Annotated in this window: 47 protein-coding genes, 1 tRNA gene and 1 pseudogene (2 of these 49 cut by a window edge); 19 read left to right on the plus strand and 30 right to left on the minus strand. The window is 71.8% G+C overall.

Annotation, left to right across the window (positions count from 1 at the left end):
* The 4 genes from ASC60_RS19420 to ASC60_RS19435 form a co-directional block, all read right to left on the minus strand.
* Positions 1-484 carry the 5' portion of a GH1 family beta-glucosidase gene (locus ASC60_RS19420; protein ID WP_055552602.1) on the minus strand. It extends 923 nt beyond the left edge of the window, so only the first 484 of its 1,407 coding nucleotides appear in the window; its start codon is at positions 482-484; its stop codon lies off the left edge, out of view.
* A 133-nt stretch (positions 485-617) separates the two neighbouring features.
* Positions 618-1,532: a carbohydrate ABC transporter permease gene (locus ASC60_RS19425; protein WP_055552603.1), complete on the minus strand. Its 915-nt coding sequence runs from the start codon at positions 1,530-1,532 to the stop codon at positions 618-620.
* 17 nt (positions 1,533-1,549) lie between these two features.
* Positions 1,550-2,575, minus strand: a complete 1,026-nt coding sequence (locus ASC60_RS19430; RefSeq protein WP_055552605.1) for a carbohydrate ABC transporter permease — start codon at positions 2,573-2,575, stop codon at positions 1,550-1,552.
* A 7-nt stretch (positions 2,576-2,582) separates the two neighbouring features.
* Complete coding sequence (locus ASC60_RS19435; protein WP_055552608.1) at positions 2,583-3,914, minus strand: ABC transporter substrate-binding protein; 1,332 nt, start codon at positions 3,912-3,914, stop codon at positions 2,583-2,585.
* A 273-nt stretch (positions 3,915-4,187) separates the two neighbouring features.
* Here ASC60_RS19435 and ASC60_RS19440 point away from each other — a divergent pair, with 273 nt between their 5' ends.
* A complete protein-coding gene (locus tag ASC60_RS19440; protein WP_055552610.1) occupies positions 4,188-5,234 on the plus strand; it encodes a LacI family DNA-binding transcriptional regulator in 1,047 nt (348 codons plus the stop codon).
* 70 nt (positions 5,235-5,304) lie between these two features.
* Here ASC60_RS19440 and ASC60_RS19445 read toward each other — a convergent pair whose 3' ends face one another.
* Together ASC60_RS19445 and ASC60_RS19450 are read right to left on the minus strand one after the other, a co-directional pair.
* Positions 5,305-6,720, minus strand: a complete 1,416-nt coding sequence (locus ASC60_RS19445; protein ID WP_079038490.1) for a glycoside hydrolase family 6 protein — start codon at positions 6,718-6,720, stop codon at positions 5,305-5,307.
* Complete coding sequence (locus ASC60_RS19450) at positions 6,720-7,922, minus strand: glycoside hydrolase family 5 protein (RefSeq protein WP_234357028.1); 1,203 nt, start codon at positions 7,920-7,922, stop codon at positions 6,720-6,722. Before ASC60_RS19450 ends, ASC60_RS19445 begins: the two co-directional genes overlap by 1 nt.
* Positions 7,923-8,279: 357 nt before the next feature.
* On the opposite strand from ASC60_RS19450, the gene ASC60_RS19455 reads away from it, so the two are divergent.
* Positions 8,280-11,174 (plus strand): glycoside hydrolase family 48 protein, encoded by a 2,895-nt coding sequence (locus ASC60_RS19455; protein WP_234357029.1) that lies wholly within the window; start codon positions 8,280-8,282, stop codon positions 11,172-11,174.
* A 152-nt stretch (positions 11,175-11,326) separates the two neighbouring features.
* On the opposite strand, the gene ASC60_RS19460 is transcribed toward ASC60_RS19455, so the two are convergent.
* The gene (locus ASC60_RS19460) at positions 11,327-12,964 is read right to left on the minus strand and encodes a N,N-dimethylformamidase beta subunit family domain-containing protein (RefSeq protein ID WP_370592941.1); all 1,638 of its coding nucleotides are present in this window, start codon (positions 12,962-12,964) and stop codon (positions 11,327-11,329) included.
* Between ASC60_RS19460 and ASC60_RS19465 the strand changes: the two genes are divergently transcribed.
* From ASC60_RS19465 to ASC60_RS19480, 4 genes are all read left to right on the plus strand, one after another.
* Positions 12,963-13,235 carry a hypothetical protein gene (locus ASC60_RS19465; RefSeq protein WP_055552616.1) on the plus strand — a complete coding sequence of 91 codons (273 nt, stop codon included), beginning with the start codon at positions 12,963-12,965 and terminating at the stop codon, positions 13,233-13,235. The two genes, ASC60_RS19460 and ASC60_RS19465, sit on opposite strands and share 2 nt — an antisense overlap.
* A 236-nt stretch (positions 13,236-13,471) precedes the next feature.
* Positions 13,472-14,218 carry a Clp protease N-terminal domain-containing protein gene (locus tag ASC60_RS19470; RefSeq protein ID WP_199830996.1) on the plus strand — a complete coding sequence of 249 codons (747 nt, stop codon included), beginning with the start codon at positions 13,472-13,474 and terminating at the stop codon, positions 14,216-14,218.
* 226 nt (positions 14,219-14,444) lie between these two features.
* Positions 14,445-14,678: a hypothetical protein gene (locus ASC60_RS19475; protein WP_234357031.1), complete on the plus strand. Its 234-nt coding sequence runs from the start codon at positions 14,445-14,447 to the stop codon at positions 14,676-14,678.
* A gap of 91 nt (positions 14,679-14,769) precedes the next feature.
* Positions 14,770-15,054 carry a hypothetical protein gene (locus tag ASC60_RS19480; protein WP_055553094.1) on the plus strand — a complete coding sequence of 95 codons (285 nt, stop codon included), beginning with the start codon at positions 14,770-14,772 and terminating at the stop codon, positions 15,052-15,054.
* Between the two features lie 37 nt (positions 15,055-15,091).
* Here ASC60_RS19480 and ASC60_RS19485 read toward each other — a convergent pair whose 3' ends face one another.
* The 8 genes from ASC60_RS19485 to ASC60_RS19520 form a co-directional block, all read right to left on the minus strand.
* On the minus strand, positions 15,092-16,264 hold the full coding sequence (locus ASC60_RS19485; RefSeq protein ID WP_234357032.1) for a methyltransferase domain-containing protein: 1,173 nt from the start codon (positions 16,262-16,264) through the stop codon (positions 15,092-15,094).
* A 118-nt stretch (positions 16,265-16,382) separates the two neighbouring features.
* Positions 16,383-16,562 carry a hypothetical protein gene (locus ASC60_RS19490; RefSeq protein WP_055552620.1) on the minus strand — a complete coding sequence of 60 codons (180 nt, stop codon included), beginning with the start codon at positions 16,560-16,562 and terminating at the stop codon, positions 16,383-16,385.
* Positions 16,559-17,155: a hypothetical protein gene (locus ASC60_RS19495; RefSeq protein WP_055552622.1), complete on the minus strand. Its 597-nt coding sequence runs from the start codon at positions 17,153-17,155 to the stop codon at positions 16,559-16,561. Before ASC60_RS19495 ends, ASC60_RS19490 begins: the two co-directional genes overlap by 4 nt.
* A gap of 97 nt (positions 17,156-17,252) precedes the next feature.
* Positions 17,253-18,461 carry a helix-turn-helix domain-containing protein gene (locus ASC60_RS19500; RefSeq protein WP_063787171.1) on the minus strand — a complete coding sequence of 403 codons (1,209 nt, stop codon included), beginning with the start codon at positions 18,459-18,461 and terminating at the stop codon, positions 17,253-17,255.
* Between the two features lie 526 nt (positions 18,462-18,987).
* Positions 18,988-19,060, minus strand: a tRNA-His gene (locus ASC60_RS19505).
* Between the two features lie 93 nt (positions 19,061-19,153).
* A complete protein-coding gene (gene orn / locus ASC60_RS19510; protein WP_055552626.1) occupies positions 19,154-19,762 on the minus strand; it encodes an oligoribonuclease in 609 nt (202 codons plus the stop codon).
* Positions 19,763-19,767: 5 nt separating this feature from the next.
* Positions 19,768-21,075, minus strand: a complete 1,308-nt coding sequence (locus ASC60_RS19515; RefSeq protein ID WP_055552628.1) for a helix-turn-helix domain-containing protein — start codon at positions 21,073-21,075, stop codon at positions 19,768-19,770.
* A 485-nt stretch (positions 21,076-21,560) separates the two neighbouring features.
* Positions 21,561-21,890 (minus strand): hypothetical protein, encoded by a 330-nt coding sequence (locus ASC60_RS19520; protein WP_234357033.1) that lies wholly within the window; start codon positions 21,888-21,890, stop codon positions 21,561-21,563.
* 564 nt (positions 21,891-22,454) lie between these two features.
* Here ASC60_RS19520 and ASC60_RS19525 point away from each other — a divergent pair.
* Positions 22,455-22,976 carry a universal stress protein gene (locus tag ASC60_RS19525; RefSeq protein ID WP_055552630.1) on the plus strand — a complete coding sequence of 174 codons (522 nt, stop codon included), beginning with the start codon at positions 22,455-22,457 and terminating at the stop codon, positions 22,974-22,976.
* A 413-nt stretch (positions 22,977-23,389) separates the two neighbouring features.
* On the opposite strand, the gene glmS is transcribed toward ASC60_RS19525, so the two are convergent.
* The gene (gene glmS / locus ASC60_RS19530; protein WP_055552632.1) at positions 23,390-25,234 is read right to left on the minus strand and encodes a glutamine--fructose-6-phosphate transaminase (isomerizing); all 1,845 of its coding nucleotides are present in this window, start codon (positions 25,232-25,234) and stop codon (positions 23,390-23,392) included.
* Positions 25,235-25,309: 75 nt separating this feature from the next.
* Positions 25,310-25,585 (minus strand): hypothetical protein, encoded by a 276-nt coding sequence (locus tag ASC60_RS19535; protein WP_055552634.1) that lies wholly within the window; start codon positions 25,583-25,585, stop codon positions 25,310-25,312.
* Positions 25,586-25,831: 246 nt separating this feature from the next.
* Between ASC60_RS19535 and ASC60_RS19540 the strand changes: the two genes are divergently transcribed.
* Positions 25,832-27,487, plus strand: coding sequence for a beta-N-acetylhexosaminidase (locus ASC60_RS19540; RefSeq protein ID WP_055552636.1), 1,656 nt, complete (start codon positions 25,832-25,834; stop codon positions 27,485-27,487).
* A gap of 18 nt (positions 27,488-27,505) precedes the next feature.
* On the opposite strand, the gene ASC60_RS19545 is transcribed toward ASC60_RS19540, so the two are convergent.
* From ASC60_RS19545 to ASC60_RS19565, 5 genes are all read right to left on the minus strand, one after another.
* Positions 27,506-28,510 (minus strand): RICIN domain-containing protein, encoded by a 1,005-nt coding sequence (locus ASC60_RS19545; RefSeq protein WP_159043293.1) that lies wholly within the window; start codon positions 28,508-28,510, stop codon positions 27,506-27,508.
* An 87-nt stretch (positions 28,511-28,597) separates the two neighbouring features.
* Entirely contained in the window at positions 28,598-29,764 is a 1,167-nt protein-coding gene (locus tag ASC60_RS19550; RefSeq protein ID WP_199830997.1) for an acyl-CoA dehydrogenase family protein, read from the minus strand.
* A gap of 3 nt (positions 29,765-29,767) precedes the next feature.
* Complete coding sequence (locus tag ASC60_RS19555) at positions 29,768-30,700, minus strand: hydroxymethylglutaryl-CoA lyase (RefSeq protein WP_055552639.1); 933 nt, start codon at positions 30,698-30,700, stop codon at positions 29,768-29,770.
* A complete protein-coding gene (locus ASC60_RS19560) occupies positions 30,700-32,781 on the minus strand; it encodes a biotin carboxylase N-terminal domain-containing protein (RefSeq protein ID WP_055552641.1) in 2,082 nt (693 codons plus the stop codon). The genes ASC60_RS19555 and ASC60_RS19560 overlap by 1 nt, the downstream gene beginning before the upstream one ends.
* A 31-nt stretch (positions 32,782-32,812) precedes the next feature.
* Positions 32,813-34,465, minus strand: a complete 1,653-nt coding sequence (locus tag ASC60_RS19565) for a carboxyl transferase domain-containing protein (protein WP_055553100.1) — start codon at positions 34,463-34,465, stop codon at positions 32,813-32,815.
* A gap of 94 nt (positions 34,466-34,559) precedes the next feature.
* Here ASC60_RS19565 and ASC60_RS19570 point away from each other — a divergent pair, with 94 nt between their 5' ends.
* The 3 genes from ASC60_RS19570 (at position 34,560) to ASC60_RS19580 (ending at position 37,408) form a co-directional block, all read left to right on the plus strand.
* Complete coding sequence (locus tag ASC60_RS19570) at positions 34,560-35,177, plus strand: TetR/AcrR family transcriptional regulator (protein ID WP_055552643.1); 618 nt, start codon at positions 34,560-34,562, stop codon at positions 35,175-35,177.
* A gap of 114 nt (positions 35,178-35,291) precedes the next feature.
* Complete coding sequence (locus ASC60_RS19575; RefSeq protein WP_055552645.1) at positions 35,292-36,449, plus strand: acyl-CoA dehydrogenase family protein; 1,158 nt, start codon at positions 35,292-35,294, stop codon at positions 36,447-36,449.
* A gap of 65 nt (positions 36,450-36,514) precedes the next feature.
* On the plus strand, positions 36,515-37,408 hold the full coding sequence (locus tag ASC60_RS19580) for an acyl-CoA thioesterase II (protein ID WP_055552647.1): 894 nt from the start codon (positions 36,515-36,517) through the stop codon (positions 37,406-37,408).
* 75 nt (positions 37,409-37,483) lie between these two features.
* Here ASC60_RS19580 and ASC60_RS19585 read toward each other — a convergent pair whose 3' ends face one another.
* The 3 genes from ASC60_RS19585 to ASC60_RS19595 all read right to left on the minus strand — a co-directional run bounded on the left by ASC60_RS19585 (position 37,484) and on the right by ASC60_RS19595 (position 40,537).
* Positions 37,484-38,293, minus strand: coding sequence for a phosphatase (locus ASC60_RS19585; RefSeq protein WP_079038492.1), 810 nt, complete (start codon positions 38,291-38,293; stop codon positions 37,484-37,486).
* A gap of 331 nt (positions 38,294-38,624) precedes the next feature.
* The gene (locus ASC60_RS19590) at positions 38,625-40,229 is read right to left on the minus strand and encodes a DEAD/DEAH box helicase (RefSeq protein WP_079038493.1); all 1,605 of its coding nucleotides are present in this window, start codon (positions 40,227-40,229) and stop codon (positions 38,625-38,627) included.
* A 104-nt stretch (positions 40,230-40,333) separates the two neighbouring features.
* Positions 40,334-40,537 carry a cold-shock protein gene (locus ASC60_RS19595; protein ID WP_015607926.1) on the minus strand — a complete coding sequence of 68 codons (204 nt, stop codon included), beginning with the start codon at positions 40,535-40,537 and terminating at the stop codon, positions 40,334-40,336.
* A 380-nt stretch (positions 40,538-40,917) separates the two neighbouring features.
* On the opposite strand from ASC60_RS19595, the gene speB reads away from it, so the two are divergent.
* Positions 40,918-41,913 carry an agmatinase gene (speB, locus tag ASC60_RS19600; protein ID WP_055552650.1) on the plus strand — a complete coding sequence of 332 codons (996 nt, stop codon included), beginning with the start codon at positions 40,918-40,920 and terminating at the stop codon, positions 41,911-41,913.
* A gap of 9 nt (positions 41,914-41,922) precedes the next feature.
* On the opposite strand, the pseudogene ASC60_RS19605 reads toward speB, so the two are convergent.
* Positions 41,923-42,186: pseudogene (locus tag ASC60_RS19605) on the minus strand (M15 family metallopeptidase); the annotation flags it as partial.
* A 235-nt stretch (positions 42,187-42,421) separates the two neighbouring features.
* Between ASC60_RS19605 and ASC60_RS19610 the strand changes: the two are divergent.
* The 3 genes from ASC60_RS19610 to ASC60_RS19620 all read left to right on the plus strand — a co-directional run bounded on the left by ASC60_RS19610 (position 42,422) and on the right by ASC60_RS19620 (position 49,664).
* Positions 42,422-45,148, plus strand: a complete 2,727-nt coding sequence (locus ASC60_RS19610) for a glycosyl hydrolase family 65 protein (RefSeq protein ID WP_055552654.1) — start codon at positions 42,422-42,424, stop codon at positions 45,146-45,148.
* A 146-nt stretch (positions 45,149-45,294) separates the two neighbouring features.
* Complete coding sequence (locus tag ASC60_RS19615; protein ID WP_055552656.1) at positions 45,295-45,576, plus strand: helix-turn-helix domain-containing protein; 282 nt, start codon at positions 45,295-45,297, stop codon at positions 45,574-45,576.
* 203 nt (positions 45,577-45,779) lie between these two features.
* Positions 45,780-49,664 carry an ABC transporter ATP-binding protein gene (locus ASC60_RS19620; protein ID WP_234357043.1) on the plus strand — a complete coding sequence of 1,295 codons (3,885 nt, stop codon included), beginning with the start codon at positions 45,780-45,782 and terminating at the stop codon, positions 49,662-49,664.
* 107 nt (positions 49,665-49,771) lie between these two features.
* On the opposite strand, the gene ASC60_RS19625 is transcribed toward ASC60_RS19620, so the two are convergent.
* Positions 49,772-50,215: a hypothetical protein gene (locus ASC60_RS19625; protein ID WP_039941875.1), complete on the minus strand. Its 444-nt coding sequence runs from the start codon at positions 50,213-50,215 to the stop codon at positions 49,772-49,774.
* Between the two features lie 181 nt (positions 50,216-50,396).
* On the opposite strand from ASC60_RS19625, the gene ASC60_RS19630 reads away from it, so the two are divergent.
* Positions 50,397-51,803, plus strand: a complete 1,407-nt coding sequence (locus tag ASC60_RS19630; protein ID WP_055552660.1) for a S28 family serine protease — start codon at positions 50,397-50,399, stop codon at positions 51,801-51,803.
* Positions 51,804-51,870: 67 nt separating this feature from the next.
* On the opposite strand, the gene ASC60_RS19635 is transcribed toward ASC60_RS19630, so the two are convergent.
* Positions 51,871-53,781 carry a glycoside hydrolase family 3 protein gene (locus tag ASC60_RS19635; protein WP_370592942.1) on the minus strand — a complete coding sequence of 637 codons (1,911 nt, stop codon included), beginning with the start codon at positions 53,779-53,781 and terminating at the stop codon, positions 51,871-51,873.
* Positions 53,782-53,979: 198 nt separating this feature from the next.
* On the opposite strand from ASC60_RS19635, the gene ASC60_RS19640 reads away from it, so the two are divergent.
* Together ASC60_RS19640 and ASC60_RS19645 are read left to right on the plus strand one after the other, a co-directional pair.
* Positions 53,980-54,249, plus strand: coding sequence for a hypothetical protein (locus ASC60_RS19640; protein ID WP_055552664.1), 270 nt, complete (start codon positions 53,980-53,982; stop codon positions 54,247-54,249).
* 138 nt (positions 54,250-54,387) lie between these two features.
* The gene (locus ASC60_RS19645; RefSeq protein ID WP_055552666.1) at positions 54,388-54,672 is read left to right on the plus strand and encodes a hypothetical protein; all 285 of its coding nucleotides are present in this window, start codon (positions 54,388-54,390) and stop codon (positions 54,670-54,672) included.
* A 118-nt stretch (positions 54,673-54,790) separates the two neighbouring features.
* Here the strand turns inward: ASC60_RS19645 and ASC60_RS19650 are convergent, their stop codons facing one another.
* Positions 54,791-55,588: a sugar phosphate isomerase/epimerase gene (locus ASC60_RS19650; RefSeq protein WP_055552667.1), complete on the minus strand. Its 798-nt coding sequence runs from the start codon at positions 55,586-55,588 to the stop codon at positions 54,791-54,793.
* Between the two features lie 238 nt (positions 55,589-55,826).
* Between ASC60_RS19650 and ASC60_RS19655 the strand changes: the two genes are divergently transcribed.
* Complete coding sequence (locus tag ASC60_RS19655) at positions 55,827-56,471, plus strand: hypothetical protein (RefSeq protein WP_370592943.1); 645 nt, start codon at positions 55,827-55,829, stop codon at positions 56,469-56,471.
* Positions 56,472-56,540: 69 nt separating this feature from the next.
* Here ASC60_RS19655 and ASC60_RS43755 read toward each other — a convergent pair whose 3' ends face one another.
* Positions 56,541-56,582, minus strand: the end of a protein-coding gene (locus ASC60_RS43755) for a hypothetical protein (RefSeq protein ID WP_267892809.1). The gene runs 87 nt beyond the window's last position; only the last 42 of its 129 coding nucleotides appear in the window; the start codon falls outside the window, past its right edge; its stop codon occupies positions 56,541-56,543.

Below are 56,582 nucleotides of genomic sequence, written 5' to 3' on the forward strand. Positions count from 1 at the left end.
TGGTCCAGTACTCGACGCGGTCGCCCAGCGCCTCCGCGACGATCCCGGCGTACTCGGCGAACCGCTCGGCCGTCTCGCGTTCCGGCCAGCCCCCGGTGTTCTCCAGCTCCTGGGGGAGGTCCCAGTGGTAGAGGGTCAGCACCGGCTGGATCCCGGCGGACAGCAGCTCGTCGACCAGGCCGCGGTAGAAGTCCAGCCCGCGCTGTACGGCGGGTCCGCGGCCGGTGGGCTGGACGCGGGACCAGGAGACGGAGAAGCGGTAGGCCCCGAGGTTGAGGTCGGACATGAGCCGGATGTCGTCGCGGAAGCGGTGGTAGTGGTCGGCCGCGACATCGCCGGTGTCGCCGCCGAGCACCTTGCCGGGGGTGTGGCTGAAGGTGTCCCAGATGGACGGGGTGCGGCCGTCCTCCTGCGCGGCACCCTCGACCTGATAGGCGGCGGTGGCCGCGCCCCACAGGAATCCGGGCGGGAAGGAAAGGGTCATGGAAGCGCTCCCATACGAGGTCGAGGTGCGGGGAGGGAGGGGAGAGGGAGACGAATCGGAGCGGGCGGACGGGGCGGTGCGGGCGGTCCGCCCGCTCCGCCCGGTGCGGGCGGTGCGGGCGGGCGGTCCGGGCTCAGCCCTTGACCGCGCCCTGCATGATGCCTCCCACGATCTGCTTGCCGAAGAGCACGAACGCGATCAGCAGCGGCAGGGTGCCGAGCAGCGCCCCCGCCATGATCAGTGATTGATCGGGGGTATACCCACGGCTCAGACCGGTCAACGCCACCTGCATGGTCGGGTTGCCGTTCTGCGTGAGCGCGATGAACGGCCAGAAGAAGTCGTTCCACGACTGGACGAAGGTGAGCATCCCCAGCACCGCCATCGCCGGACGCGCGGCCGGGAAGACGATGTGCCAGATGACCCGCAAGCTGCTCGCCCCGTCCATCCGCCCCGCCTCGATCAGCTCGGTCGGCAGCGCCTGGGAGAGGTACTGCCGCATGAAGAAGACCCCGAAGGCGCTGACGAGCGTCGGCACGATGACTGCCTGGAGCTGGTCGGTCCACTCCAGCTTGGCCACCATCATGTACAGCGGCACCACGCTCAGCTGGGGCGGCACCATCATCGTCCCGATGGTGAGCATCAGCAGGACGTTCTTGAAGCGGAAGCGCAGCTTGGCGAAGGCGAAGCCCGCGATGGTCGAGAACAGTACGGTCGACGCCGCGACCGTGCCCGCCACCACCGTCGTGTTGAGCAGCGCGGTGCCCATGTTGGCGCCGTTCCACGCCTTGTCCAGGTTGTTGAGGAGGTTGCCGCCGAACCACAGGGGAGGGGGTGTCTGGGCCAGCCGGGTGTTGGTGCGGGAGGCGGCGATGGCGGTCCACACCAGCGGGAAGAGCGAGCCGACGGTGAGCAGGATCAGCACGGCGTAGGTGATCCTGCCCCCGTGCAGCTGCCTGCCCGCTCGGCCGCGGCCCCTTCCGCCCCGCGCAGCGGTGCGCGCGGGAGCTGCCGGATCGCGTGTCTGCCGGGAAGGGACAGTGGTGCTCATGGTTCTCCTCGTCTCCCTCACTGGCTCTTCCGCAGCCGTCGCGCGAACAGCGCGTTGGCCGCGGCGATCAGCAGCAGGATCAGGAACATCGTCCAGGCGATGGCGGAGGCCCGGCCCAGGTGGAGGTTCACCCAGCCCTGCTCGTACATGTACAGGCCGAGCGTCTGGTACTGGTGATCGGCGCCGCCGGTGGCCGTCCCGGCGGTGTTGAACAGCAGTGGCTCACCGAAGAGCTGAGTGGCCCCGATCGTGGAGACGACGACCGTGAAGAGGATGGTGGGCCGCAGCGACGGGACGGTGACATGCAGGAACTGCTCCCAGCGCGACGCCCCGTCCAGCGCCGCCGACTCGTACAGATCGTTCGGCACGGCCTGCATGGCGGCCAGGTAGATCAGCGCGTTGTAGCCGGTCCACCGCCAGATGACGATCGTGGAGACCGCGATCTGCGAGGTCCAGGAGCCGTTCTGCCAGTCGATGCCGTCCAGGCCGACCAGCCCCAGAGACCAGTTGACCATGCCGTAGTCACGCCCGAAGAGCAGCGCGAACACCAGCGTGGCGGCGGCGACGGAGGTGGCGTACGGGGTGAGGATCGCCACCCGGAAGAACATCGAGGCGCGCAGCCGGTAGTTGAGCAGATGCGCGACCCCGAGGGCCATCAGCAGCTGGGGAACGGTGGAGATCACCCCGATGGTGAAGGTGTTCCGCAGCGCTTTCCAGAAGAACTCGTCCTCCCACAGCCGGGAGTAGTTGTGCCACCCCGCCCACTCCATGTGGGTGGGGTCGGTGAGCTCCACCTGGTGCAGCGAGGCCCACCCCGTGTAGAGCAGGGGGAAGAGGCCGAAGGCGGCGAAGAAGATGAAGAAGGGGGCGACGAAGGCGTACGGGCTCCATCGCAGATCCCAGCGGTAGCGGCGGCTGCGCCGGTCGCGGCGCCGCTGCTCGGCCGGATCGGGGGCCGTCGTGGTCGCGGCGCGCGGGGCCGCGCCCCCCTGCCCTGCGGGGGGCGCGGCCGTATCAGGGGTGAAACCGGAAGGTGCGGTCATGTCCGGGTCACTGGTCCAGCGCGTTGTCGTTCGTCTTGATCGCGGCCTTCCAGCCTTCGTCGGCGGACTTGCCCTGCTGCTCGACCTGGAGCAGGCCGACATCGGTGAAGTTCTGCTTGATGACGGCGTCCTTCGGGCCCAGGACCTGCGTCGGGCTTTCCTTCGCCGCCTTGGAGAAGATCTTGCCGATGGGCGCGTTGTCGAAGTACGGGAGCGTGGCGCCGCCCACCTGGGGCAGGTTGTACGCGGCCTGGGCGCTGGGGAAGCTCGCCTGCTTCTCGAAGAGGGTGGCCTGCTGCTCGGGCGCGGTCAGCCAGGTGGCGAGCTTGACCGCCTCGTCCTTGTGCTGCGCCGCCTGCGGCACCGAGAGGAAGGAGCCGCCCCAGTTGGCGGGCTTGGGCGCGGCGGCGACGTCCCACTTGCCCTTGTACTTGTCCCCGGCGTACTCCTTGATCTGGCCGAGCATCCAGGCCGGGCAGGAGACGGTGGCGAACTTGCCGTTGGCGAGCGCCTGCTGCCAGGGCTTGGTGAACTCCTGCAGCTTGGCGGAGAGTTTGGACGCGGACGCGTCGGTCGCCAGCTTCCACGCCTTCTTGACGGCCGGGCTGTCCTTGTAGATGGGCTTCCCGCTCTTGTCGTAATAGACCTCCGAACTTCCGGAGACCGCCGCGTTGAACAGTCCGCCGGCCGAGTCCAGGAACGCGGCCCCGCCCGGTGCCTTCTTCGCGTAGTCCTTGCCGGCGTCGAGGTACTTCTGCCAGTCGCCCGCCCAGAGCTGGGAGACCGCGTCACGGTCGGCCGGGAGCCCGGCCTGCTGGAAGAGGTCCTTGCGGTAGCAGATCGCCATCGGGCCCACGTCCGTGCCGAGGCCGATCGTCTTTCCGTCCTTGGCGGTGGCCTGCGCCCACTTCCAGTCGAGGAAGTTCTCCTTTTTGACGCCTTCCGCTTTCGAAAGATCAACGAACTTATCGGCCTGGGTGGTGGTGACCTCATTGATGTTGCCCACCTCGACCGCCTGGATGTCGGCGAGTCCACTGCCCGAACCGAGATGGGTGAGCAGCTGCGGGTAGTAGTTCGAGGCCGGGTCGATCACGTTCTCTTCGATCTTGATATTCGGGTGCTGCTTCATGTACTCGGCATAGAGCCCGGCCTGTTTGAAACCCATGACGCCGTACGTGCCGACGGTGACGACCGTCTTGCCCTTGCTGTCTCCGCCGCCGGACGAGTTGTCGCCGTCGTCGCCGTCGTCGGCGCATCCGCTGAGCAGTCCGGCCCCTAACGCGGCGATGGCCGCGAGAGCCACCGCTCTGCCACGGTACGTACCAGTGATCCTGCGCATTCCGTCCTCCTAGCGCCCTGACGTACCGCTCCCGGCCAAAAAGGGGGATTCCATGGGTCTTTGAGATGCATCGGCACGGGCGGGCAGTGTGCGGGTTGTGTATGACTCAGGTACCGTGGGAGCGCTCCCAGGTTGATGTGTTGAAGGGTCGCGGCTCCCCGTCGGAGTGTCAAGGGACAGCGCGGGACAACTTCCGGAAACCACACTGCTGTTGAATGTCACCGCAGCCGCCCATATGGGTGGATCTGCTGGTACGGAGGCTGGAGGCGCGAGATGGCAAGAACCCGGCGGCATGGCGCGGGGCGCGGCAGGCCCACGCTCGAGGAGGTGGCGGCCCGCGCCGGCGTCGGCCGCGGCACCGTCTCCCGGGTGATCAACGGTTCGCCGAGGGTCAGCGACCGCACCCGTACGGCCGTCGAGCAGGCCGTCGCCGAACTCGGCTACGTACCCAACCGGGTGGCCCGCGCGCTGGCCGCCAACCGGGCCGACGCCGTCGCGCTCGTCATACCCGAGCCCGAGACCCGGCTGTTCGCCGAGCCGTACTTCTCGGACATCATCCGCGGCGTCGGGGCCGAGCTGGCCGACACCGATCTGCAGCTGCTGCTGACCCTCATCCGCACCCCCAAGGAGCGCCAGCGCTTCGCCGACTACCTCTCGGCGCACCGGGTCGACGGCGTCCTGCTGGTGTCCGTCCACGCGGACGATCCGCTTCCGGATCTGCTGGAGCGCATCGAGATGCCCGCGGTCCTCAGCGGGCGCCGCTCGGCGCACGAGTCGGTGCCCTACGTCGACTCGGACAACACCGGCGGCGCGCAGTCCGCGGTGGAGCATCTCATCGGGCGCGGCCGCACCACCGTCGCCACCATCACCGGACCGCTGGACATGTACGTCGCCCAGTGCCGCCTGGACGGCTACCGCGCCGCGGTCCGGGCGGCGGGCCGGGAGCCGGAACCGGAGCTGGTGGCCGCCGCCGACTTCACCGAGGAGGGCGGCCGCCGGGCGATGCGCCGGCTGCTGGAGCTGCGGCCCGGCCTGGACGCCGTCTTCGCCGCCTCGGACGTCATGGCCGCGGGCGCCCGCCAGGTGCTGCGCGAGTCCGGGCGGCGCGTCCCGGACGACGTCGCGCTGGTCGGCTTCGAGGACTCCGCCGTCGCCCGCCACATGGACCCGCCGCTCACCAGCGTCCGGCAGGCGACGGAGGAGATGGGCCGGGCGATGGTGCGGGTGCTGCTGGAGGAGATCGAAGGCCCCATGGAGCGCCTCTCCAAGCGCCCGCAGGTGGTGCTGCCGACCCAGCTGGTGCGCCGCGGGTCGTCATGAACGCGGAAGGGCCGGTGGACCGCTGGGTGCGGCCCACCGGCCCCGCTGGGGGACGGCCGTCGGAGGGGGTTTACAGCGCCGGGTAGGCGTTCTTCAGCAGCTGCTGGAACTGGGCCGAGAACCAGTGGCCCGACAGCGGCGCGTTCGGCAGCGCGCCGGACATGTTGTTGCCGTTGCGCGCGTTGCCCGTGTACGTCGGGTCGCACATCCGGTCGAAGCCCTTGCCCTCGTCGTTCGGGACCTGGGAGCTGGCGCCGTCCGACTCGCCCGGAGGCTTCATCCACACGTACGCGTCGATCCCGGCGGCGGGTGATGCCTTGGGCCGCTCACCGAGCCCGGCTCCGGACTGGTTGCACCAGTTGCCGACGTGGATGCGGCGGTCGTACCGTCCACCCTCGACGTAGGTGTCGACAGTGGTCTTGGCGCCCGGGCCGGAGGGGCGGGCGGCGCCGCCCCAGCCGTTGCGGGAGGTGTCGATGAGCGCGCCGATGTTCGACGGGAAGCCGACGTTCACCATTTCCTGGCGGAAGGCCTGGGCGAAGGACAGCTCGTCCACGTAGCGGTTCCAGTCCACCCACTTGGACTGGCGGACCGTCGTGCCGTTGACGCTGTCGTTGACCGTGAAGTTGTCTTCCTTCAGGGCGCTGTAGTTGGCGGTGTTGACGATGATGCCGGCCACCTTGTCGACCGTGCTGCCCTCGGCGGTCGCGGCCTGCTTGATGATTTGGGCGCTCGGGTTGAAGTTGTCGTCCCAGCCGAGCCAGCCGTGGTGACCGGCGTCCACGTAGTTGTAGACGTTGCCGATGGCGCCCAGCTTGTTGAGCGCGTAGCCGACGCCCTTCACATAGTTGCCGTTGGCTTTCATGGTGTCGCACTCGGGCGTGGCGGTCGCCCGCCCGCCGGTGTTGGTGACCAGGTTCGGCAGCGAGTCGATCTCTACGGTGGTGACGATCCGCAGGTTGGAGTTGGCGTACTTCGACTCGCCCAGGATCGACGCGATCGGGTCGATGAACTGCGTCTTGTACTTGTCGATCTCCGTCGGGCCGATTTCGCCGTTGGACGCGAGCGCCGAGCAGTCGCGCCCGGGCAGGTCGTAGACGACGAGCTGGACCACGGTCGGCGAGCCGCCCGACTGCGACAGGGCGCGGTCGAGGTGGGCGCGCAGTCCCATCTTGCCGCCCGCTCCGTTGATCGCGGCGATCCGGTCCAGCCAGATGCCGGTGGGCTGGTTGGAGACCTTGGAGCCGCCGGGCTCGGCGGCGGCGTTGGCGGACCACTCCGGGTTGACGTACACCTTGGCGCCCGCGTACGGGTTGTCGACCTTGGCGGCCGCCGCGGACGGCTGCGCGGTGGCGGTGCCCGCGAGCGATCCGACGGTCAGGGCGGTGGCGGCCAGCAGCGCGCCGCCCGCGAACGCGGCCGCGCGGGTGTGGGTGTGGGTGCGGGGCTTGCGGGAGGGTGGGGGAGGTGAGCTGATGCGGCTCATCACAGTCCTTTCAGGTGATCGCGGAGTCCGACGCCGAAAGCGGTCGGGGTGCCGTTGAAGTCGCTGATGAGGGAGGGGCCAAAGGAGCAGTCCCAGGTGTTCCAGGTCCAGCCGAGGTACGAGGCGCGCTTGGTGTCCAGCCAGGCCATGACGCGGTCGATGTAGCCGTGTGAGCAGGTGTTCTCGCCGATCTCACCCGCCACGAGGGGCACTTGGGCGATCACCGGGGCCAGCTGCTCGTCGAAGCAGCTCTCGCTGGAGCAGGTGTTGAAGTTGTACGTGTGCCAGGCGGCGGCGAGGTTGCCCGCCGGGTCGCTCGGCTTGTACGTCAGCCACTGGCGCATGTCGTTGGAGTAGGCGAGGCCGCCGAGCAGGATCACGTTGCGGGCGCCGGTGTTCCGTATCGCGGTCACCATGCTCTGCGTGCCGGCGACCGGGTAGTCGATGCCGGGGCAGCTGCCACCGTCCCGCCAGCACTTCCACGCCGCCGTGAGGTCCGAGGTGGCGCGGTCCGGGAAGGGCTCGTTGAACAGGTCGAAGACCACGGCCTGGTCGCCCTTGAAGGTCTGGGCGACCGAGGACCAGAACGCCGGGGTGTACTGGGCGTCCGGCATCGGCTTCTGGCAGGTGGCGTACTCGGTGTCCGGGCAGTGGGCGTCGCCGCCGGTGTATTTACCGTGACTCCAGTGGAGTTCGAGGATCGGCGTGATGCCATGGGCCTCCAGCCGGGTCACGAACTCCTTGACCGCGTTGATGTACGTGGCGCCGCGGTACGCGGAGCCGATGTTCGACAGACCGAGCCAGCACTCCTCGTTGAGGGGGACGCGGACCGCGTTCGCCTTCCAGCCCGCGATGGCCTTGACGGACGCGTCGTCCACCGGCCCGTCGAAGATGCCCCGGCCCTGGACGCACATGAACTCACCCCCCGAGCGGTTGACGCCCAGGAGCCGCCGGGTGGCCCCGTTCTCGTCCACGAACGTGTTGCCCGCGACGCGCAGCTTCGGCGGTGTGCCGTCCTGGTCCGGCGGGGGGCCGGCCGGGTCGGTGGGGTCCGTCGGGCCGGAGCCGCCGTCGCACGCCTCGCCGTTGAGTCTGAACGCGGAGGGCGCCGGGTCCCACTGGCCGGTGGCGGTGTACGCCACGGTGCAGGCCGCGGTGGACGCGCCGGGCATCGTGGGCGCCGCGGCGGCGGTGCCCGCCATGCCCGCGAGAGTGAGAGACACGGCGGCCGCCAAGGCGTAAAGGCGCGGTGGTGCTCGCATGGAGCGACTCCTCGGGTGCACGCGCCGTCCCGTGCGGCGCTGACTGCTGGAACCGCTCCCACTGGTTGAGCTGACGGTAGCGCCAGAGGCGTACATGTCAACAGAGGCGTTCACAGATTTATCGGTCGGGGACGCTCGACCGGCCCATCTTGTTCAAAGACTTGACACTTCCTCAGAGGGAACCGACGCTTGGGAGCGCTCCCACTGGTTCGCACATCCCCCCTCATTTCCGAACCCGCGTGGAGGACCCCCATGCGCGTACAGCGAGGCTCACCCTTGTCAGGAGCGCGTCGGCGGATGAGACGGCTGGTGACCGCGCTGGCAGCAGCCCTCGCGCTGCCCGTGGCCATGACCGCCGCCGGTGGGGCCGCCCCCGCCCATGCCGACGCCGCCGTGCAGTGCAACGTCGACTACAAGACCAACGACTGGGGCTCCGGCTTCACCGCCGATCTCACCATCTCCAACCCCGGCACCGAGGCCATCGACGGCTGGACCCTGACCTACGACTACGCGGGCAGCCAGAAGCTCGGCAACGGCTGGAACGGCACCTGGTCGCAGTCCGGCAAGACCGTCACCGTCAAGAACGCGGCCCACAACGCGACCATCGCGGCCGGCGGCAACGTCACCACCGGCGCCCAGTTCAGCTACAGCGGCACCAACGCCGCGCCCACCTCCTTCGCCGTCAACGGCGTCACCTGCCGCGGCGCCCACCAGCCGCCGATCACCGTCCTCACCAGCCCCTCCCCGGGCGCCGTCTACACGACGGGCGGCACCGTGCCGATGGCGGCCACCGCCGCGGCCGCCGACGGCGCGACCGTCACCAAGGTCGAGTTCTACAGCGACACCAAGCTGCTGGGCACCGACACCACCTCCCCGTACAGCTTCGACTACACGGACGTCCCGGCGGGCGACCTCTCGCTGTACGCCAAGGCCTACGACAGCCAGGGCGCGTCCGCCGAGTCCAGCCCCGTCGGCATCCATGTCGCGGCCGGTCCGGCGCTGGTCGCCAGCCCCACCCAGCTCGGCGTGGAGCAGGGCAAGACCGGCACCTTCGGCCTCCGGCTGTCCACCAAGCCGTCCGCCGACGTCACGGTCACGGTGGCCCGCACCTCCGGCAACACGGGCCTGACCGTCTCCTCCGGCAACAGCCTCACCTTCACCCCCGCCAACTGGAACACCGCCCAGCAGGTGACGGTTGCCGCCTCGGACTCCGGCACCGGCTCCGCGACCTTCACCGCGACCGCCTCCGGCCACACCAAGGCCGAGGTGACCGTCACCCAGCTGGCCGCGGCGAAGACGTACGACGCCCGCTTCCTGGAGCTGTACAACAAGATCACCGCCCCCTCGGCGGGCTACTTCTCGCCCGAGGGCATCCCGTACCACTCGGTGGAGACCCTGATCGTCGAGGCGCCCGACCAGGGCCATGAGACGACGTCCGAGGCGTACAGCTATCTGATCTGGCTCCAGGCGATGTACGGCAAGGTCACCGGCGACTGGGCCAAGTTCAACTCCGCGTGGGACACCATGGAGAAGTACATGATCCCCACCCACGCCGACCAGCCGACCAACAGCTTCTACAACGCCTCCAAGCCCGCCACCTACGCGCCCGAGTGGGACCAGCCCTCGCAGTACCCGTCGAAGCTCGACGGCAACGTACCCGTGGGCCAGGACCCCATCGCGGGCGAGCTGAAGAGCGCGTACGGCACCGACGACATCTACGGCATGCACTGGATCCAGGACGTCGACAACACCTACGGCTACGGCAACGCGCCCGGCAAGTGCGAGGCGGGCCCGTCCGACACCGGCCCGTCCTACGTCAACACCTTCCAGCGCGGCTCCCAGGAGTCCGTCTGGGAGACCGTGACCCAGCCGACCTGTGACGCCTTCAAGTACGGCGGCAAGAACGGCTACCTGGACCTGTTCACCGGCGACTCCTCGTACTCCAAGCAGTGGAAGTTCACCAACGCCCCCGACGCCGACGCCCGTGTCGTCCAGGCCGCCTACTGGGCCTCGGAGTGGGCCAAGGCGCAGGGCAAGGGCGGCCAGATCTCCGCGAACATCGCCAAGGCCGCCAAGATGGGCGACTATCTGCGCTACGCGATGTACGACAAGTACTTCAAGAAGGTCGGCAACTGCGCCGGCGAGACCACCTGCCCGGCGGGCAGCGGCAAGAACAGCTCCAGCTATCTGCTCTCCTGGTACTACGCCTGGGGCGGCGCCACCGACACCTCCGCGGGCTGGGCCTGGCGCATCGGCTCCTCCCACGCCCACGGCGGCTACCAGAACCCCATGGCGGCCTGGGCCCTGAGCAACTACGCCGACCTCAAGCCCAAGTCCACGACCGGCGCGAGCGACTGGTCCACCAGCCTCAAGCGGCAGCTGGAGTTCTACCGCTGGCTCCAGTCCAGCGAGGGCGCCATCGCGGGCGGCGCCACCAACAGCTGGCAGGGCCGCTACGCCACCCCGCCGGCGGGCAAGTCCACCTTCTACGGCATGTACTACGACGAGGCGCCCGTCTATCACGACCCGCCGTCCAACCAGTGGTTCGGCTTCCAGGCGTGGTCCATGGAACGCGTCGCCGAGTACTACAACCGGACGGGCGACGCGAGCGCCAAGACCGTGCTCGACAAGTGGGTGAAGTGGGCGCTGTCCAAGACCACCATCAACCCGGACGGCACCTACCAGTTCCCGTCCACCCTCCAGTGGTCCGGCCAGCCCGACACCTGGAACGCCTCCAGCCCCGGCGCCAACACGGGCCTGCACGTCACCGTCGCCGACTACACCAACGACGTGGGCGTGGCCGCCGCGTACGCCAAGACGCTGTCCTACTACGCCGCCAAGTCCGGTGACACCTCGGCGAAGAACACCGCCAAGGCGCTGCTGGACGGCATGTGGGACCACTACCAGGACGCGCTGGGCATCGCGGTCCCCGAGTCCCGCGCCGACTACAACCGCTTCGACGACCCGGTCTACGTGCCCAGCGGCTGGACCGGCACCATGCCCAACGGAGACAAGATCGACTCCAGCTCCACCTTCCTGTCGATCCGCTCCTTCTACAAGAACGACCCGGCCTGGTCCAAGGTCGAGGCGTACCTGAAGGGCGGCGCGGTGCCGAGCTTCACGTACCACCGCTTCTGGGCCCAGGCGGACATCGCCCTGGCGATGGGCTCGTACGCGGAACTCTTCGAATAGCCACCGCCGTGAGCGGCGGGTCTCCCGGAACCGGGAGCCCGCCGCTCACGCGCGTCCTCAGCCCAGGGAGGACAACGGCACCGCCCTCACCCGTGGACCTGATCTTCGGCCCTTGCCCGGCCGTACCGAAGATCCGCGCCTCCCGGCGGTCGTCAGGCCGGGGCCGACGCGCGGTACACGCTGCGCACGTTGTCCCTCGGCCGCGGCCGGGTCTTCCCACAGGGCCCCGCCGCGAAGGCGCGCAGCAGGTTCTCGGTGGTGCGGGTGACGAAGGCGCGGGTGCGGGCGTCCATGCCGTGGTCGCGACCGTTCTCCCGGGTCCCCGCCATCAGCGCCTCGACCCAGCGCATCGTCCCGCTCGCGAAGACGCCCGCCCCGCTGTCCACGGTGTAGTACGCGGAGTCGGAGTGGCTGTGCCTGCCCCGGCAGACCAGCGGCGAGTGCGCGATGATCTCCAGCGGCTCCGGGGTGGGGTCGCCCGGGGTGACCCGGTCGTACTCCACGCCCACCAGGTGGTCGAAGGCGGTACCGCGCTCCACCCCCGTCCCCTCGAACAGCCAGTGGCCGTCCTCCAGGACGACATAGGGCGCGTCCGTCGGATAGCCCTCGTACATCACGCCGAGCAGCGACGACTCCGGAGCGGGTGCCGGGGGCAGCCGGAAGTCGGTGGTCGCCATGTCGCGGTGGGCGACCAGATAGGGGTCGTCGCGATAGGCGGTCTTGTAGCAGACCACCGTGCGCCCGGCCGCCCCGTCCGGCCCCGGCGCGAGCCTGATGCGGCGGAAGCAGGCGTTCGCGCCGAGGAAGGCCAGATTGGTTCCGGCGTCGCGCGCCCGCGTGAGGTGCGCCCGCTGCTCCGGCGTCCAGTACTCGTCATGGCCGAGGGAGAGCACGGCCGTCGCCCCGTCGAGCACGTCCGGGTCCAGGGCGACGTCCACCCCGGTGGTGTACGCCAGCGGAATGCCCAGCCGCTCGGCGAGCACCACGGCCGCCCGCTCGTACACCAGGAACTTCTCGGCCCCGTTGCCCGCGTACGGCCGGTCGAAGCTCACCGCCAGCGAACGCGTCCCGTACGCGCCGTCCTGCCCCTGGTAGAGGCTGAACCCTCCCCATGTGTTGTACGCCTGCCACGTCGCCGCCGCGTGCATCAGCAGCGTCCGGCCGCGCGCCCGGCGGGAGCGGACGACCATCGGCACGTACCGCTGATGGCCGTGGTCCGCGTCCAGCCGCAGCAGGTACGCGCCCTCGGGCCAGCCGGTGGTGTCGACGGTGAGGGACCGTCTCCAGCCCGCCACGACCGTACGGGTGCCGGTGATGAAGTCCGAGGCGCCCTGCCGCACTCCGGCGACCCGCCCCGAGCGCCACACCAGCCGCGCCTGCGCCCCGCCGTACCAGCCGACCCGGTAGGCCGAGACCCGGAAGCCGGGCGCCGTCGTCGATACGTACAGCCCGAACTCCTCGCCCGGCACCACGCTCACCCGGTCCGCGTACCCCTGTACCGCGGCGGCCGGTCCGAGGGACCGGACGCGCCAGTCGGGGTTGCCGGGCCGGGCCCGTTCGGCCGCCTCGCGCGCGCGGCGCGAGGCACGGGCCCTGGGCGCGGGCCGTTCCTTCCGGTCCGCGTCACAGCCCGCCACGGTGGCCCCGGCCGCTCCGGCGGCGGCTCCGAGGAAGTGCCTTCGGTCCACGGCCCCATCGTCCGGGGCCGCCCGCCGGCGGGCGAGCCGGAGTCGCCCGTCCGGGGTCTCGCGGGGTGCGCGGACGCCTCCCTGGCCGCAGCGTGGAGCCATGACCGAGAGCGAGAGCCCGCGCGTCACCCGGCCGACGATGGTGGTGCTCGGCGTCCAGGAGGGCGAACCCCCCTACCGTCTGGTGGAGGTGGCGGGGGAACTGGTCGGCAAGGCGCACTCGGTCCTGGACATCATCGGACTCGCCCGTCAGCTCGGCTTCGACGACATCGACCTGGACGACCCGGATGTGGTCCGCTGGGTCGGCGGCGACAAGTTCACCTGGACCCCGTGGTGGCCCCGCCACCGCCCGAAGGGCGAGCATCCCCGCTGAGCGCCGCCGCCGGTTCGCCTCTCGGCGCGCGGCCCGGCGGGGCGGCGGGCGAGCAGCGCCCCGGCCACCGCGAGCGCGGCGAGCGCCGCGAGGACGGCCGGGGCAGGCCCCCAGGGCGGAGGCGAAGGCCCCGCCGCCGGGCGACCGCGGCAGCGGTGTCCACCAGCGAGGAGTGGACACTGTCGATCGTCAACCACAGGTTGACACGCCCGGGAGTGTCAACCCATAGTTGACGCATGACGAACTCGAACCCCGAGCGCATGACGAATCCCGTACGCCTCGACGACCTGATCGAGGCCATCAAGAAGGTCCACACGGACGCCCTCGAACAGCTCACCGACGCCGTCCTGGCCGCCGATCACCTCGGCGAGGTGGCCGACCACCTGATCGGTCACTTCGTCGACCAGGCCCGCCGCTCCGGCGCGTCCTGGACGGACATCGGCACGTGCATGGGGGTCACCCGGCAGGCGGCCCAGAAGCGCTTCGTCCCCAAGGGCTCCGCCGCGCCGGACCTCGACCCCGGCCAGGGCTTCACCCGCTACACCCCGCGCGCCCGGAACGTGGTGGTCTCCGCCCAGAACGAGGCCCGCGCCGCCACCAACGCCGAGATCCTCCCGGCCCACCTCGTCCTCGGCCTCCTGGCCGAGCCCGAGGGCCTGGCCGCCAAGGCGATCCTCGCCCAGGACGTCCAGCTGGACGCCGTCCGCCGGGCCGCCACCGCCACCCTCCCGCCCGCCGCCGACTCCATGCCCGCGCTCGTCCCCTTCGACGCGGGCGCCAAGAAGGTCCTCGAACTCACCTTCCGCGAGGCCCTGCGCCTGGGCCACAACTACGTCGGCACCGAGCACATCCTGCTGGCCCTCCTCGAACACGAGGACGGCTCCGGCGTCCTCGCGGACCTCGGCCTCGACAAGGCCGGTGTCGAGGCGGCCCTCGCCCGGATGCTGGAGCAGATCCAGGCGGCCTTCCCCGAGGAGGTGTGACCCCAGCCCCTCCCGGGCCGCCCGCCCCACCAGAGCCCCGGCGCTCCAGGCTCCGGGGCCTCGGTGCGAGGGGCCCACGGGCAACGGGCCACGGGCCCCTGTGCGTCCCGGGCGCCTGCCGGCCGATCGGCCGACCAGGCGTGATGAGAGCCGAACGGGTCGTACGGGCGGCGTAGGCCGAGAGGTACGCACATACGCCCGAAGCGTCGGACTTATGATCCAACCCGTGGACATCCCCGACAGACTCATCGCCCTCCAGCAGGCCGCGGACGCCGAGCACGCCAAGCTGACCGGACTCGCGGACATCGAACGCGAGACCCAGTGGAAGCACTGGTACGAGGCCGCGGTCACCGTGCAGGCCGCCGTCACCGAGCACGCCCGGGAAGCGGGGCTCAGCCGCGCCGCACTGGAGTCCGCGGTGAAGAGGGCCGTACGGCACCCGGCCCCGGCCGACGGCTGATCCCGGCAGGCGCGTCCGGGCTGTGTCACTCGCGCGAGCCTGGGCACCCAAGGGGGGACCGGAGGGGGGAACCTCCCCAAGGAGCACCGCCGTGATCAAGAAGCTGCACGACATGGGCCTGCGCAGCGAGCACGCCTACACCGCCGCCATCACCTCCATCGGACTGTCCGTGCTGACGTGGAGTGCTTCGCTCCGCGCCGAGCCCGGCCGGGGCCTGGACCGGGCCGACCGGTGGGGCATCTTCGTCGGGGAGTGGGCGCCCACCCTCTTCGGCCTCGGCCTCGCGCTGTCCCACTACGAGCAGGAAGAGGGCTCGCTGATGGGCAAGGCGCACGCCGACGGGGAACGGCAGCGGCAGATGGCAGGCACCGCCTAGGTACGGGCACGACGAAGGGCTGACCTGCCCCGTCAGGTCAGCCCTTCGCGGTACCGCTGATGCGGTCGGCCGCCTGCTCGGCGGCGTGCGGGCGTGACGTGGCCGACCAGCGTGGGCCCGTCTCCGGGTCCCGGCACCACGCGTACTGCCGGTCAGGCGTCACCGTCAGGCCGAAGTCGTACAGCTCGGGGCGCCCCTCGGCCAGCCACCAGTCCCAAGCCCGCTCCACCTCGTCCGCCAGGCGCCGGGGCCCGCCTTGGTGGGCGACCGTGGTGCCGTCGCCGATCGCGGCGAGCATCGCCCATGACGCCGAGCCGTCGTGGAGCCAGGCGTTCAGCCCGTCCTCGTCCTCGGCGGTCGTGATCTGTACGTCCGGCACGGTGACGCGCAGGGCGAACCGCAGGTGCCAGTCGTCGCGAAGGGGGGCCGGGTCCCGTGTGAACGGCCGTTCGTCCTCGCCCGGAGCGGCCCCCCGTACCCGCTCGAAGGGCCGACCGAGGTCCGTTCCCCGGGCGGGCATGAACGTGGCCAGGCCCTGCACCCACCCGCTGGCCGACCGGCCATCGTCGGCGACGGTGAGCGCGACGTGCCCGAGCCGCCCCCAGGGGATGACGATCCGGCCGCCAGGCCGGGTCTGCTCGACCCAGGCCCACGGGATGCGGTCGACCGCATAGGTGGCGATCACCCGGTCGTACGGCGCGCCCGCCGACCAGCCGTCGGCACCGTCGGCCACCCGCACGTCCACGTCCGCACCGGCCCGCTTGAGCCGCTCGGCCGCGGCCGCCGCCAGCTCGCTGTCCGCCTCGACGCTGACCACGGAGCCCGCCCGCCGGGCGAGTAACGCCGCGTTCCAGCCGGTGCCGGTGCCCAGTTCCAGCACCCGGTGGCCGGGCTCCAGGAGCAGGCGGTCGAGCATGTCGACCACGATCCCCTGCGCGGACAGACTGGAGGACGGCGCGCCGCCGCTGATCTCGGTGACCGCGGCCGTGTCCGGAGAGCCGTACACCTCGGCCGCCCACGCCTCGAAGGCGGTACCGCGGTCGATGGGCACGTACGCCCGGCCATTCCAGCGCCAGAGCCGGTCCGGCGCGAAGGCGTGCCGCGGCACTTCGGCGACCGCGGTACGGATCCATGGGGACCGTCCGGGCCACGCGCCGCGCTGGTCCATGGCGGCGTCCAGCGCGGCGCGCAGCTCCTCTTGACCGGTCACTTCCGGTGCGTCCCGTTCCCGGGCTGCGGCGGCGGCACCTGCCCATCGGAATTGCCCGGCGGGGGCTTGCCCTGGCTCGTGTCCGGCGGCGGCTTCTCGTGCTTCCCCACGGGGTGCCTCATCCCGCACCGTCCGCCCGGGCCTGGCGCGTGGCCTCCTCGTAGGCGTGCAGCAGTCGCTCTCCGATCTCGCATCCGGCGCCGGGCGTGCGGCAGGCCGGGCAGCCTGCGGCGTGCTCGATGGCCGCGCGCCACGCCTCGTCGGCGAACAGGTCGGTGGCCGACTGGCTGCTCGTCATCGGGTCCTGCCTCGGTCAAGGGCGCGGCGCTGGGCGGCGGCCCGGGCCACGGCGTCGTGCGGGTAGTCCCGGGCGTGGGTGGGGCAGACGTAGACGGTCGCGCTGGCGACGCTGCCGCTGTGCTCCACGCTCACCTGTACCGGCTCGTCGGTGGGCAGCTGGCAGCGGTAGCAGAGCTGGCGGCCATCCGGGTGGGGACCGAGGACGTCCTTGACGGCCTGGGCCAGGGCCTCGTGCAGCTGCCGGACGTCGGTGAGGCAGCGGTCGATACGGAAGGGCACCCGCCAGTACGTGCTGTGGCCGGTCGTCCAGGAGGCGGGCGGTACGCCGAGGAGCGTTCCCTCGTCGGCGAGTTCGGTGAGGACGCGTACCTGCCGGATGTGCCAGCTGCGGGCGGTGCCGATGCCGATCAGCCAGTACGTCTTGCCGTAGGTGTCGTCCTGGATCACGGCGCCGGTGTTCGGGCCGAGGAGTCCAAGGGCGCGGTCCGCTACCGCTGTGGGTGCGGATACGGCGTCCCACCATTCGCCCACCGGTAACACCTCGATGTCCTCGGTGTTCGGCGGTGTCCACGGCAGGGCGTTGGTCCTCATGGTCGGCTCCATGTACGGGCGGTGTGCTGACCGTCACATCGTGTCGACCGGGGAAGGCCCGCGCGTTCACAGTTTGTGAACAAGCGCGGGCCCAGTGTCACCCCACCCCGCACCAGCGCGCGTACTCGCGCAGCTCCTCCGACAGGCGCGACTGCGCTCGAAGCATCGTCGCCACCGTCTCATGCACATACGGGTCGTACCGCTCCTGTTGAGGTGCCACCTCCCGAGCATTCTGCAGCGACTTCATCGCATCGTCGTGATCCGCCGTCCATACCGCCGCCCGAGCGCGGTTCGCCCAGTACCGGGCCACATGCGCCACCGTGGGATAGGACTCGGGTACCTCGACCGCGCGGGCCCGCTCCATCGCCAAGTCGTGCTCATTGCGGTCAGCGGCCGACGACACCCCGACCAGCCCCACGTAGAACGGGCCGAAGCCCAGACCGAAGCTGTCGGTCTCGCCCAGCTCGTCTGCTATCCCCTTGGCTTCCTCCAGGCGGGCGTTCGACTCGTCGCCGTCCCCGCGCCCGGACGCCAAGATGGCCGCCTTCAAATGCAGCGTGCCCAGCACCGCGCGGGTAGGCCGCTCCCGTCCCTCGGGGAAGTCACGGACCGCCAACTCGGCCAGGCGCATGCCCGCGTCCGCGAGTCCGCCGTCCAGCGCCAGCTGTCCGCGCAGCACCCGTTCCACCGCGACCCAGCGGGGATCTGCGCCGCGCAGCGCGGCGTGCTCCATGCGGGTCAGAGCCAGCCGCGAGAGGTCCATGTACCCGAGCCGGTAGGCGACCACCTCGGCGGTGTGGGCTGCCTCGGCCTGTAACCATCGGAGGCGCGCGAGGTCCGCCGGGACCGCGAAGATCTCGGCGGCATGCGCCAGTTCTCGGATGAGTGGCGGCAGCGTGGTGGCCAGCGGCAGGAACTCAGCGTCCAGCCGTCGCTGACGCGCCGCCATGACGTCCCTCTCCAGCGCGGGCAGAGCCCGGGGCGGCGGGTCGCCCAGCTCGGACGGCGCATCCCACAGGCTGAGCGTGCTGCCCAACGGTGCGATCACCGCGTCGAGCTGGTCCTGCTGAAGCTGCTTGATGTACGGCTGCCCGCGCAACACAGCGACGCTGACGCTCAGGGCGCGCGCTACCGATCCGAGCAGTTGCTCGCTGGGTGACCGTTCGCCCTTCTCGATCTGGCACAGCATCGAGGGGGACGCGTGCGCCCGTTGGCCGAGTTCTCGCAGCGTGAATCCTCGGATGAGACGCTGCTCTTTCAGCCGCGCTCCAACGGTTCCCGGGCGTGCCTCAGTGCCATCTGACATGATGACTCCGTTCCGACGTCGACACTCGGAACGGTACCCGCGGTCGGCTCCGCCGGTACGTGAACGGCCCCCATTTCGGTGGGGGCCGTCGCGCTTCCTTGACACGGCGAAGAGCCCCTCGCCCGGCCCGCAGGCCAGACGAGGGGCATCACGTATCAGAGGCGCCGCCGGTCCGGGGCCAGTGCGGTGGGCGTCGGCTCCGGCTGAGGCGCGCCATCCTTCCGGCATACCAGCGCATCCGGGTCCCAGCTCGGTGCCTGGAGGTTGTACCCATCCGGGCACGTCTGCCCGTCGTGGCCGTCGGCACCGTTCTTCCCGTACGCGCCCGTCCGAGCTGTGCGCGCCCGTCGGCCCAGGCGATCCTGATGGTCCAGGCGGGCCGGCCGGACCACGCGGAGCGGTGGATCCGGATCTCGCGGTGGTAGTCATCGCGGGTCCGATCGTCGATGCCCACCAGCCGATCGACGTATTTCGGACGCACCAAGGCCCTGACCCGCTTTCGCAGGTCAGGGCCTTGATCGTTCAGGGTGAGTAACGGGACTTGAACCCGCGACATCCTGGACCACAACCAGGTGCTCTACCAGCTGAGCTATACCCACCATGACCGGTGCTTTCCGCACCGGCCGAGAAAAAGTATACAGGCTCGGCGGGGGTGCTCGCTCCCGGCTTTCACGCGTGCCGGGAGCGAGTCGCTACGGCTGCCGGGCGGGCAGGACGTGGCGGGCCGCGATGGACTTCGCCGTGTCCGAGTCCGGTCCGGGCCGGGGGACGAAGACGGCCTCCCGGTAGTAGCGCAGTTCGGCGATCGACTCGTGGATGTCGGCGAGCGCGCGGTGATTGCCGTTCTTCTTCGGGCTGTTGAAGTAGGCCCGCGGATACCAGCGGCGGGCCAGCTCCTTGATCGAGGAGACGTCGACGATCCGGTAGTGGAGGTACGCCTCAAGCGTCGGCATGTCCCGCAGGAGGAAACCGCGGTCGGTGGAGACCGAGTTTCCGCACAGCGGGGCCTTGCCGGCGTCCGGGACGTGCTCGCGGATGTACGCCAGGACCTGCGCCTCGGCATCCGCCAGCGTGGTCCCGCCGTCCAGCTCCGCGAGCAGCCCGGAAGCCGTGTGCATCTCCCGCACCACCTCGGGCATGGTGGTCAGCGCCTCGGCGGGCGGCCGGACAACGATGTCCACGCCGTCGCCCAGGATGTTCAGCTCGGAGTCCGTGACCAGTGCGGCCACCTCGATGAGCGCGTCGTCGATCAGCGAGAGCCCGGTCATCTCGCAGTCGATCCACACCATGCGATCGTTCATGCGTCTCACCCTACGGGGCGTTCCCGCTGGCCGGGCAGGGTCGGACGGCCCGGGGCGCGGCCCGTGGCCTGCTCGGGCAGGCGAGGGGCGTACGCATCGGATTCCGGCTTGCCCGCTTCCGTACCGCCCGGTGGATGCGGCGAGTGCGGAGGGTGATGGTGGTGGCTCGTATGGGTGACGGGACCTCCGGGTCGGCGCAGCGGCATGGTGTGGTCCCCGGCGCGCTGTTCGAGCACCTCGGTGCGGTCGCCGCCGCCGAGCCGTTCGGCCCGCTCCAGCCGGTCCGGGGCGCCGCCCTGGGGCCTGCGGGCCCGGTACGCGGCCCGGTAGGCGGCCGGGGAGGACCCCAGCTGCCGCCGGAAGTGCCCGCGCAGCGCGACCGGGGACCGGAAGCCGCAGCGCCCGGCGACCTCGTCGACCGAGTAGTCGGAGGTCTCCAGGAGTCGCTGGGCCTGCAGCACCCGCTGGGTGATCAGCCACTGGAGTGGAGCGCTCCCAGTGAGCGACCGGAACCGGCGGTCGAAGGTGCGCCGGCTCATATAGGCGCGGGCGGCCAGGGCCTCGACGTCGAACTGCTCGTGCAGGTGCTCGAGCGCCCACGCCACGACCTCGGCGAGCGGATCCGCGCCGATCTCCTCTGGTAACGACCTGTCCAGGTAGCGCTCCTGCCCTCCGCTGCGGCGCGGTGGCACGACGAGCCGGCGGGCCAGGGCCCCCGCGGCGTCCGCGCCGTGGTCGGTGCGCACGATGTGCAGGCACAGGTCGATCCCGGCGGCGGTGCCCGCCGAGGTCAGTACGTCGCCGTCGTCCACGAACAGCTCACGCGGATCCACGTGGACGGATGGGTAGCGCTTGGCGAGCGTCGGCGCGTACATCCAGTGCGTGGTCGCCGGGCGGCCGTCGAGCAGCCCCGCGGCGGCCAGTACGAAGGCCCCGGTGCACAGGCCCACGATGCGCGCGCCCTCCTCGTGCGCGCGCCGTAGCGCGTCGAGCGCGGCGGCCGGTGGCGGCTGGGTGATCGACCGCCAGGCCGGTACGACGACGGTTCCGGCCCGGGACAGTGCCTCCAGGCCGTATGGTGCGGTCAGTTCCAGTCCGCCAGTCGTTCGCAGTGGCACATCTTCGCCCGCGCACACCAGCAATCGGTACCGAGGGACACCGGCGTCCTGCCGGTCGATACCGAAGACGGAGAGCGGGATGGAGCTTTCGAAGATCGGTCCGCCGCTGAACAGCAGCACCGCGACGATTTCTCGTCGCCGGCGTCCGGAGAGCTTGCGCGAGGTCTCCGGTACGGTCGTGGAGTCCTGGCTCATGGCTCTAAGCCCCCCTCGGTGGTCGCGTCCTCTCGGTCCTGCACGTTTCCCCTCGGTCCTGAACGGTTCCCCCGCCGGTCATGGCCAAGATCGAATCTACTGTGTCGCGTGTGGTCGCCGTGACCAGTTCACCACCCGCCACTATGTCGACATGACAACTTGGCGCGAAGCATTCGATCACGAAGCGTTGCACTCGTAGCCCTCGCTGTGAAGTGGGCCTCCTGCTAGCGCCCACTTCCCGTAGGGGGTACGGGTGGCTCGTACCCCTTTCCACGCTGGCCGGAAGGGGGTTGAGCATGGCGTTTGCCAAGGGAAGAACTGTGTCGCGAAGTTGGCTGAAAACCAGCGGGCGCAGATGTGCGGACGGGTCCTTCGACCGGCGTACGACCGGCTCATGCCACGTCGCGGTTGTCCGTACGGAGTGCGACGTGGCGCGCTTACGGAACCGTCCGGCTCCGCCGGGGCGCGCCGCCCCGGCCCCGGCGTCAGCTCCGCCGGCCGCCCCGGTGCGTCCCGATCCCGGTGCGCCCGTGCCGCCCCCGGTGGGGGCTCGCCGCACCGGCGCCCAGCCGGGCGGCCGCGCGTTCGTAGTAGCGCAGAAAGGAGTGGCTGGCGGCGGTCACGGCGCCGAGGCCCAGGGCGGCGCCCGCCGCGCCGCTCAGGGGTGATCCGCAGAGCAGGAGGACGGCGGGGACCACGGCGCAGCCGAAGGCGGACCAGCGGACGACCTCGTTCACCGGGTCGCGGCCGGGACCCCGGCCGGGGGAGTGCCCGGGGGCGCTGCCGGGGGCGTCGTGCTCACGGATGCCTGGCACGGTGGCGGCTCCTCTCGCGTGGTGGACGAACGGGTGGCCGGGCGGGTGGATGGACGGTTGACGGGTGAGCGGAGGGCGGGTCGGCGGACGGTGGAAGAGTGGTGGAGCGGGGCTCGAACGCAGGTCGATCCCGGTGTCCGGGAGGGCCGCGGGGAGGTCGTGACGGCGGCCGGTACGGGCCGTCCGGGCCCGTACCGTACGGAGTTGATCGCTCCGCGGCTACTACAACGTCCGGCCTGCCGACAGGTCACTGCCGGGCGTCCGCGCGGCGTATGCGAAGGGTCGGGGCGGCCCGAGTCGGGACCACTTGGGGCATTGCGTTACGGGCCGCCCTCCGGCATGCTCCGGGGAACGCTTCGGCCGCTCCGCTGCCGGGGCAACCTCTGGGCAGGCGAGGAATGGCGCCGTACCCTGGAGGGTAAGGGCTTGGAAAGATGAATCCCGGACGGATTTTCTTCGTTCGATACTCGTCTCGAGCTCTAGCGGAGCTCTAGTCCCCCGCCAACTTCAACCTGAGCCCCCGCCGTATCCCTCCGCACGAGGACACCCTTCGCCGAGACACCGATGGCCGGTCACGAAATCCCCGAACCCGCGGACCGCAAACGGGTCGCCGATCACCTGGCGCACCCCCAAGCGGCGGAAGAAACACGTCATTCCTGCGACCCCGCCTTCCAGCACGGCGTCGTGGTCGGATTCGACGGTTCCACATCGAGCGAGCGCGCCCTCGCCTACGCCATCGGCATGGCCCGGCGCTCCGGCTCGGGTCTGATCATCGTCCATGTGGCCAATCGGCTGCCGACGACCGTCTGGGCGGGCTGTGAGCCCCCCGTCTTCGTCGACGTTCCCGATCACCGCACCGAGGTGCTGGGCCTTGAGCTGGCCTGCGCCGATCACCTCACCGAGGTGCCGTGGATCCTCGTCGAGCGGGGCGGCGACATCTGCCATGAGCTGGAGGAGGTCGGCCGGGAGTACGCGGCCGACGCGATCGTGGTCGGCTCCACGCACGGGCTGGTGGGACGGATCTTCGGCTCGGTCGCGGGACGGCTCGCGCGGCGTGCGCAGCGGCCCGTGATCGTCATCCCCTGAGCATCCCCTCGGCATCCCCGGTCCATCCCTCGAACCATCCGCTGAGCATCCCCCCGAGCCCGGGCCCGGTTTTGGGCCCCGAGCTTTTCTCCAGCGGTCCCGCGCCGAAACCTCCGGGCGGGCACCGCCGCGGCCGGACGTTCAAAATTGGACAGCCTCAACTCCCTTTCCCCGCAGCCGAGATGGTCCCAAGACCGTCTTGACACCCGTGGAAACTACCCATGCGTAGGGGTGAATTGGGCACGTGGGCGGGGCATAAACCGTTCGGCGTGGCGCCGGGCGGGAAGTGACGGTTCCCGCGCGGTGGCCAGCGCCGGCGTAAGGGCGACGCCGGCCCAGGGGCGGCCCCCGCGTGCGTGGTGGCACACGCGGGGGACCGCCGAACCCGGGGGCGGCCGGGGGTCAGCCGGAGGTCACTCCACGGTCACCGACTTCGCCAGGTTGCGCGGCTTGTCGATGTCCCGGCCGAGCGCCAGCGCCGTGTGGTACGCCAGCAGTTGCAGCGGGATGCCCATCAGGATCGGGTCCAGCTCGACCTCGTTGCGCGGTACCACGATCGTGTGGTCCGCCTTCTCCTGCTCCTGGTGCGCGACGGCGAGGATTCGGCCGCTGCGGGCCTTGATCTCCTCCAGCGTCGCGCGGTTCTTCTCCAGCAGGTCGTCGTCCGGGAGGACCGCGACGGTGGGCACCTCGGGCTCGATGAGCGCGAGCGGTCCGTGCTTCAGCTCCGAGGCCGGGTACGCCTCGGCGTGGACGTAGGAGACCTCCTTCAGCTTCAGGGACGCCTCGCGCGCCACCGGGTAGCCGCGCACCCGTCCGACGAACATCATGCTCTTTGCATTCGCGTATTCCGCGGCGAGCTTCTTGATCTCTTCCTCGCCGCGCAGCACCTCGGAGATCTGCTCGGGCAGCTTGCGCAGCCCCGCGATGATCCGCTTGCCGTCGGCGACCGACAGATCGCGGATCCGGCCGAGGTGGAGGGCGAGCAGGGCGAAGGCGACGGCGGTGTTGGTGAAGCACTTGGTGGAGACGACGCACACCTCCGGACCCGCGTGGACGTACACCCCGCCGTCCGTCTCGCGAGCGATCGCGCTGCCCACGACGTTGACGACGCCCAGCACCCGCGCGCCCTTGCGCTTCAGCTCCTGGACGGCGGCCAGCGTGTCGTACGTCTCGCCGGACTGGCTGACCGCGATGTAGAGGGTGTCCGGGTCCACGACCGGGTTGCGGTAGCGGAACTCGCTCGCGGGCTCGGCGTCCGCGGGGATGCGGGCCAGCTCCTCGATCAGCTGCGCACCGATCAGGCCCGTGTGGTACGCCGAACCGCAGCCGAGGATCTTCACCCGGCGGACGCCGCGGGCCTCGCGCGCGTCCAGGTTCAGCCCGCCCAGCCGGACGGTGGAGAAGCGGTCGTCGATCCGGCCGCGCAGCACCCGGTCCACGGCGTCGACCTGCTCGTGGATCTCCTTGTGCATGTACGTGTCATGGCCGCCCATGTCGTACGACTCGGCCTCCCACTCCACCGTCGTCGGCGCGGGGGCGGTGCGGCTGCCCTCGGTGGTGTAGGTGCGGTAGTCGTCGGCCTTGATGGTGGCCATCTCGCCGTCGTCCAGGGTGATCACCTGGCGGGTGTGGCTGACCAGGGCGGCGACGTCCGAGGCGACGAACATCTCCTTCTCGCCGATGCCCAGCACGACGGGGGAGCCGTTGCGGGCGACGACGATGCGGTCCGGGAAGTCCGCGTGCAGCACGGCGATGCCGTACGTGCCCTCGACCAGGGCGAGCGCGTGGCGGACCTTCTCCTCCAGGGTGGCCGCCTGCGAGCGGCCGATGAGGTGGGCGAGGACCTCGGAGTCGGTGTCGGAGACCAGCTCCACGCCGTCGGCGGCGAGCTTGGCGCGCAGGTCGGCGGCGTTGTCGATGATGCCGTTGTGGACGATCGCGACCTTGCCGTCCCCGTCGAGGTGCGGATGGGCGTTGATGTCGTTGGGCGCGCCGTGGGTCGCCCAGCGGGTGTGCGCGATGCCGGAGGTGCCCGCGAAGCGCTTGGGCAGCCTGGCCTCCAGATCGCGGACCCGGCCCTTGGCCTTGGCGGTCTTCAGCCCGGTGGCGGACTGCCCGTTCTGTGCACCCTTGCCCGGCTTGGCCTGGACCGCGATGCCGGCGGAGTCGTAACCGCGGTACTCCAGCCGCTGCAGCCCCTCCAGCAGCAGCGGTGCCACGTCGCGTTTTCCGATGTATCCGACGATCCCGCACATGGTGTTCAGGCCCTCCCGATTGAATCGATCATGAATGGTCGCCGACTTCGGCGGCGTCGGCCGTAGGTGGCGGCGTCAGCCGTAGACGATGCGGCGCAGCTGGCGCAGCGAGAGTTCGGGCGGTGCCACCGCGCGGTACGGCAGCTCGGCCGTGATCCGCTCGAAGATGTCCGCGTTGGTCAGTCCGCCGGACTGCAGCTCGCGGTGGCGCCGCCGGACGAACTCCTCGGTCGTCTCGTCGAAGTACGCCAGGACGTCCAGCACCACCCGGGCCGCCTCGCCGCGGCTGAGCGGCGTGCTGCGGACCAGGTGGTCGATGAGGTCATCGTGGGACATCCGGCGATCGAGCATCCGTTGATACTGCGGTTCCTCGGGGTGTTTCGCAAGATTTCTGCCCGATATCGGGCAGACTCCGGTCTCGATGGCGGGAAAACCGACGGAGTGCGGCTTGTCCGGCGGTGGTGAACTCTCCTCGGTGAGGCCCCGCTCCGATGAAGACCGCCGAGTTCGCGCAACCGTGCCGGATCTCGCGACACATTGGTCTACACCTTGACCCCAACTGGGCGGCGCGGTACGCAAGATGTCGCGGTACCCACGATGCGACGCTTCGTTGAAGGGACCCCTGTGAGACGACGCCGTGCTCGACTGCTGTGCTCCCTCCTGCTGACCGCGGCGGCGGGAGCGGGAACCGCCGCCACGGCCCCGCCGCCCTCCGCGGCCGCCTCGGTCTCCGGCCCGGACGCCGCCGGCGCGCCGGTGCCGCTGGACCGGGTCGTGCCCGCGCCCGCCTCCGTACGGCCCGGCAAGAGCCCGTACACGCTGCGCCCGGCCACCTTGATCCGGGTGGCGCCCGGCTCCCGCGCGGCGCGCGCGGCGGGCGACTATCTGGCGGGCCTGCTGCGCCCCTCCACCGGCTACCGGCTGCCGGTCACCGCGCGCGGGGGCGTGGACGGCATCCGGCTGCGGATCGTGCCCGTACGACAGCGCGCCGCGAAGGGGCTCGGCGCGGAGGGCTACCGGCTGGAGGTGACCCGGCGCGCCGTCACCATCAGCGCCCGCACCTCCGCCGGGCTCTTCCACGGCATCCAGACGCTGCGGCAGCTGCTGCCCGCGTCCGTCGAACGCGCCACCCGGCAGCCCGGCCCCTGGCGGATCTCCGGCGGCACCATCACCGATGTGCCGCGCTACGCCTGGCGGGGCGCGATGCTCGACGTCTCGCGGCACTTCTTCACCGTCGACCAGGTCAAGACGTACGTCGACCAGCTCGCCCTCTACAAGATCAACAAACTGCATCTGCACCTCTCCGACGACCAGGGCTGGCGGATCGCCGTCGACTCCTGGCCCCGGCTGGCGACGTACGGCGGCTCCACCCAGGTCGGCGGCGGGACCGGCGGCTACTACACCAAGGCCGACTACCGGGAGATCGTGCGGTACGCGGCCTCCCGCCACCTCACCGTCGTCCCCGAGATCGACATGCCCGGCCACACCAACGCGGCCCTCGCCTCCTACGCCGACCTCAACTGCGACGGCGCCGCCCCGCCGCTCTACACCGGCACCGAGGTCGGCTTCAGCTCGCTGTGCGTGCCCAAGGAGGTGACGTACGACTTCGTCGACGACGTCATCCGCGAACTCGCCGCCCTCACCCCCGGCCGCTACCTCCACATCGGCGGCGACGAGGCGCACTCCACCAGCCACGCCGACTACGTGGCCTTCATGGACCGGGTCCAGCCCATCGTCGCCACGTACGGCAAGACCGTGGTCGGCTGGCACCAGCTGACCGGCGCCCGCCCCGCCAAGGGGGCGATCGCCCAGTACTGGGGGACGAACGGCAGCGAGAAGGAGGTCGCCGACGCCGCCAGGAACGGCACCCGGCTCGTCCTCTCACCGGCCAACCGCGCCTACCTCGACATGAAGTACGACCCGAGCACCCCGCTGGGGCTCAGCTGGGCCGGATACGTCGAGGCGAAGCAGTCCTACGACTGGGACCCGGGCAGCTACATCGCCGGTGCCCCGCCGTCCTCGGTGCTCGGTGTGGAGGCCCCGATGTGGTCGGAGACCCTCTCCACCAGCGCCCACATCGCGTACATGGCCTTCCCCCGCCTCCCCGGCATCGCCGAACTGGGCTGGTCGCCCCGGTCCACGCACGACTGGGACGACTACCGGGTGCGGCTCGCCGCGCAGGCGCCCCGCTGGGACGCCCTGGACATCGACTACCACCGCTCCCCGCAGATCCCCTGGCCCGCCACGGATTGAGCCGCCGGGCCCCGGTGCTCAGTTGCTGGTGATGGAGGGAATCGCCGTCGGCGCCCGGACCGGATCGAAGCGGAAGATCTGGCCCGTGTCGCCGGCGGTGCAGGGCAGCTGGACCACGGGGTCCCCCTTGCGGGTCGAACCACCGGGCAGCGACACGCACTGGCCCGTATGCACCGGCTTGATCCGGTAGCCGCGCACCGGCTTCGTGACCCGCTGGATGCGGAACCGCTCGGCGGCGCCCCGGTGCCCGCAGTAGTCGTCCATCATCTGCGCGCCTCCCTCGGAGCTCGCCTTCCCCACGCCGAGACATCCGTAGCCGAGGGCGGGGTGGAGGGACCGGATCCGGTAGACGGAGTCCTGCGCCCCCTCAAGGGCGTACGTCGGAATGGCGCTCCGGCAGTCGGTCTGGAAGACATTGCCGCCGCCCTGGCTCTCCAGCTCGGACAGGCACAGCGAGGAGATGACCGAACGGATGCGATAGGTGCCCGGCGCGGGAGCGGCCGAAGCGGGCTCCGCGGACGACGCGGTGGTGTCCCGCGTCTTCGGCTCGTCGTCGTCGGCCGTCATCGCCACAACGAGCGAGGCCGCGCCGACGACCAGCACCGCCAGCGCCACCTCGATCAGCCGCCCTTTCGGGATGCTCCGGCGCGGCCGGTCGGCCGCGCCGGACGCGACCTGCCGCTCTGCCGCCTCCGGCCGGGGCGGCGCCTCCGGCTGCTGCGCCGGGGCGCTCTGCGGCGGCTGCTGTGTCGCGATTCTCTCCCGCGCCTCCAGCCATTCCCCGATACGCGGCTCCTCGCCGCAGGCGCGCAGGAACGCCACCAGCGTTTCGGCCCGTGGCAACGCGTCCTGCCGCAGCGCATCGGCGAGCGTGCTGCGCGCCAGCACCTCCCCGCGCTCGGCCGCCCGGCTTTCCAGCTGCCGGTAGGTCAGCCCCGACCGTTCTTTGAGGGCCCGCAGCAAGGCCATGAACTCCCCGGCACTGCGCACCGCCCCCGGCTCGCACTCCCCCTGGCTCCCCATGCTCCGACATGGTGACGGTGCGCCGCTCGGGTCACAACGCCCTTTCACGCCACGCTGGTTGCCCCGTCAACCACCCGGCCGGGGGGATCAGCTCGCGAAGCCCAGCTCCCGCGCGATCAGCATCCGCTGCACCTCGCTCGTCCCCTCCCCGATTTCCAGGATCTTGGAGTCCCGCCACATCCGGGCCACCGGATATTCGTTCATGAAGCCGTAGCCGCCGTGGATCTGTGTCGCCTCGCGGGCATTGGTGACCGCGACCTCGGAGGAGTACAGCTTCGCGATCGACGCCTCCTTCTTGAACGGCTCGCCGCGCACCAGGCGGGAGGCCGCGTCGCGCCAGGCGACGCGGGCCATATGGGCGCGGGTCTCCATGTCGGCGATCTTGAACTGGATGGCCTGGTTGGCGCCGATCGGGCGGCCGAAGGCCTCCCGGGTCCTGGCGTACGACACCGACTCGTCCACACAGCCCTGGGCGAGCCCGGTGGCCAGGGCGGAGATGGCGATGCGGCCCTCGTCGAGGATGCGGAGGAACTGGGCGTAGCCGCGGCCCCGATCGCCCAGGAGGTTGGCGGCCGGGACGCGGCAGTCGGCGAAGGACAGCTCGCGGGTGTCCGAGGCGTTCCAGCCGACCTTGGAGTAGGGGGCGGCGACGGTGAGGCCGGGGGTGCCGGACGGCACGATGATGGAGGAGATCCTGGGGCGGCCGTCCTCGGTGCGGTCGGTGACGGCGGTGACGGTGATCAGGGCGGTGATGTCCGTACCCGAGTTGGTGATGAAGCACTTGGTGCCGTTGATCACCCACTCGTCGGTGGTCTCGTCCAGCCGGGCCGTGGTGCGGGTGGCGCCCGCGTCGGAGCCGCCGCCCGGCTCGGTCAGGCCGAAGGCACCCAGGGCCTCCCCGGAGCACAGCCCGGGCAGCCACTGGCGCTTCTGCTCCTGCGTCCCGTAGAGGAAGATCGGCATCGCGCCGAGCGAGACCCCGGCCTCCAGGGTGATCGCGACGGAGGAGTCCACCCGGGCCAGCTCCTCCAGGGCCAGGCACAGCGCGAGGTAGTCGCCGCCCATCCCGCCGTACTCCTCCGGGAAGGGCAGACCGAACAGCCCCATCCGGCCCATCTCGCGGATGATCTCGTACGGGAACTCATGGTGCTCCCAGTACTCCCCGATCTTCGGGGCGACCACATCGTGCGCGAATTCCTCCACGGTGCGGCGCAGTTCCTCGTGCTCGGGGGAGAGACGGTGGTCGATCGCCATGACTCACATCTCCTTCTGGGAGAGGGCGCGGACGGTGCGGGACGGGCTGGGTCGGCCCAGGTGCCGGGCCATCCACACGCTGGTGGCGGTGAGACGGCGGATGTCGACCCCGGTCTCGACGCCGAGGCCGTCGAGCATCCAGACCAGGTCCTCGGTGGCGAGGTTGCCGGTGGCGCTCTTCGCGTACGGGCAGCCGCCCAGGCCGCCCGCGGAGGCGTCGACGGTGGTCACGCCGTGCTGGAGCGCGGCCAGGGTGTTGGCGAGGGCCTGGCCGTAGGTGTCGTGGAAGTGGACGGCGAGCCGGTCGGTGGCGATCCCCGCCTCGTTCAGCGTGGCCAGCAGCTCCAGCACATGGCCGGGGGTGGCCACGCCGATGGTGTCGCCGAGGCTCACCTCGTCGCACCCCATGTCGATCAGGCGGCGGCTGACCGAGACGGTCTGCGAGATCGGGACCGGGCCCTCCCAGGGGTCGCCGAAGCACATCGACAGATAGCCGCGCACGGACACGCCCGCCTCGCGCGCCGCGGTGACGACCGGCTCGAACATGGCGAGCGCGTCGTCCACCGTCCGGTTGAGGTTGGCCCTGGCGAACGACTCGGTCGCGCTGGCGAAGACGGCGATCTCGCGCGCGCCGAGGGCGAGCGCGCGGTCGAGCCCGCGCTGATTGGGCACCAGCACCGGGAGCCGGGCCCGCACATCGTCGATCAGCGGCATCAGCTGCTCGGCGTCGGCCAGCTGGGGCACCCACTCCGGGCGGACGAAGCTGGTGGCCTCGATGGTGGTCAGCCCCGCGCCGGCCAGCCGCCGGATGAACTCGGCCTTCACGGCGACCGGTACGAGCGCCTTCTCGTTCTGCAGCCCGTCCCGCGGCCCCACCTCATGGATACGCACCCGGGCGGGCAGCCCCGGGGCCGGGACGGTCATGGGGAGGGACATCACACACGCTCCTCGGTCTCGCGGGTCTCGCGCGGGGTGACGACCGCCAGCAGCTGGTCCATGGCGACCGTGCTGCCGGGGGTCACCTCCAGCTCGGTCACCGTTCCGTCGTGCGGGGCGGAGATGAGGTGCTCCATCTTCATCGCCTCGACCACCAGCAGGCCCTGGCCCGCGGTGACCTCGTCCCCGACGGCCGCCTTCACGACGGTGACGGTGCCGGGCATGGGAGCCGTCAGCTCCCCGGCGTGCGCCGCCGCGGCGCCGCCGCGCAGCGCCTCCTCGATGGGGTCATGCCCCACCACGCGCCAGGCATCCCCGCCCCGCCCCAGCCAGTGGCTCGCGCCGTGGGCGACATACCGGAAGCGGTGGGTGACCCCGTCGAGGTCCAGCAGCACCGAGCCGTCCTCCAGCGCCACGAGCCGCGCCGCCGCGTCGGGAGCGGGGCTGCCGGTGCCGTCCGCGCGCTCGATCCGCACCCGCGCCTCGTGGGCCCGGCCGCGCACCCGGACCGTCACCGGGTCGTGGCCGGGGACCCGCAGCCGGTGGACCGTATCGGCGGACTCGCCGCCGATCCGCCACCCGGTGGGCACGGAGAACGGATCGACCCAGACGCGCCCGCCGGCTTCGCCGCCTCGCGCGCCGGGCGGCTCCAGCGCCGCCTGGCGCAGCAGCGCCGCCGCCACATGGACCTCGTCGGGGACGGCGCCCGGGAGGAGCGAGGCCGCCGCGCGGTCGACCAGGCCGGTGTCCAGCTCGCCCGAGGCGACCTCCGGGTGGGCGGCCAGGCGGCGGAGGAAGCCGGTGTTGGTGTCGACGCCGAGGACGGTCAGGGAACCGAGGGCGGCGCGCAGCCGGCGCAGCGCCGTGGGGCGGTCCGGGCCGTGGGCGACGACCTTGGCGAGCATCGGGTCGTACACGGTGCCGACCTCGGTGCCGGTGCTCAGCCCGGAGTCGACGCGCACCCCCTCGCCCGTGGGCTCGTCCAGGGCGAGCACCGGTCCGGCCGACGGCAGGAAGTCCACCCGGCCGTCGCCCGCCGCGCGGGCGGTCTCGGCGCAGATCCGGGCCTCCACCGCATGGCCGCGGAAGGAGACCTCGTCCTGTCCGCACGGCAGCGCTTCGCCCGCGGCGACCCGCAGCTGCCACTCCACCAGGTCCAGCCCGGTGATCAGCTCGGTGACGGGGTGCTCGACCTGGAGGCGGGTGTTCATCTCCATGAAGAAGTGCGCGGACGGGTCGGTGCCCGGCACGATGAACTCCACCGTGCCCGCGCCCACATAGCCGCACGAGCGGGCCGCCTGGACCGCGGCCTCACCCATCAGCGCCCGGGTGGCCTCGTCCAGCAGCGGGCTGGGCGCCTCCTCGATGATCTTCTGATGGCGGCGCTGGAGCGAGCATTCGCGCTCGCCGAGGTGGATCACCCGGCCGTGGCCGTCGGCCAGCACCTGGATCTCGATGTGGCGCGGCCGGTCGATCCAGCGCTCGACGAGCAGCGTGTCATCGCCGAACGCGCCGCGCGCCTCGCGCCGGGCGGCCGCGATCTCGTCGGCGAGCAGCGCCTTGTCGCGCACCAGCCGCATGCCCTTGCCGCCGCCGCCCGCGGACGGCTTGAGCAGCACGGGCGTGCCGATCTCCCGGGCGGCGCCGATGAGCTGGGCGTCCGTCAACCCGCTGCCGGACGAGCCCGGCACCACGGGCACCCCGGCGGCCCGCACGGTCTCCTTGGCGCGGATCTTGTCGCCCATCAGCTCGATGGCCCCGGCCGGCGGGCCGATGAAGACGAGCCCGGCGTCGGCGCAGGCGCGGGCGAACGCCGCGTTTTCCGCGAGGAAGCCATAGCCGGGGTGGACGGCCCGGGCGCCGGTGCGGTCCGCCGCCTCCAGCAGCCGCTCGATCGACAGATAGCTCTCCGCCGCGGCCGCCGGGCCGATCCGCACGGCCGTGTCCGCCTCCCGGACGTGCCGGGCGTCCGCGTCGGCATCGCTGAACACGGCGACCGAGCGGACGCCGAGCCGCCGCAGGGTGCGGATGACCCGCACCGCGATCTCCCCGCGGTTGGCCACCAGGACCGTGTCGAACATCGCATGCGCCGCGCTCATCGGGTGCATCCCCTCACATCCGGAAGACGCCGTAGCCGGGCGCCGCGGGTTCCTTGGCCGTGCGGTCGGGCAGCGGTGCGCTCGCGCACGCGGTGAGGGCGAGGCCGAGCACCGTACGGGTCTCCAGCGGGTCGATCACCCCGTCGTCCCATAGCCGGGCCGTGGCGTAGTAGGCGCTGCCCTGGGCCTCGTACTGCTCGCGGACCGGCGCCCGGAACGCCTCCTCGTCCTCCGCGCTCCACTCCTCGCCACGCGCCTCCAACTGGTCGCGCTTGACGGTCGCGAGGACGGAGGCGGCCTGCTCGCCGCCCATCACCGAGATCTTGGCGCCCGGCCACATCCACAGGAAGCGCGGCGAATAGGCGCGGCCGCACATCGAGTAGTTGCCCGCGCCGTAGGAGCCGCCGATGACGACCGTCAGCTTGGGCACGCGGGTGCAGGCGACGGCGGTGACCATCTTGGCGCCGTGCTTGGCGATGCCGCCCGCCTCATAGCTGCGGCCGACCATGAAGCCCGAGATGTTCTGCAGGAAGACCAGCGGGATGCCGCGCTGATCGCACAGCTCGATGAAGTGGGCGCCCTTCTGGGCCGATTCGGAGAACAGGATGCCGTTGTTGGCGACGATGCCCACCGGATGGCCCATGATCCGGGCGAACCCGGTGACCAGCGTCGTCCCGAACTCGGCCTTGAACTCGGCGAACCGCGAGCCGTCCACCACCCGCGCGATCACCTCGCGCACGTCGTACGGCGTGCGGGAGTCGACCGGGACCGCCCCGTACATCCCCGCGGGGTCGACCGCGGGCTCCTCGGAGGGCGTGAGCGGCCAGGGCGGGGCGCCCTGCTGGGCGGGGGACGGCGGCAGGGTGGAGACGATCGTACGGACGATGCGCAGGGCGTGGGCGTCGTCCTCCGCGAGGTGGTCGGTGACGCCCGAGACGCGGGAGTGGACCTCGCCGCCGCCCAGCTCCTCCGCGGTGACGACCTCGCCGGTGGCCGCCTTCACCAGCGGCGGCCCGCCCAGGAAGATCGTGCCCTGCCCGCGCACGATGACGGCCTCGTCGCTCATCGCCGGGACATAGGCCCCGCCCGCCGTGCAGGACCCGAGCACCGCCGCGACCTGCGGGATCCCGGCACCGGACATCCGGGCCTGGTTGTAGAAGATCCGGCCGAAGTGGTCGCGGTCCGGGAAGACCTCGTCCTGCAGGGGGAGGAAGGCGCCGCCGGAGTCGACCAGATAGACGCACGGCAGCCGGTTCTCCAGCGCGACCTCCTGGGCGCGCAGATGCTTCTTCACCGTCATCGGGTAATACGTGCCGCCCTTGACGGTGGCGTCATTGGCGATGACGACCACCTCGCGGCCCGCGACCCGCCCGATCCCGGCGATCACCCCCGCCGCCGGGGCCTGGCCCTCGTACAGCCCGTCGGCGGCGAGCGGCGCCAGCTCCAGGAACGGCGAGCCCGGGTCCAGCAGGGTGTCCACCCGGTCGCGCGGCAGCAGCTTCCCGCGCGCGGTGTGCCGGGCCCGCGCCTTCTCGCCGCCGCCCAGCCGGGCCGCGGCGAGCTTCTCGCGCAGCCGCGCGGCCAGCTCGCGGTGGGCGGCCTCATTGGCCTTCCAGGCGTCCGACCCCGGGTCGGCGCCGCTTCGCAGCACCGGTGCCTGCTCCATCGCCACGGGCCCCCTCTTGTCCTGCGGTTAGTGGTCGTTAACTCGATACCCACCAGGTTAACGACCACTAACCCCGCTGTCTAGAATTGCTTCCATGAGCACGCAAGCCCCTGCACAGACCCGCCGCGAACAGATCCTCAAGGAGGCCGCCCGGCTCTTCGCCGAGCGCGGCTTCCACGGCGTCGGCGTCGACGAGATAGGCGCGGCGGTCGGCATCAGCGGCCCCGGTCTCTACCGTCACTTCGCCGGAAAGGAGGCGATGCTGGCGGAGCTGCTGGTCGGCATCAGCGGCCGGCTGCTGACCGGCGGCAAGCGGCGCGCCGCGGAGGCGGCGGAGGCCGGGGACGCCCCGGCGGCCGTGCTGGACTCGCTCATCGAGGGCCATATCGACTTCGCCCTGGACGACCGCCCGCTGATCATCCTCCACGACCGCGAGCTGGACCGGCTCCGGGACACCGACCGCAAGCTGGTGCGCTCGCTCCAGCGGCAGTACGTGGAGCTGTGGGTCGAGGTCGTGCGGGAGGTCTATCCCGGGCTCGCCGAGGCGGATGCCCGGGCCTGTGTCCACGCCGTGTTCGGGCTGCTCAACTCCACCCCGCACCTGGGCCGCCCCGGCGCCCTTCCCGGCCGCGCGGCGACCGCCGCCCTGCTGCACCGCCTGGCCCTCGGCGCGTTCGGCGCGGCCCATGATGCGGACGGCCTCCGCGAGTGAGCCGAAGGGGCTCGGGCGCCCGGGGGCGAACCGGGCCTTCAAAGGCTGGACAGGCTCGGTGACTGGGCGGTAACTTCGGCTGAGCAAGCGCTTAGCCAGAGGGAGGCCGCAGAGATGCGTCGCACGGTGTTCAACGAGGATCACGAGGCGTTCCGGGAGACCATCCGCGACTTCATCGCCGCCGAGGTCGTGCCGTACTACGAGGAGTGGCGGGAGGCCGGTCAGGCTCCGCGCGACTTCTACAAGAAGCTCGGCGAGCTGGGCATCTTCGGCATCGAGGTCCCCGAGGAGTACGGCGGCGCGGGCGAGACCAGCTTCAAGTTCAACGCGATCATCACCGAGGAGTGCGCCCGCGCCGGGGTGAGCTTCGGCGGCAGCGGCGTCCACACCGCGCTGTGCCTCCCGTACATCCTCAAGTACGCCGACGAGGAGCAGAAGCGGCGCTGGCTGCCCGCCTTCGTCTCGGGCGACATGATGACCGCCATCGCCATGACCGAGCCGGGCACCGGCTCCGACCTGGCGGGCATGAAGACCACCGCCAAGCTGTCCGAGGACGGCACGCACTACGTGCTCAACGGCGCCAAGACCTTCATCACCGGCGGCGTGCTCGCCGACCGCGTGCTGGTCTGCGCCCGCACCGCCCCCGCCACCCCCGAGGACCGCCGCGGGGGCATATCGATCCTGGTGGTGGACACCAAGAGCGAGGGGTACGCGGTCGGCCGCAAGCTGGAGAAGCTGGGGCTGAAGACCTCCGACACCGCCGAGCTGTCCTTCACGGACGTCAAGGTGCCGGTGGAGGACCTGCTGGGTGAGGAGGGCAAGGCGTTCGGCTACCTCGCGCACAACCTGCCGCAGGAGCGCCTGGGCATCGCCGTCAGCGCGTACGCGCAGTCCGCCGCGGCGGTCGAGTTCGCCAAGGCCTACGTCCGGGACCGCGAGGTCTTCGGCAAGAGCGTGGCGTCCTTCCAGAACACCAAGTTCACGCTGGCCGACTGCAAGGCCGAGGTGGACGCGATGCAGGCGGTCGTCGACCGGGCCCTGGACGCGCACGACGCCGGTGAGCTGACCGCCGCCGACGCCGCCTCGGCGAAGCTGTTCACCACCGAGCGAGCGGCCGTCGTCATCGACAAGTGCCTGCAGCTGCACGGCGGCTACGGCTACATGATGGAGTACCCCATCGCCCGGCTGTACGCGGACACCCGCGTCACCCGCATCTACGGCGGGACCAGCGAGGTCATGCGGTCCATCGTCGCCAAGTCGATGGGGCTGTGACGGTCGCCATGCGCACGCGTACCGGCAACCGCGCCGCAACACGGGTCTGCAAGACTGCTTGAACCATGAATGACGCACTACAGAGCCTCCTCGATCTGCTCGACCTGGAGCGGATCGAAGAGGACATGTTCCGCGGCACCAGCGATGCCGCACCCCTCGTGCCGCGGGTCTTCGGCGGCCAGGTGGCCGCCCAGGCCCTGGTCGCCGCGGGCCGCACGGTCCCCGAGGACCGTCCGCCGCACTCGCTGCACGCCTACTTCCTGCGGCCCGGCGACCCCGGGGCGCCGATCGTCTACACGGTCGACCGGATCCGCGACGGCTTCTCCTTCACCACGCGCCGCGTGGTCGCCGTCCAGCACGGGCAGCCGATCTTCCACCTGTCCGCCTCCTTCCAGCTGCACGAGGAGGGGCTGGAGCACCAGGAGCCGATGCCGGAGGTGCCGGATCCGCTCTCGCTGCCCACCGCCGAGGAGCTGCTGCCCCGGTACGAGCACCTGTTCGCCGGGCCGGGGGTGGTCGAGCGGATGCTGCAGGCACGGGCCGCCGTCGACCTGCGGTACGTGGATGCCCCGCCGTACGGCAGCGTCGGGCAGCCCCGCGAGCCGAAGTCGCAGGTGTGGTTCCGGACCGACGGCAAACTGGACGGCGCCGCCGACGATCCGCTGCTGCACGTCTGCCTGGCCACCTACGTGTCCGACATGACGCTGCTGGACTCGGTGCTCCTCGCCCACGGCCGGGGCGGCTGGGCGGTCGGGGACATCGTCGGCGCCAGCCTCGACCACGCCATGTGGTTCCACCGGCCGTTCCGGGTGGACGACTGGCTGCTGTACGACCAGGAGAGCCCGTCCGCGTCCGGCGGCCGCGGCCTGGCCAAGGGCCGCATCTTCACCGCCGACGGACGGCTGGCCGTCTCGGTGATCCAGGAAGGGGTCATGCGGGTCCCGCGCCCGAAGAAGTAACCTTCGGGAGGGGCGAGATGACGCCCGTCCACCGGGGCGTGCGGCCGCTTCGACGCGCGTCCCGGGCGACGCGCGTCAGAACTGGGCCGTCAGCCCCGCCGCGTCCAGCAGATAGGCCGTCATCGGCGCGTAGAACCTCGGATTGGTGACGTGGTCGTCCAGCGGGACCACCGCCTGGAGCGTGCCCTCCGCCTCGCCGAGGAACAGCGCCGGGTCGTTGCAGTCCGCGTACCCCACGGCGTCGATGCCGCGCTGCCCCGCGCACCCGGCCCAGCCGTGGTCGGCGACCACCAGGTCCGGCAGCGGCCGCCCCTCCCGGGCCAGCCCGTCCAGGATCGCCGCCATGGGGGCGGGGGAGTGGGTGTGCCACAGGGTGGCGCCGCGCTCCAGCATGGCCACGTCGCAGAACTGGAAGACGTACCCCTCGTCCGCGTGCAGCCCGCCGGGGATCTCGACGATCTCGCACCCCGCCGCGTGCAGCGCCGACGCCGTCGCGCTGTGCACCTCCAGCAGCCCGCCCGGGTGCCCCGTGGCGAACAGCACCCGCTGCCGCGCCTCGGCCGCCTTCCGCAGCACCGACGCCATCCGGTCCAGCGCGCCGACCGTCAGCTCCGGGTCGATGGTGTCCTGCCCGGTGCGGTGCTCCGGATCGTCGATCACCCCGCACCGCTCCGCCATGACGGCCAGCACGTCCTGCTCGTCCACCCAGCGGTCTTCCAGCTCCAGCCCCAGCCAGTAGTGGCGGTCACCGTTCGCGAGCTTGCGGTAGTGGGAGAGGTTGTTCTCGCGGGGAGTGGCGACGTCACCCGCGATGCGCGTACGGACGAGATGGTCGATCAGCTCGGTACGGCTGGGCACGGTACTGGGTATCGGCATGTGGCCCATTGTCGCCCCTGTGCCCGGGGAATGGGGGGCATTGCCCGCTGTGTGGACGTGCCGCGGCCGGCGGCGGGGGTGGTGCGGGAGCGGCACGGGGGCGTGACGCGGTCATGGCGAACCCGGGGCGCCCCGGGGAGATCCGGACGCGCCCCGGCCACAACGGTCCCGGACCGCCTAGTGCCGCGTCAGTCAAGGTTTGCCCGGTAGCGAGGCGTCCTGGTGCGGTCAGATGCAAGGCGCCGGATCGGCCTCGTAGTGGGCCTACTCGGTCGATTCGGCAACGCCGCAGATGGCCGTGCCAGGGCGGCGAGCGGGGTGAACCTTGGCTGACGCGGCACTAGCGTCCGGAACGGCGGCTGCGGGCCATCCCGCCGCCGGAACCCCGCCCTGATCCACCGCCGGCCCCGCGCCCGGTCCCGCGCTGCGCTCCGCCGCCCGCTCCGCCGCCGGTCCCGCGCTGCGCTCCGCCGCCGGACCCGCCGCCGGTGCCGCGCCCCGCTCCGCCGCCGGTGCCGCGCTGCGCCCCGCCGCCGGTGCCGCGCCCCGAGCCGCCCCGGGAGCCGCGGCCCGAGCCACCGCCGCCGCCACCGCGGCGCGCCTGCCGGGGGCCGGGGGCCTGCTGGGGTGCGGGGGCGCTGATCGTCACCGGAACGCCCGAGGGCTCCTGCGCACCGGTGATACGGGTCAGCTCGTCGTCGGTCGAGTGCACCCGGGCCGTGTTCGGGGTGATGCCCGCGTCGGCCATCAGCCGGGTCATCGCACGGCGCTGGTCCGGCAGGACGAGGGTGACGACGCTGCCGGAGCCGCCCGCGCGGGCGGTGCGCCCGCCACGGTGCAGATAGTCCTTGTGGTCCGCGGGCGGATCCACGTTGAGGACCAGGTCGAGGTCGTCGACGTGGATGCCGCGGGCCGCGACGTTCGTGGCCACGAGCGCGGTGACGTCGCCGGTCTTGAAGCGATCCAGGGTCTTGGTGCGCTGCGGCTGGGACTTGCCGCCGTGCAGCGCCGCCGCCCGTACGCCGTTGGCCAGCAGATGGCGGGTCAGCCGGTCGACGGCGTGCTTGGTGTCCAGGAACATGATGACGCGGCCGTCGCGGGCGGCGACCCGGGTGGCTACCGAGCGCTTGTCGGTGTCCGCGATGTGCAGCACATGGTGCTCCATCGTGGTGACCGCGCCCGCCGAGGGGTCGACCGAGTGCAGCGCCGGGTCGGTGAGGAACTCTTTCACCAGCCGGCTGATGTTGTTGTCCAGCGTCGCGGAGAACAGCATGCGCTGGCCGTCGGCGGGCACCTGGCGCAGCAGCCGGGTCACCTGGGGGAGGAACCCCATGTCGGCCATCTGGTCGGCCTCGTCGAGGACCGTGATGCGCACCTGGTCCAGTCGGCAGTCGCCGCGGTCGATCAGGTCGTGGAGGCGGCCCGGGGTCGCGATGACCACCTCGGCGCCGCCCCGTAGGGCGTCGGCCTGACGGTTGATCGACATGCCGCCCACCACGGTGGCCGGGCGCAGCCGCAGCCGGCGGGCGTAGGGCGTGAGCGCGTCGGAGACCTGCTGGGCCAGCTCCCGCGTGGGCACCAGGACCAGGCCGAGCGGACGGCGGGATTCGGCGCGCTGCCCGGCGGTACGGGCCAGCAGCGCGAGGCCGAAGGCCAGGGTCTTGCCGGAGCCGGTCTGCGCGCGCCCGAGGACGTCACGGCCCGTGAGGGCGCTGGGGAGGGTGGCCGCCTGGATCGGGAACGGCACGGTGACACCCTGGTGCGTCAGCTCCGCGGCGAGACCGTCCGGAAGGTCCAGCTCGGCGAACGTGGCGACGGCGGGCAGCACCGGGGTGGTGCCGCGCGGCAGGGCGAACTCGTTGCCGCCGTCGGAGGGACGGCTGGTACGAACGGGTGGCCGGGAGTGGGACCGGGGCTTGCGGGGCGAGCGGGCGTAACGGCTCATGCGGCGCCTTCCTGTAACGGGCGGGGATCGGCCCGCGGAAAGCGGGCACGAGCCGGGGCCCGCACCTCATCAGGTGCGGGCCCCGGCTCGCGGTATGCGCTGCGTCAGGCGGGAACGATGTTCTCGGCCTGCGGGCCCTTCTGGCCCTGCGTGACGTCGAACGACACCTTCTGGCCTTCCTGCAGCTCACGGAAGCCCTGGGTGGCGATGTTCGAGTAGTGGGCGAAGACGTCGGCGCCGCCGCCGTCCTGCTCGATGAAACCGAAGCCCTTTTCCGAGTTGAACCACTTCACGGTGCCAGTAGCCATGTCATTTCTCCTTCAATGGGGGCCGAACCGGAATCCGCGATTTGACGGATTCCGCGTCGCCGCATTGACCCCATCCGGACATGACCGGTGAAAACAAAAATGCGCCTGACGCTACATCTCGTCAGGCGCACATAACGTTCATGGGTACCAAAACTGCAACTGCCACGAGCTTAACACGCGAGGGGCCCGGATGGGGAGAGACGCCGATCACGCAGGGAGGGCCACGTCGCCGGACGCGGTAACGGACGAGACACGCCCGGCGCCACCAGGCACGACACCGGCGGGCCGGCGGGCCAATGGACACGGTGTCCAAATCGCCCGGGCCACGTACTGGGAATCGTCCATGTGGGGGAACGGCCGCTCTGCCTACGCTCGCATGCATGACCGCAGCAGACCGTGAGCCCACCGGAACCCCCGTCGGCCCCGTAGGCCCAGTCGATTCATCCCGCATCCCGCGCTACGCGGGCCCCGCCACCTTCGCCCGGCTGCCGCGCGTCGACGAGGTCGGCGGCACCGCGGACGTCGCCGTGGTCGGCGTGCCCTTCGACACCGGCGTCTCCTACCGCCCCGGCGCCCGCTTCGGCGGCAACGCCATCCGCGAGGCGTCCCGGCTGCTGCGCCCGTACAACCCGGCGCAGGACGCGGCGCCCTTCGCCCTCGCCCAGGTCGCCGACGCCGGGGACATCGCCGCGAACCCGTTCGACATCAACGAGGCGGTGGAGACCGTCCAGGCCGCCGCCGACGACCTCCTCGACAGCGGCGCCCGCCTCATGACCCTCGGCGGCGACCACACGATCGCCCTCCCGCTGCTGCGGTCCGTCGCCCGCAAGCACGGCCCGGTCGCCCTGCTGCACTTCGACGCCCACCTGGACACCTGGGACACCTACTTCGGCGCCGAGTACACCCACGGCACGCCCTTCCGGCGCGCCGTCGAGGAGGGCATCCTCGACACCGCAGCCCTCTCGCACGTCGGCACCCGGGGCCCGCTGTACGGGAAGCAGGACCTGGACGACGACGCGAAGATGGGCTTCGGCATCGTCACCTCCGCCGATGTCATGCGGCGCGGTGTGGACGAGGTCACCGACCAGCTGCGGCAGCGCATCGGCGACCGTCCCCTGTACATCTCCATCGACATCGACGTCCTGGACCCGGCCCACGCCCCCGGCACCGGCACCCCCGAGGCGGGCGGCCTCACCTCCCGCGAGCTGCTGGAGATCCTGCGCGGCCTGGCCGGCTGCCACCTGGTCTCCGCCGATCTGGTCGAGGTCGCCCCGGCGTACGACCACGCGGAGATCACCGCGGTGGCGGCCTCCCACACCGCGTACGAACTGACGACGATCATGGCCCGGCAGATCGCCGCCTCCCGCACCGCCTGAGCGCGCCCATCAGCGCCTTCCCGCGAGCTCCCGAGGGCCGTACAGCGCCGCCGGGGCGCCGGTGTGGAGGGCCCAGTAGCGGTCGCCGTAGGACCAGTGCCACCACTCGGTCGGGTAGTTGACCAGCCCGGCGGAGGTCAGCGCCGTGCCCAGGGCGTCCCGGTGGGCGCGGGCCCCGGCGGGGATGTTCGCCGCCTCCGTGTAGCAGGCTCGGGCGCTCTCCTCCGGGGTCGCGTCCCAGGGGGTGCCCATGTCCAGCTCGTGCCCGTCCGCGCGCACGGGCGGGCGGGTGGTGCGCGAGAGCCGGGACGTACGCGAGGGCCGTCCGGGCGGGATGGAATCAACCCGCCCGCCTCAGCCGGGCCTGGTGCGCCCGACCGCGCGACCGCCCCGTTCCCACCCGTGAACGTGTGTTCAGGCAGTGAAGGCACCGCGCCGTCCATTGACCTGTTGTGTTCACCTCTTTATCGTCACTGCGACCGTCACCGGCGAACCACGACGGAGAACAATGACGTACTCCACCCCCCGGCTGCCGCGCACCGCCCGGCTGGTCGCACCGCTGCTCGTCTGCGGGCTGATCGCCGCCGTGCCTCCGGCGTCCGCCGCTCCCGAATCCGACTCCTCGGCGGCGGCCCGGGCCGCCGCCGGGGGCTGTGCGCGTGGGCCGTCCGGCGGCTGGGCGCTGACCTCGGACCGTATCGATCCCAAGGACAGCTACCACGCGTACGTGGGCAACGGCTATCTCGGGCAGCGCGTGCCGCCGAACGGCACCGGTTATACGGGCGGCGGCGACAAGACCGGATGGCCGCTGTTCACGCCCCGCTATGACGGCGCGTTCGTCTCCGGTCTGTACGCGCACAACGAGAAGACCACCGAGAACCGGCAGGTCGCGGCCGCCATTCCCAACTGGTCCACGCTGAACGTGGCCACCGGGGGCAGGGGTTCGCAGACCTTCGGCCCGGGGACGTCCGCGGGGCGCGTCTCGCACTACCGGCAGACCGTCTCCATGCGCTGCGGCTTCGTCCGTACGTCCCTCACCTGGACGGCGTCCGACGGCCGCGCCACCGACCTCACCTACGACGTGCTCGCCGACCGGAACGACGCGCACGTGGGCGCCGTGCGGCTGCGCATGACCCCGCACTGGAGCGGCGACGCCACCGTCACCGACCGCATCGACGGGCGCGGCGCGCGCCGCATGACGCAGACCGGCGGTGGAACGCACGGCGACCGTACGGTCGATGTGGCCTTCCGTACGGACGGCACCGATACCGACGGCGCCGTCGCGTCCACCCTGCGGCCCGGGCGTAACGTACAGAACACGAACGCGGAACGGGCCGCTCCGGAGGGCAAGTTGAGCGCCCGGCAGGCCGTCCGCTTCCCGGTGCGGCAGGGCCGCGCGTACGAGTTCACCAAGTACGTCGGCGTCGACACCGCGCTGACCTCCCACGCCCCGCGCGCCGACGCCGTCGCCGCCTCCCGGCGGGCCGCCGACCGTGGCTGGCCCGCGCTGTTCGCCGAGCACACCGCCGCCTGGCTAAAGCTCTGGCGCTCCGACATCGAGATCGGCGGGCGCCGGCAGCGCGATCTGCGGGACTGGGTGCGCTCCGCGCAGTACGGGCTGCTGTCCGCCACCCGCGCGGGCTCCCGCAACAGCATCTCCCCGACCGGGCTGACCAGCGACAACTACGGCGGCCTGATCTTCTGGGACGCCGAGACCTGGATGTACCCGGGGCTGCTGGCGAGCCACCCCGAACTGGCCAGGTCCGTGGTCGAGTACCGCTACAAGACCCGCGCGGGCGCCCGCGGCAACGCGCGCAAGCTCGGCTATCCCGGACTCTTCTACCCCTGGACCAGCGCGAGCAAGGGCGGGCTGTGGACCGAGTGCCACAGCTGGGACCCGCCGCACTGCCGCACCCAGAACCACCTGCAGAGCGATATCGCCCTCGCGGCCTGGCAGTACTTCCAGGCCACCGGCGACGCCACCTGGCTGCGTGAGCGCGGCTGGCCGGTGCTCAAGGGGATCGCCGAGTTCTGGGCCGGGCGCGTCACCCACAACGCCGACGGCAGCTACTCCATCAAAAACGTCGCGGGCCCCGACGAGTACAGCAACGGCGTGGACGACGCGGTGTTCACCAACGCCGGAGCCGCCACCGCCCTGCGCGACGCCGCCCGCGCCGCCCGCGTCCTCGGCGAGAAGCCCCCCGCCGCCTGGACCCGGATCGCGGACCAGCTGCGCATCCCGTACGACAAGAAGAAGCAGGTCTTCCAGCAGTACGACGGCTACAAGGGCTCGCTGATCAAGCAGGCGGACACCGTGCTGCTCATGTACCCGCTGGAGTGGCCGATGTCCCGGGAGGCCGCCGCCAAGACGCTCGACTACTACGCGGCGCGCACCGACCCGGATGGCCCGGCCATGACCGACTCGGTCCACGCGATCGACGCCGCGTCCATCGGGGAGCCCGGCTGCTCCTCGTACACGTACCTGATGCGCTCCATCAAACCGTTCGTGCGCGGCCCGTTCGACCAGTTCTCGGAGGCTCGCGGCGAGAAGGCGGGCGCCGAGGACCCGCTGGCCGGGTCGCCCGCGCAGGACTTCCTCACCGGCAAGGGCGGCTTCCTCCAGGTCTTCACCCACGGCCTGACCGGGATGCGGATGCGCGAGGACGCCGTACGGCTCGACCCCACGCTGCCGCCGCAGCTGAGCGACGGCGTGCGCCTGCGTGGCCTGCGCTGGCAGGGCCGTACGTACGACGTGGCGATCGGCCCGCACGAGACGACGGTGCGGCTGACCGCCGGTGCGCCGTTCGACATCGAGACGCCGCAGGGCGGGAAGCAGGTCGTGAGCGAGGGCGCCCCCGCCGTCCTCAAGACCCGCCGCCCGGACCTCACCCCGACCACCAACCTCGCCCGCTGCCAGGAGGCGACGGCGAGTTCGCGGGAGCCGGGCATGGAGCCGGGCGCCGCCGTCGACGGCAACGCGGCCACCGCCTGGGTGCCCGACGCGGCCCGGGGCACGCTCACCGCCGACCTCGGCCGGACCGTACGGATCGGTGAGGTCACCCCGCGGTGGACCACCACCCGGCCCGCCTCGCACCGCGTCGAGACCTCGCTCGACGGCAGGCACTGGCGCGACGGGACGACGGGCCCGGCCCGCTACGTCCGCGTCACGCTGCGCTCGGCGGACGACAAGAAGCGTGCGGGCATCGAGGAGCTGAAGGTGACGCGGGACCGGTGACCCGCGGACCGGGCAGCGCGGCGCCGGTGTACCTCGGTACGCCGGCGTCGCGTCGCGTCACGGTGCGGTCCTCCTGAGCGTGGACCGACTGAACGGGGACCGACTGAGCATGGACCAATTCTTATACCGGCATTAGTATCACGGTCATGGTGCGCACTCCTCTCACTCCGCTGGAACGCGAACGCGGCCGCTTCCTCGGCGCCCTGCTGCGACAGGCCCGCGGCGAACGCAGCATGGCGGCCGTCGCCGCCGGGGCCGGGATCTCGGCCGAGACCCTCCGCAAGATCGAGACCGGCCGGGCCCCCACCCCCGCCTTCTTCACGATCGCCGCCCTGGCCACCGCCCTCGGCCTGCGGCTGGACGACATCGCGGCCCGCTGCGCCGCGGTCACCATCCCGGAGGAGGCGCCGCGCGACGAGGCGGCGTAAAGGCCCCGGCCCCCGACCGATTGTTGCGGAAGGATGAAATCCGCACACCTGTGTGTTGGGCCTTCCGGTAGCAGTGGAGAACCGGGAGGTCACGGGTGGCGGACGGCAAGGGCGACAAGGGCGGCACAGGCGAGGGCGGCACAGGTGACGCGACGGATACCGGCGCGGGGTCCGGCTGGGCACGGCGGCTGATCCGCCACAGCATGCGGTACCGCCGCAATGTGCTGCTCGCGCTCGGGGCATCGCTCGCCGGGATGGGCGTGATGGCGCTGGTCCCGCTCGTCACCAAGCTGATCATCGACGAGGTGATCGTCCGGCACGACCGGGCGCTCGCGCCCTGGGCCGTGCTGCTGATCGTCGCGGCCCTCGTCGTCTACGCCCTCACCTACGTCCGCCGCTTCTACGGCGGACGGCTCGCGCTCGACGTCCAGCACGATCTGCGGACCGAGATGTACGACTCGCTCGTCCGCCTCGACGGCAGGCGCCAGGACGAGCTGTCCACCGGCCAGATCGTCGGCCGGGCCACCAGCGACCTCCAACTGGTCCAGGGCCTGCTCTTCATGGTGCCGATGATGATCGGCAACGTGCTGCTCTTCCTGGTCTCCCTCGTCGTGATGGCCGTGCTCTCCCCGCTGCTCACCGTCGTCGCCCTCGCCGTCGCCCCCGCCCTGTGGGTCCTCGCCTCGCGCAGCCGCGTCCGGCTCTTCCCCGCCACCTGGTACGCCCAGGGGCAGGCCGCCGCCGTCGCCGGGGTCGTGGACGGGGCCGTCACCGGCGTGCGCGTCGTCAAGGGCTTCGGCCAGGAGGCCCAGGAGGCGGGCAAGCTCCGCGAGGTCGGCCGTAAGCTCTTCGCCGCCCGGCTGCGCACGGTCCGGCTCAACGCCCGCTACACCCCCGCCCTCCAGGCCGTCCCCGCCCTCGGCCAGGTCGCGATGCTGGCGCTCGGCGGCTGGATGGCCACCCGCGGGCAGATCACCCTCGGCACGTTCGTCGCCTTCTCGACCTACCTCGCGCAGCTCGTCGGCCCGGTGCGGATGCTCACCATGATGCTGACCGTCGGCCAGCAGGCCCGGGCCGGAGTCGAGCGGGTCTACGAACTCATCGACACCGAACCGGTCATCCAGGAGCGCCCGGACGCGCGCGAACTGCCCGCCGACGCACCCGCCACGGTCGAGTTCGATCACGTCAGCTTCGGCTACGACGCCGACCGGCCCGTGCTCTCCGAGGTGTCGCTGCGCATCGAACCGGGCGAGACGGTCGCCGTGGTCGGCGCCTCGGGCAGCGGCAAATCCACCCTGTCCCTGCTGCTGCCCCGCTTCTACGACGTGACGGACGGAGCGGTGCGGATCGGCGGCCACGACGTCCGCGAGCTGACGTACGCCTCGCTGCGCGCCGCCATCGGGCTCGTCCCCGAGGACAGCTTCCTCTTCTCCGACACCGTGCGCGCCAACCTCGCCTACGGGCTGCCGGACGCCGACGACGAGCAGATCAGGGCCGCCGCCCGGGCCGCCCAGGCCGACGGCTTCATCTCCGCCCTCCCCGACGGCTACGACACCCAGGTCGGCGAGCAGGGACTCACCCTCTCCGGCGGCCAGCGCCAGCGCATGGCCCTGGCCCGCGCGATCCTCACCGACCCCCGGCTGCTCGTCCTCGACGACGCCACCTCGGCGGTCGACGCGCGCGTGGAGCACGAGATCCACGAGGCGCTGCGCGGCGTCATGGCGGGCCGTACGACCCTCCTCATCGCCCACCGTCTGTCCACCCTCGCCCTCGCCGACCGCATCGCCGTCCTGGACGGCGGCCGCCTGGTGGACCTCGGTACGGACGAGGAACTGCGCAAGCGGTGCGCGCTGTACCGCCGCCTGCTGACGGACCCGGACGAGCTGAGCGGCATCGCCCGCGACCCGGCCGGGCGCCTGGCCGTGCGGCCGCGCGGCGGGGACGACCCGGAGCACGCGGGTCCGGCGGTGGCGGGGCTCGCCGGGTCGTTCGGCGGCGAGGCCGCCGCCACCGCGCTGGTCGAGCCGTGCCGCGACGGCACGGCGCACGGGAACGGCGACGGCACCGTCGACGCCGACCGGCCGGCGGCGCGCGGCGGCGACGATCCCGGGCACGCCGCGCCGCGCGCGGACAGCGTGACCCCCGAGCTGTGGGTGCGGCGCGACGGGGACGGCCGGACCGCCCCGGAGGCGCGCTCCACCGCCACGCCCGCCCCCGGGATGGCCGGGGCGCTGGCCGGAATGCCCGCCACCCCGGACCTGCTGGCCAAGGTGGAGGCCCTGCCGCCCGCCACCGACATGCCCGAGGTGGACGAGGAGCGGGCCGCGCGGCCCGAAGAGGCCTACGGGCTGCGGCAGTTGCTGCGCGGGTTCAGGGCGCCCCTGCTGCTCTGCCTGCTGCTGGTGGCGGTCGACGCGGTGTCCGGGCTGCTGCTGCCCGTGCTCATCAGGCACGGCATCGACCAGGGCGTCCAGCGCCTCGCGCTCGGGGCGGTGTGGGCGGCGTCCGGGCTGGCGCTGGTCGTCGTCCTCGTGCAGTGGGCCGCGCAGTTCGGCGAGACGCGGCTGACCGGCCGCACCGGTGAGCGCATGCTGTACGCCCTGCGGGTCAAGATCTTCGCGCAGTTGCAGCGGCTCGGGCTCGACTACTACGAGCGCGAGCTGACCGGCAAGATCATGACGCGGATGACCACCGACGTGGACGCCTTGTCGTCGTTCCTGCAGACCGGTCTGGTCACCGCCGTCGTCAGCCTGCTGACCTTCTTCGGGATCCTGGTCGCGCTCCTGGTGATCGACGTCCAGCTGGCGCTGGTGGTGTTCGCGACCCTGCCGCCGCTGATCATCGGCACGTTCGTCTTCCGCCGCAAGAGCGTCAAGGCGTACGAACTGGCCCGCGAGCGCGTGGGCACCGTCAACGCCGACCTCCAGGAGAGCGTGGCGGGGCTGCGGATCGTGCAGGCGTTCCGGCGCGAGCGCGTCGGCCGGGAGCGGTTCGCCGCGCGCAGCGACGCGTACCGGCAGGCGCGGGTGCGCGGCCAGTGGCTGATCTCGGTGTACTTCCCGTTCGTCCAGCTGCTGTCGTCCACCGCCGCCGCGCTGGTGCTGATCGTCGGCTCCGGGCGGGTGAGCGACGGGACGCTGACGGCGGGCGCGCTGGTCGCCTATCTGCTCTACATCGACCTGTTCTTCGCGCCCGTGCAGCAGCTCTCCCAGGTGTTCGACGGCTATCAGCAGGCCACGGTGTCGCTGGGCCGCATCCAGGAGCTGCTGCGCGAGCCGACCACCACCCCGGCGCCGAAGAACCCGCGCGCGGTGCGGACGGTCCGCGGCGAGGTCGCCTTCGAGGACGTGCGCTTCCGGTACGGCGGCGACGGGGCGGGGGCCGCCGAGGAGGCCCTGTCGGGCATCGACCTGACGATCCCGGCCGGGCAGACGGTGGCGTTCGTGGGGGAGACGGGCGCGGGCAAGTCCACGCTGGTCAAGCTGGTCGCCCGCTTCTACGACCCGACCGGCGGCGCCGTACGGGTCGACGGCACGGATCTGCGCGAGCTGGACCTCACCGCCTACCGCAACCGGCTGGGCGTGGTCCCGCAGGAGCCGTATCTCTTCCCCGGGACCGTGCGCGACGCCATCGCCTACGGGCGTCCCGGCGCGAGCGACGCCGAAGTGGAGGCGGCCGCGCGGGCGGTCGGCGCCCACGCCATGGTGGCCTCGCTCGACGGCGGCTATCTGCACGCGGTCTCCGAGCGCGGGCGCAATCTGTCGGCCGGGCAGCGCCAGCTGATCGCACTCGCGCGCGCCGAGCTGGTCGACCCGGACATCCTGCTGCTCGACGAGGCCACGGCCGCGCTCGACCTGGCCACCGAGGCCCTGGTCAACCAGGCCACGGACCGGCTGGCGGGCCGTCGCACCACGCTGGTCGTCGCGCACCGGCTGACCACCGCGGCCCGCGCGGACCGGGTGGTGGTCCTGGATCACGGACGGGTGGTCGAGGACGGTACGCACGACGAGCTGGTGGCACGGCCTGACGGCCGGTATGCCGAGCTGTGGCGCACCTTCACGGGAGAGACGGCCCCGGTGGGGGCGTGACGCCCCCGCCGTCGGGGCGGGTTCGGCCGCCTCAGGAGTGCGCCGTCCGGCCGTGAACTATACGGCCGGTAACTCTCGGCGTTCGCCGCTCATCACATACCGTGACGTCACGGTTCCATGCCGCTCGCCCTCGCGATGCCCTCCACCTCGCGCCGGTCCGCCTCCCGCTGCTCCGCCTCGGCCGCCACGCGCTGCTTGTGGCGGTGCAGGAAGTCGGGGTCCTGGGCCCGGTCCTGGGGCACCAGCACCTTCATGCCCTTGGCGTGCGGGCTGTCGCCGAGGTCGACGACCACCCGCTCGTCCTGGGAGGTGAGCAGGCCGAAGAGCACCAGCAGCTCGGCCTGGAGTGCGGGGGTGAACAGCTCTTTCTCCTCGGGCCCCATGCCGAGTTCGTACGTCCCCCCGCGGACGGCCGGTGAGGTGCTCAGCTCGCGCAGCAGCCGCATGAGCAGCTCCAGCGAGCGCGGATCGATTCGTTCCTGTAATTCGGTCAGATACTGCGTCAGCCGCTCGGCCCGTTCGCTCCGGTCGTGCCGTTCGTCTCGGTCCATGTCAGCAGGATGCGCCATCACAGCCCGCTACGAAAGGGGGTGACGGCAACAACTCTCCGTATTCGGCGGCTGGTTGGCGTGATCGGACAGCTCTAGCCACTGTTGTCCGTGCCCCGATAGGTTCTCGGCGACCTGTGCGATTGATGTGCGCGCAGGTGATGTGCACCCAAGGGGAGGGCGAATGGGCAAGGCGCTCAGATGGCTGTTGTCGCTCGTGATAATCGTGGGGGCGGTCGGCGCCGGTGCGGGCGGCGCACCGGCGGCAGCGGCCGCCCCCGCGAGCGGGCCGGACATCAAGGAACGCGTCCTGGCGATTCCCGGGATGAGGTTCGTGGAGGAGCAGCCGTACGACGGCTACCGCTTCCTGGTCTTCACCTACCGGCAGCCGGTCGACCACCGGCATCCGTCCAAGGGCACCTTCGAGCAGCGGTTCACCCTGCTGCACAAGGCCACCGACCGGCCGACGGTCTTCTACACCTCCGGCTACAACGTGACCACCGCGCCGCGCCGCAGCGAGCCCACGCAGCTGGTGGACGGCAACCAGGTGTCCATGGAGTATCGGTTCTTCACGCCGTCGCGGCCCCAGCCCGCCGACTGGTCGAAGCTGAATATCTGGCAGGCCGCCAGCGACCAGCACCGGCTGTACCGGGCCCTGCACCGCGTCTACGGCAAGCACTGGCTCGCCACCGGCGGCAGCAAGGGCGGCATGACCGCCACCTACTACCGCCGCTTCTACCCGCACGACATGGCGGGCACCATCGCCTACGTCGCCCCCAACGACGTCGTCAACGACGAGGATTCGGCCTACGACCGCTTCTTCGCGGGCGTCGGCACCGCCGAGTGCCGCACCAAGCTGAACGCGGTCCAGCGCGAGGCGCTCGTGCGGCGCGACGAGATCGTGGCGCGCTACCAGAAGTGGGCCGACGAGGAGAAGCAGACCTTCACGGTCGTCGGCAGCGCCGACAAGGCGTACGAGAACGTCGTCCTCGACCTGGTGTGGGCCTTCTGGCAGTACCACCTGCTCAAGGACTGCGCGGACGTCCCCGCCACCACGGCCTCCACCGATGAGCTGTACACGTTCATCGACGACATCTCCGGCTTCTCCGCCTACACCGACCAGGGCCTGGAGACCTACACCCCGTACTACTACCAGGCGGGCACCGAACTGGGCGCCCCCACCTTCAAGACCCCCCACCTGGACGGTCTGCTGCGCTACCCGGGCATCTACAACCCGCGCAACTACGTCCCGCGCGACATCCCGATGCGCTTCGAACAGGGCGCGATGCGGGACGTGGACCGCTGGGTCCGCCACGACGCGCGGCGGATGCTGTTCGTCTACGGGGAGAACGACCCGTGGGGCGCCGAACCGTTCCGCCTGGGCAAGGGCGCGCGCGACGCGTACGTCTACACCGCCCCCGGCGGCAACCACGGCTCCAACATCGCCCAGCTGACGGCGGACGAGAAGGCGAAGGCCACGGCCGCGGTCCAGCGGTGGGCGGGCGTCCCGGCCTCGTCCAGGCCGCTGGCCCGCCACGACGCGAAGCTGGACCGGCGGGAGATGGAGCGCGAGCCGGCCCTGCGGCCGTAACGCTCCTGCCCGGCCTCCCGCCCCGCCCCGCCCCGGCCTTCCGTCCGGGGCGGGGCGGGAGGCTTCGCTAGTACGAGAGCCCGTGCCCGATCGGGTACAGCACCCGGTGCGGGGCGTCCGCGCGGCGCACCGCCACCGGCAGCCGGCCGCGCGGGTCCCGCTTCCCGGCGATGACCCGGGCGGCGGCGCGCACCTCGACGTCCGTCCAGCCGTAGGTGGCCAGCGACGCGCCGGGGTCGTTGCCCAACTGGGCGATGTCGTACGGGTCCTTGACCGCCACGTGCACCACCGGCATCCCGGTCGCAGACAGCTCCGAGACCAGCCGCCGCTGGCCGGACCCGGCGTCGACGTCGCGCGTCAGGACGATCACCGCGTCCCGCTCGCGCGCCGCCGCCACGGCCTCGTCGATCCGCCCCGGCGACGGATCGGGCGCGCTGCCGGTGCCGGTGGACAGGGCCTTCGCGGTGAAGCCGAGCGCGCCGAGGGCGCGGGCGAGGACGGCCGTCGGCGGACCGCCGGTGCCGGTCGGGGCGGCGGGGTCCACGCCGACCACGAGCAGCCTGCGATGGCGGCGGGGCGACAGCGGCAGCAGCCCGCCGCGGTTGGTGACCAGCGTGGTGGTGCGGTCCGCGATCCGGGCGGCGGTGGCGGCGTGCGCGCGGGTGCCCACCGTACGGTCCACCTTCCGGCCGCTGGTGTACGGCTCGTCCAGCAGCCCCCGGCGCGCCTTGAGCCGCAGGACACGCAGCACCGACGCGTCGAGCCGGGCCTCGCTGATCTCCCCCTTCCGTACCGCCGTGCGGACACTGTTCCAGGCCGCGGGCAGATCGGGCGGGGTCAGCAGCTGGTCCACGCCCGCCTTCAGCGCGAGCACCGGCACCCGGCCGTCGCCGTACTTCTCGCGCACGCCCCGCATGCCGAGGGAGTCGGTGATCACGACGCCGTCGTAGCCGAGTTCGTCGCGCAGGACGCCGGTGATGATGGGGCGGGAGAGGGTGGCCGGGTCGTCGGCCGGGTCGAGCGCGGGGAACAGCAGGTGCGCGGTCATGACCGAGTCGATCCCGGCGGCGATCGCGGCCCGGAACGGCGGCGCGTCCAGCCGCTCCCACTTCTTGCGGGAGTGGGTGATGGTCGGCAGCCCGACATGGCTGTCCACGCCAGTGTCGCCGTGCCCCGGGAAGTGCTTGGCGGTGGCCGCGACCCCGGCGCCCTGATACCCCTGGACCTGGGCCGCGACCAGCCGGGCGACCGCCTCGGGGTCGGCGCCGAAGGAGCGGATGCCGATCACCGGGTTGGCCGGGTCGACGTTGACGTCCGCGTCCGGCGCGTAGTCCTGCCGGATGCCGAGCGCGGCCAGCTCCGCCCCGGCGATCCGGGCCGCCGCCCGTACGTCCGGCACGCTGCCGCCCGCGCCGAGCGCCATCGCCCCCGGCAGCAGCGTGGCGGGCGCCCCGATCCGGGCCACCATGCCGTGCTCCTGGTCGGTGGAGAGGAGGAGCGGCACGCCCGCCGAACCGTCCAGGGCGGCCTTCTGCAGTCCGTTGGAGAGCGCGGCGACATGCCGGGGATCGCGGATGTTGTGCGCCCACTCGGTGTACATGATCCCGCCGAGGTGGTACCTCGCCACCACCTCGGCGGCGCTGCCGACGCCGTACTTCTTGGTGTTGGCCGCGGCGTCGGCGGGGTCGGGCGCGGTGGCGGAGTGGCCGTACACCGACAGGACGAAGAGCTGGCCGATCTTCTGGTCCAGCGTCATGCGCCCGAGCAGATCCGCGGCGCGGTCCCGATCGCTGGGCCGGGTGGGCGCGGGCCGGTGCGCCGGCGAGGACGTGGAGGGCGTCGACGGTGACGCGGACGCGGATGTCGCGGGAGAACCGGAACTGAGCGTCCGCGGGCTGCAGGCGGTGGCGACGGCGGCGGTCGCCGCGGCGAGCAGGGCGCGGCGCGAGGTCGGCTTGTGCACCCGCACTCCTTCCATGATCTTCGGAGGGGGTGTCTGGCGTTCATATGACACGCTGGTGGGCCGGGTGGGGCCCGGTCAATGGGAACCGGTAATTCGACTCAACTTCGTTCACCAGCGGGCGCCTTCGGTCGTGATGAGTCGTCACGGGGCGACGCCTCGCGGACCGGCCCTGCCGCTTCCCCCGAGCACGGGCACGGGCACGGGCACGGGCTGATGAGCAACGCCCTGACACACCTGCCGCACTTCAACACGAGCCTGCCCTGCGTCGTGACCGGCGACTTCAACACATCTGCCGGCAAGGGGCAGCCGGTGTACGACATCCTGCTCAGAGGCGGTCGGCTGGTGGACACGTGGGAAGTGACCGAGAAACCGTGTCAGGCCTACGCCACCTGCAACACCTGGCAGGACCCCGAGCCGGCCGACGAGCGGCAGGACTGGATCTTGACGACGCCGGCGGTCAAGGTCACCGAAGCCCCGGCGTGACACCGGGCGACTCCCCCATTTCAGGGATGCGCGTTGCTACCGTCGCAGGTTGCCGTCGTTGAACCACGCGAGGTGCTATGGGGTGAGCAGTCGAATCACCGCCACCCTCAGAAAGGGTCCGAGGAAGGGAACCCGGAGATGAGTGCAGAAAAGGCTGGTACGGCGCAGAACGTGGGACTCGACGAGGTAGTCGTTCAGGTGGCCGACAATTCGGGCAGCACCGGCTACCACTGGGAGATTGTCGACAAGCAGGGGTGTGAGGTGGTGGACACTTACGAAACACCGCCCGGCCCGCCCGGAGCCGCCCGGACCCGGCAATTCGACATCACGTTCGAGGACGCCCCGAGCAATCTGGAAATAGATCTTCTGCCGCCGGGGTCGAAGAGCGAGCCGACTGAACGGATCACCATTACGAGGTCGTGAACCAGGCCTCGGCACGTAGCCGGGGGTCGGCCTCCTCCTGAGTGAGGCGCAGGTGCGGGTCTCCTGGCCGGGGCGGGCGGCCCGTACCCGCCGGGCGAACCATCGTCCCGGGCCGGGTTCACGCGGCGTCGGCGAGCAGCCGCAGCAGGTGGTCCCGGCCCGGCGCCAGCAGCTCCGGCAGCTCCCGCGCGGCCGGGTACCACCGCTTCTCGTACTCCCAGCACAGCCAGCCGTCCCACCCCTCGCGGCTGAGCAGCTCCACGCACTCGGTCAGCGGCAGCACGCCCGCGCCCAGGGGCAGCGGGGTGGTGTCCTCGGCGGAGGCGATGTCCTTGACCTGGACGTAGCCCAGGTGCGGGGAGAGCGCCGCGTAGCTGGTGGCGGGGTCCTCGCCGGCCAGCCAGGGGTGCATCACGTCCCAGATCGCGCCGACGCTGCCGTGCCCGACCGGCCCGAGGACGCGGGCCGCGTCGGCGCCGGTGCGGTGCGAGTCGTGGGTCTCCAGCAGCAGCCGTACGCCCAGATCGGCGGCGTGCGGCGCGACGGCCCCCAGGCGGCGGGCGGCCGTCGCGTCGGCCTCCTCGGGGCTCTGGTCGCCGCCGCCGGGGAAGACGCGGACGTACCGCGCGCCCAGGTCGTGGGCGAGCGCGAGGAGCTCCCGCAGCCCGGTCCACACCGGCTCGTCGGGGCCCTCCGCCGCGACCCGTACGTACCCGGCGACGGCCAGGATGTCCACCCCGGCGTCCCGGAACTCCCCGGCCACCCGGGCGCGTTCGTCCGCCCCGATCCCGGGGTGCACCGGCTCCTCGGGATGTGCGCGCAGCTCGACGCCGTGATACCCGCTCCCGGCGGCGAGCCGGGCGACATCGGTCATGGGCATACCGGGGACGCCGAGGGTCGAGAAGGCGAGCTTCATGGCGGACTCCGTGGGTCGTGGGGGCTCAGCAGGGGGCGGGGATGATCCGGGCGGGGTCAATCCTGCCGTGCCGAAGACCCGTAACCCGGCACCGGTGACCCCAAACCCTCCCCCGCGCCGACGGACGGCGCCTTCGGGCGCCGACGCAGCGGGCACGATGGACCCGTCCGCCTCGCCTGAGCGGCGGAGAGGTGTGAGGAGAGGGAGGACAGGGATGCGGCCCGGACATGGTGGAGAGGTGGCCGACGCGGCGGAGCTTGCCGCCCGGCTGCGGCACGTGTACTGGATCGGCGGGGGCAGTGGCGCCGGAAAGTCGACGATCGCCGGCCGGCTCGCCGAGCGCTACGGCTGGCGCCTCTACGCGACCGACGACGTGATGCGTGATCACGCCGGGCGGGCCACCCCCGAGGAGGCCCCCTACTTGCACGAGTTCATGGCCATGGACATGGACGAGCGATGGGTGAACCGCTCTCCGGAGCTCATGCTCGAGACGTTCCATTGGTTTCGGGGTGAGGGCTTCGGCCTGATCGTCGAAGACCTCCTTCGGCTGCCGCGGGAGCCGTGCGTCATCGTCGAGGGATTCCGGTTGCTGCCGCGCTTGGTGAAGCCTCTGCTCACCGCTTCCGAGCACGCCGTCTGGCTTCTTCCCTCCCCCGATTTCCGCCAGGCCGCCTTCCGGAGCCGGTCGGTACCGGGGGAGGGGTTCATGTGGAGGACCAGCGACCCGGCGCGGGCCGGCCGCAACATCGCCGAACGGGACGACATGTTCACGCGACGCCTTCGGGAGGAAACCGGGCGTCTTCGGCTGCGTGCCCTTCAGGTCGACACCACGACGACGGAAGACGAACTCGCGGCGCGGGTGACCGCGGCGTTCCGGCTCTGACCGCGAGAACTCAGGCGGGCAGCTTCGTGTCGACGACGAAGCTGCTCTCGATGGCCTGGCCGGGGAAGGTCAGTTCGGTGACGCCGAGGACCGTGCCGGCCGGGCGGCGAA

The organism is Streptomyces sp. NBRC 110028, from assembly GCF_001417735.1.
Taxonomy (GTDB): domain Bacteria; phylum Actinomycetota; class Actinomycetes; order Streptomycetales; family Streptomycetaceae; genus Streptomyces.

Coding starts and splice junctions, on each gene's coding strand:
- ASC60_RS19455 (WP_234357029.1), top strand. CDS start 8,280: ATGAGACGGCTGGTGACCGCGCTGGCAGCAGCCCTCGCGCTGCCCGTG.
- ASC60_RS19645 (WP_055552666.1), top strand. CDS start 54,388: ATGAGTGCAGAAAAGGCTGGTACGGCGCAGAACGTGGGACTCGACGAG.
- ASC60_RS19460 (WP_370592941.1), bottom strand. CDS start 12,964: ATGGCTCCACGCTGCGGCCAGGGAGGCGTCCGCGCACCCCGCGAGACC.
- ASC60_RS19620 (WP_234357043.1), top strand. CDS start 45,780: ATGCGGTACCGCCGCAATGTGCTGCTCGCGCTCGGGGCATCGCTCGCC.
- ASC60_RS19545 (WP_159043293.1), bottom strand. CDS start 28,510: ATGGGGAGCCAGGGGGAGTGCGAGCCGGGGGCGGTGCGCAGTGCCGGG.
- ASC60_RS19625 (WP_039941875.1), bottom strand. CDS start 50,215: ATGGACCGAGACGAACGGCACGACCGGAGCGAACGGGCCGAGCGGCTG.
- ASC60_RS19570 (WP_055552643.1), top strand. CDS start 34,560: ATGAGCACGCAAGCCCCTGCACAGACCCGCCGCGAACAGATCCTCAAG.
- ASC60_RS19550 (WP_199830997.1), bottom strand. CDS start 29,764: ATGGCGATCGACCACCGTCTCTCCCCCGAGCACGAGGAACTGCGCCGC.
- speB (WP_055552650.1), top strand. CDS start 40,918: ATGACCGCAGCAGACCGTGAGCCCACCGGAACCCCCGTCGGCCCCGTA.
- ASC60_RS19560 (WP_055552641.1), bottom strand. CDS start 32,781: ATGTTCGACACGGTCCTGGTGGCCAACCGCGGGGAGATCGCGGTGCGG.
- ASC60_RS19470 (WP_199830996.1), top strand. CDS start 13,472: ATGACGAACTCGAACCCCGAGCGCATGACGAATCCCGTACGCCTCGAC.
- ASC60_RS19535 (WP_055552634.1), bottom strand. CDS start 25,585: ATGCTCGATCGCCGGATGTCCCACGATGACCTCATCGACCACCTGGTC.
- ASC60_RS19555 (WP_055552639.1), bottom strand. CDS start 30,700: ATGTCCCTCCCCATGACCGTCCCGGCCCCGGGGCTGCCCGCCCGGGTG.
- ASC60_RS19580 (WP_055552647.1), top strand. CDS start 36,515: ATGAATGACGCACTACAGAGCCTCCTCGATCTGCTCGACCTGGAGCGG.
- ASC60_RS19450 (WP_234357028.1), bottom strand. CDS start 7,922: ATGGCGGGCACCGCCGCCGCGGCGCCCACGATGCCCGGCGCGTCCACC.
- ASC60_RS19630 (WP_055552660.1), top strand. CDS start 50,397: ATGGGCAAGGCGCTCAGATGGCTGTTGTCGCTCGTGATAATCGTGGGG.
- ASC60_RS19565 (WP_055553100.1), bottom strand. CDS start 34,465: ATGGAGCAGGCACCGGTGCTGCGAAGCGGCGCCGACCCGGGGTCGGAC.
- glmS (WP_055552632.1), bottom strand. CDS start 25,234: ATGTGCGGGATCGTCGGATACATCGGAAAACGCGACGTGGCACCGCTG.
- ASC60_RS19465 (WP_055552616.1), top strand. CDS start 12,963: ATGACCGAGAGCGAGAGCCCGCGCGTCACCCGGCCGACGATGGTGGTG.
- ASC60_RS19615 (WP_055552656.1), top strand. CDS start 45,295: ATGGTGCGCACTCCTCTCACTCCGCTGGAACGCGAACGCGGCCGCTTC.
- ASC60_RS19525 (WP_055552630.1), top strand. CDS start 22,455: ATGGCCGGTCACGAAATCCCCGAACCCGCGGACCGCAAACGGGTCGCC.
- ASC60_RS19425 (WP_055552603.1), bottom strand. CDS start 1,532: ATGAGCACCACTGTCCCTTCCCGGCAGACACGCGATCCGGCAGCTCCC.
- ASC60_RS19440 (WP_055552610.1), top strand. CDS start 4,188: ATGGCAAGAACCCGGCGGCATGGCGCGGGGCGCGGCAGGCCCACGCTC.
- ASC60_RS19540 (WP_055552636.1), top strand. CDS start 25,832: ATGCGACGCTTCGTTGAAGGGACCCCTGTGAGACGACGCCGTGCTCGA.
- ASC60_RS19650 (WP_055552667.1), bottom strand. CDS start 55,588: ATGAAGCTCGCCTTCTCGACCCTCGGCGTCCCCGGTATGCCCATGACC.
- ASC60_RS19435 (WP_055552608.1), bottom strand. CDS start 3,914: ATGCGCAGGATCACTGGTACGTACCGTGGCAGAGCGGTGGCTCTCGCG.
- ASC60_RS19595 (WP_015607926.1), bottom strand. CDS start 40,537: ATGGCTACTGGCACCGTGAAGTGGTTCAACTCGGAAAAGGGCTTCGGT.
- ASC60_RS19635 (WP_370592942.1), bottom strand. CDS start 53,781: ATGGAAGGAGTGCGGGTGCACAAGCCGACCTCGCGCCGCGCCCTGCTC.
- ASC60_RS19640 (WP_055552664.1), top strand. CDS start 53,980: ATGAGCAACGCCCTGACACACCTGCCGCACTTCAACACGAGCCTGCCC.
- ASC60_RS19575 (WP_055552645.1), top strand. CDS start 35,292: ATGCGTCGCACGGTGTTCAACGAGGATCACGAGGCGTTCCGGGAGACC.
- ASC60_RS19590 (WP_079038493.1), bottom strand. CDS start 40,229: ATGAGCCGTTACGCCCGCTCGCCCCGCAAGCCCCGGTCCCACTCCCGG.
- ASC60_RS19585 (WP_079038492.1), bottom strand. CDS start 38,293: ATGGGCCACATGCCGATACCCAGTACCGTGCCCAGCCGTACCGAGCTG.
- ASC60_RS19500 (WP_063787171.1), bottom strand. CDS start 18,461: ATGTCAGATGGCACTGAGGCACGCCCGGGAACCGTTGGAGCGCGGCTG.
- ASC60_RS19490 (WP_055552620.1), bottom strand. CDS start 16,562: ATGACGAGCAGCCAGTCGGCCACCGACCTGTTCGCCGACGAGGCGTGG.
- ASC60_RS19430 (WP_055552605.1), bottom strand. CDS start 2,575: ATGACCGCACCTTCCGGTTTCACCCCTGATACGGCCGCGCCCCCCGCA.
- ASC60_RS19445 (WP_079038490.1), bottom strand. CDS start 6,720: ATGAGCCGCATCAGCTCACCTCCCCCACCCTCCCGCAAGCCCCGCACC.
- orn (WP_055552626.1), bottom strand. CDS start 19,762: ATGAACGATCGCATGGTGTGGATCGACTGCGAGATGACCGGGCTCTCG.
- ASC60_RS19515 (WP_055552628.1), bottom strand. CDS start 21,075: ATGAGCCAGGACTCCACGACCGTACCGGAGACCTCGCGCAAGCTCTCC.
- ASC60_RS19495 (WP_055552622.1), bottom strand. CDS start 17,155: ATGAGGACCAACGCCCTGCCGTGGACACCGCCGAACACCGAGGACATC.
- ASC60_RS19610 (WP_055552654.1), top strand. CDS start 42,422: ATGACGTACTCCACCCCCCGGCTGCCGCGCACCGCCCGGCTGGTCGCA.